General features: G+C 52.0%; 53 protein-coding genes (2 of these 53 cut by a window edge). 32 read left to right on the top strand and 21 right to left on the bottom strand.

Going from position 1 to position 57671, the window contains the following annotated elements; genetic code table 11:
* The 5 genes in view from QLH52_RS16240 to QLH52_RS16220 are tightly spaced (at most 47 nt apart) and all read left to right on the top strand, a layout consistent with a single transcriptional unit that may run on beyond the window.
* Window positions 1-1894: the 3' portion of an ABC transporter permease gene (locus tag QLH52_RS16240; RefSeq protein ID WP_319962245.1), read on the top strand. Its footprint begins 518 nt before the window's first position; the window shows 1894 of its 2412 coding nt (coding positions 519-2412); its start codon lies off the left edge, out of view; its stop codon occupies window positions 1892-1894.
* Window positions 1895-1941: 47 nt separating this feature from the next.
* Entirely contained in the window at window positions 1942-4128 is a 2187-nt protein-coding gene (locus QLH52_RS16235; RefSeq protein WP_319962244.1) for a PhnD/SsuA/transferrin family substrate-binding protein, read from the top strand.
* A complete protein-coding gene (locus QLH52_RS16230; protein WP_319962243.1) occupies window positions 4125-6311 on the top strand; it encodes a CHASE domain-containing sensor histidine kinase in 2187 nt (728 codons plus the stop codon). The genes QLH52_RS16235 and QLH52_RS16230 overlap by 4 nt, the downstream gene beginning before the upstream one ends.
* Entirely contained in the window at window positions 6301-6750 is a 450-nt protein-coding gene (locus tag QLH52_RS16225) for a response regulator (protein ID WP_171695996.1), read from the top strand. Before QLH52_RS16230 ends, QLH52_RS16225 begins: the two co-directional genes overlap by 11 nt.
* Before the next feature lie 2 nt (window positions 6751-6752).
* The gene (locus QLH52_RS16220) at window positions 6753-8417 is read left to right on the top strand and encodes a diguanylate cyclase (RefSeq protein WP_319962241.1); all 1665 of its coding nucleotides are present in this window, start codon (window positions 6753-6755) and stop codon (window positions 8415-8417) included.
* Window positions 8418-8446: 29 nt separating this feature from the next.
* Here the strand turns inward: QLH52_RS16220 and QLH52_RS16215 are convergent, their stop codons facing one another.
* The 4 genes from QLH52_RS16215 to QLH52_RS16200 form a co-directional block, all read right to left on the bottom strand.
* Window positions 8447-8860 (bottom strand): RNA recognition motif domain-containing protein, encoded by a 414-nt coding sequence (locus QLH52_RS16215; RefSeq protein ID WP_171695998.1) that lies wholly within the window; start codon window positions 8858-8860, stop codon window positions 8447-8449.
* A gap of 168 nt (window positions 8861-9028) precedes the next feature.
* Entirely contained in the window at window positions 9029-10528 is a 1500-nt protein-coding gene (locus QLH52_RS16210; protein WP_319962239.1) for a phytoene desaturase family protein, read from the bottom strand.
* Window positions 10528-12111, bottom strand: a complete 1584-nt coding sequence (locus QLH52_RS16205; RefSeq protein ID WP_319962238.1) for an aldehyde dehydrogenase family protein — start codon at window positions 12109-12111, stop codon at window positions 10528-10530. The genes QLH52_RS16210 and QLH52_RS16205 overlap by 1 nt, the downstream gene beginning before the upstream one ends.
* Window positions 12112-12123: 12 nt before the next feature.
* Window positions 12124-13659: a phytoene desaturase family protein gene (locus tag QLH52_RS16200; RefSeq protein WP_319962237.1), complete on the bottom strand. Its 1536-nt coding sequence runs from the start codon at window positions 13657-13659 to the stop codon at window positions 12124-12126.
* A gap of 317 nt (window positions 13660-13976) precedes the next feature.
* Here QLH52_RS16200 and QLH52_RS16195 point away from each other — a divergent pair, with 317 nt between their 5' ends.
* A complete protein-coding gene (locus QLH52_RS16195; protein ID WP_319962236.1) occupies window positions 13977-14822 on the top strand; it encodes a PA4780 family RIO1-like protein kinase in 846 nt (281 codons plus the stop codon).
* 68 nt (window positions 14823-14890) lie between these two features.
* On the opposite strand, the gene QLH52_RS16190 is transcribed toward QLH52_RS16195, so the two are convergent.
* The 4 genes from QLH52_RS16190 to ppgK all read right to left on the bottom strand — a co-directional run bounded on the left by QLH52_RS16190 (window position 14891) and on the right by ppgK (window position 19289).
* On the bottom strand, window positions 14891-15061 hold the full coding sequence (locus QLH52_RS16190; protein ID WP_165385976.1) for a hypothetical protein: 171 nt from the start codon (window positions 15059-15061) through the stop codon (window positions 14891-14893).
* Window positions 15062-15188: 127 nt separating this feature from the next.
* A complete protein-coding gene (locus QLH52_RS16185; RefSeq protein WP_319962235.1) occupies window positions 15189-17546 on the bottom strand; it encodes a xanthine dehydrogenase family protein molybdopterin-binding subunit in 2358 nt (785 codons plus the stop codon).
* Complete coding sequence (locus QLH52_RS16180) at window positions 17543-18010, bottom strand: (2Fe-2S)-binding protein (RefSeq protein WP_319962234.1); 468 nt, start codon at window positions 18008-18010, stop codon at window positions 17543-17545. The genes QLH52_RS16185 and QLH52_RS16180 overlap by 4 nt, the downstream gene beginning before the upstream one ends.
* Window positions 18011-18545: 535 nt before the next feature.
* Entirely contained in the window at window positions 18546-19289 is a 744-nt protein-coding gene (gene ppgK / locus QLH52_RS16175; RefSeq protein WP_033155439.1) for a polyphosphate--glucose phosphotransferase, read from the bottom strand.
* 1212 nt (window positions 19290-20501) lie between these two features.
* On the opposite strand from ppgK, the gene QLH52_RS16170 reads away from it, so the two are divergent.
* The 4 genes from QLH52_RS16170 (at window position 20502) to QLH52_RS16155 (ending at window position 23283) form a co-directional block, all read left to right on the top strand.
* Window positions 20502-20918 carry a thiol-disulfide oxidoreductase DCC family protein gene (locus tag QLH52_RS16170; RefSeq protein ID WP_033155440.1) on the top strand — a complete coding sequence of 139 codons (417 nt, stop codon included), beginning with the start codon at window positions 20502-20504 and terminating at the stop codon, window positions 20916-20918.
* Window positions 20919-20942: 24 nt separating this feature from the next.
* On the top strand, window positions 20943-21560 hold the full coding sequence (locus QLH52_RS16165; protein WP_033155441.1) for an SOUL family heme-binding protein: 618 nt from the start codon (window positions 20943-20945) through the stop codon (window positions 21558-21560).
* A gap of 9 nt (window positions 21561-21569) precedes the next feature.
* Window positions 21570-21935, top strand: a complete 366-nt coding sequence (locus QLH52_RS16160) for a sirohydrochlorin chelatase (protein ID WP_033155442.1) — start codon at window positions 21570-21572, stop codon at window positions 21933-21935.
* A 208-nt stretch (window positions 21936-22143) separates the two neighbouring features.
* Entirely contained in the window at window positions 22144-23283 is a 1140-nt protein-coding gene (locus QLH52_RS16155; protein WP_026604005.1) for a DEAD/DEAH box helicase, read from the top strand.
* Between the two features lie 547 nt (window positions 23284-23830).
* Here the strand turns inward: QLH52_RS16155 and QLH52_RS16150 are convergent.
* Window positions 23831-25006 (bottom strand): acetyltransferase domain-containing protein, encoded by a 1176-nt coding sequence (locus QLH52_RS16150; RefSeq protein ID WP_319962233.1) that lies wholly within the window; start codon window positions 25004-25006, stop codon window positions 23831-23833.
* A gap of 78 nt (window positions 25007-25084) precedes the next feature.
* Between QLH52_RS16150 and QLH52_RS16145 the strand changes: the two genes are divergently transcribed.
* From QLH52_RS16145 to QLH52_RS16135, 3 genes are all read left to right on the top strand, one after another.
* Window positions 25085-25333 (top strand): Rho-binding antiterminator, encoded by a 249-nt coding sequence (locus tag QLH52_RS16145; RefSeq protein ID WP_033155444.1) that lies wholly within the window; start codon window positions 25085-25087, stop codon window positions 25331-25333.
* A gap of 60 nt (window positions 25334-25393) precedes the next feature.
* Window positions 25394-26068, top strand: a complete 675-nt coding sequence (locus QLH52_RS16140) for a transaldolase family protein (protein WP_033155445.1) — start codon at window positions 25394-25396, stop codon at window positions 26066-26068.
* A gap of 312 nt (window positions 26069-26380) precedes the next feature.
* Window positions 26381-28045, top strand: coding sequence for a L,D-transpeptidase family protein (locus QLH52_RS16135; RefSeq protein ID WP_033155446.1), 1665 nt, complete (start codon window positions 26381-26383; stop codon window positions 28043-28045).
* Window positions 28046-28110: 65 nt separating this feature from the next.
* Here QLH52_RS16135 and mepK read toward each other — a convergent pair whose 3' ends face one another.
* Window positions 28111-29088, bottom strand: a complete 978-nt coding sequence (mepK, locus tag QLH52_RS16130; RefSeq protein WP_033155447.1) for a peptidoglycan L,D-endopeptidase MepK — start codon at window positions 29086-29088, stop codon at window positions 28111-28113.
* Between the two features lie 1068 nt (window positions 29089-30156).
* Between mepK and QLH52_RS16125 the strand changes: the two genes are divergently transcribed.
* Window positions 30157-31479 (top strand): DUF3422 family protein, encoded by a 1323-nt coding sequence (locus QLH52_RS16125; RefSeq protein WP_033155449.1) that lies wholly within the window; start codon window positions 30157-30159, stop codon window positions 31477-31479.
* A gap of 242 nt (window positions 31480-31721) precedes the next feature.
* On the top strand, window positions 31722-31892 hold the full coding sequence (locus QLH52_RS16120) for a rubredoxin (RefSeq protein ID WP_084153209.1): 171 nt from the start codon (window positions 31722-31724) through the stop codon (window positions 31890-31892).
* A 70-nt stretch (window positions 31893-31962) separates the two neighbouring features.
* On the opposite strand, the gene QLH52_RS16115 is transcribed toward QLH52_RS16120, so the two are convergent.
* Complete coding sequence (locus QLH52_RS16115; RefSeq protein ID WP_319962232.1) at window positions 31963-33672, bottom strand: proline--tRNA ligase; 1710 nt, start codon at window positions 33670-33672, stop codon at window positions 31963-31965.
* Between the two features lie 163 nt (window positions 33673-33835).
* On the opposite strand from QLH52_RS16115, the gene QLH52_RS16110 reads away from it, so the two are divergent.
* The gene (locus tag QLH52_RS16110; RefSeq protein WP_171696012.1) at window positions 33836-34474 is read left to right on the top strand and encodes a response regulator; all 639 of its coding nucleotides are present in this window, start codon (window positions 33836-33838) and stop codon (window positions 34472-34474) included.
* Between the two features lie 43 nt (window positions 34475-34517).
* Here the strand turns inward: QLH52_RS16110 and QLH52_RS16105 are convergent, their stop codons facing one another.
* The 3 genes from QLH52_RS16105 to QLH52_RS16095 all read right to left on the bottom strand — a co-directional run bounded on the left by QLH52_RS16105 (window position 34518) and on the right by QLH52_RS16095 (window position 37261).
* Complete coding sequence (locus QLH52_RS16105) at window positions 34518-35423, bottom strand: NAD(P)-dependent methylenetetrahydromethanopterin dehydrogenase (protein ID WP_033155452.1); 906 nt, start codon at window positions 35421-35423, stop codon at window positions 34518-34520.
* Window positions 35424-35471: 48 nt separating this feature from the next.
* Window positions 35472-36380 carry an NAD(P)-dependent methylenetetrahydromethanopterin dehydrogenase gene (locus QLH52_RS16100; protein WP_026603994.1) on the bottom strand — a complete coding sequence of 303 codons (909 nt, stop codon included), beginning with the start codon at window positions 36378-36380 and terminating at the stop codon, window positions 35472-35474.
* A gap of 86 nt (window positions 36381-36466) precedes the next feature.
* Entirely contained in the window at window positions 36467-37261 is a 795-nt protein-coding gene (locus QLH52_RS16095) for an inositol monophosphatase family protein (RefSeq protein ID WP_033155453.1), read from the bottom strand.
* A gap of 90 nt (window positions 37262-37351) precedes the next feature.
* On the opposite strand from QLH52_RS16095, the gene QLH52_RS16090 reads away from it, so the two are divergent.
* From QLH52_RS16090 to QLH52_RS16070, 5 genes are all read left to right on the top strand, one after another.
* Window positions 37352-38077 carry an RNA methyltransferase gene (locus QLH52_RS16090; protein ID WP_205450802.1) on the top strand — a complete coding sequence of 242 codons (726 nt, stop codon included), beginning with the start codon at window positions 37352-37354 and terminating at the stop codon, window positions 38075-38077.
* 4 nt (window positions 38078-38081) lie between these two features.
* Window positions 38082-38834 (top strand): serine O-acetyltransferase, encoded by a 753-nt coding sequence (cysE, locus tag QLH52_RS16085; protein ID WP_171696016.1) that lies wholly within the window; start codon window positions 38082-38084, stop codon window positions 38832-38834.
* 284 nt (window positions 38835-39118) lie between these two features.
* Window positions 39119-39604, top strand: a complete 486-nt coding sequence (iscR, locus tag QLH52_RS16080; RefSeq protein WP_319962231.1) for a Fe-S cluster assembly transcriptional regulator IscR — start codon at window positions 39119-39121, stop codon at window positions 39602-39604.
* A complete protein-coding gene (locus QLH52_RS16075; RefSeq protein ID WP_319962230.1) occupies window positions 39604-40707 on the top strand; it encodes a cysteine desulfurase family protein in 1104 nt (367 codons plus the stop codon). The genes iscR and QLH52_RS16075 overlap by 1 nt, the downstream gene beginning before the upstream one ends.
* 15 nt (window positions 40708-40722) lie before the next feature.
* The gene (locus QLH52_RS16070; protein WP_033155458.1) at window positions 40723-41046 is read left to right on the top strand and encodes a HesB/IscA family protein; all 324 of its coding nucleotides are present in this window, start codon (window positions 40723-40725) and stop codon (window positions 41044-41046) included.
* A 50-nt stretch (window positions 41047-41096) separates the two neighbouring features.
* On the opposite strand, the gene QLH52_RS16065 is transcribed toward QLH52_RS16070, so the two are convergent.
* Window positions 41097-41441, bottom strand: a complete 345-nt coding sequence (locus QLH52_RS16065) for an HvfA family oxazolone/thioamide-modified RiPP metallophore (protein WP_020485383.1) — start codon at window positions 41439-41441, stop codon at window positions 41097-41099.
* Between the two features lie 198 nt (window positions 41442-41639).
* Here QLH52_RS16065 and def point away from each other — a divergent pair, with 198 nt between their 5' ends.
* From def to QLH52_RS16045, 4 genes are read left to right on the top strand one after another with little or no spacing between them, the layout of a single operon-like run.
* Window positions 41640-42167 carry a peptide deformylase gene (def, locus tag QLH52_RS16060; RefSeq protein ID WP_319962229.1) on the top strand — a complete coding sequence of 176 codons (528 nt, stop codon included), beginning with the start codon at window positions 41640-41642 and terminating at the stop codon, window positions 42165-42167.
* A gap of 11 nt (window positions 42168-42178) precedes the next feature.
* Window positions 42179-43093: a quinoprotein relay system zinc metallohydrolase 2 gene (locus QLH52_RS16055; RefSeq protein WP_319962228.1), complete on the top strand. Its 915-nt coding sequence runs from the start codon at window positions 42179-42181 to the stop codon at window positions 43091-43093.
* Between the two features lie 18 nt (window positions 43094-43111).
* Window positions 43112-43945 carry a quinoprotein dehydrogenase-associated SoxYZ-like carrier gene (locus QLH52_RS16050; RefSeq protein ID WP_319962227.1) on the top strand — a complete coding sequence of 278 codons (834 nt, stop codon included), beginning with the start codon at window positions 43112-43114 and terminating at the stop codon, window positions 43943-43945.
* Window positions 43945-44283, top strand: a complete 339-nt coding sequence (locus tag QLH52_RS16045; protein WP_319962226.1) for a DUF2845 domain-containing protein — start codon at window positions 43945-43947, stop codon at window positions 44281-44283. The genes QLH52_RS16050 and QLH52_RS16045 overlap by 1 nt, the downstream gene beginning before the upstream one ends.
* 135 nt (window positions 44284-44418) lie before the next feature.
* Here the strand turns inward: QLH52_RS16045 and QLH52_RS16040 are convergent, their stop codons facing one another.
* The 6 genes from QLH52_RS16040 to QLH52_RS16015 form a co-directional block, all read right to left on the bottom strand.
* Window positions 44419-45321, bottom strand: coding sequence for an EAL domain-containing protein (locus QLH52_RS16040; protein ID WP_033155464.1), 903 nt, complete (start codon window positions 45319-45321; stop codon window positions 44419-44421).
* A gap of 28 nt (window positions 45322-45349) precedes the next feature.
* Window positions 45350-46348: a sulfate ABC transporter substrate-binding protein gene (locus QLH52_RS16035; protein ID WP_033155465.1), complete on the bottom strand. Its 999-nt coding sequence runs from the start codon at window positions 46346-46348 to the stop codon at window positions 45350-45352.
* 70 nt (window positions 46349-46418) lie between these two features.
* Entirely contained in the window at window positions 46419-46649 is a 231-nt protein-coding gene (locus QLH52_RS16030) for a hypothetical protein (protein WP_129871427.1), read from the bottom strand.
* The gene (locus tag QLH52_RS16025) at window positions 46646-47374 is read right to left on the bottom strand and encodes a VPLPA-CTERM sorting domain-containing protein (RefSeq protein WP_319962225.1); all 729 of its coding nucleotides are present in this window, start codon (window positions 47372-47374) and stop codon (window positions 46646-46648) included. Before QLH52_RS16025 ends, QLH52_RS16030 begins: the two co-directional genes overlap by 4 nt.
* A gap of 526 nt (window positions 47375-47900) precedes the next feature.
* Entirely contained in the window at window positions 47901-49403 is a 1503-nt protein-coding gene (locus tag QLH52_RS16020; protein WP_033155467.1) for a hypothetical protein, read from the bottom strand.
* 365 nt (window positions 49404-49768) lie between these two features.
* Window positions 49769-50170, bottom strand: a complete 402-nt coding sequence (locus tag QLH52_RS16015; protein WP_033155468.1) for a hypothetical protein — start codon at window positions 50168-50170, stop codon at window positions 49769-49771.
* Window positions 50171-50615: 445 nt separating this feature from the next.
* Here QLH52_RS16015 and QLH52_RS16010 point away from each other — a divergent pair, with 445 nt between their 5' ends.
* From QLH52_RS16010 to QLH52_RS15980, 7 genes are all read left to right on the top strand, one after another.
* Window positions 50616-51002, top strand: a complete 387-nt coding sequence (locus QLH52_RS16010; protein ID WP_101055002.1) for a hypothetical protein — start codon at window positions 50616-50618, stop codon at window positions 51000-51002.
* A gap of 435 nt (window positions 51003-51437) precedes the next feature.
* Window positions 51438-53333, top strand: coding sequence for an ATP-dependent zinc metalloprotease FtsH (gene ftsH / locus QLH52_RS16005; RefSeq protein ID WP_033155470.1), 1896 nt, complete (start codon window positions 51438-51440; stop codon window positions 53331-53333).
* 219 nt (window positions 53334-53552) lie between these two features.
* On the top strand, window positions 53553-55091 hold the full coding sequence (locus QLH52_RS16000) for a TolC family protein (protein ID WP_033155471.1): 1539 nt from the start codon (window positions 53553-53555) through the stop codon (window positions 55089-55091).
* A gap of 119 nt (window positions 55092-55210) precedes the next feature.
* Entirely contained in the window at window positions 55211-55681 is a 471-nt protein-coding gene (locus tag QLH52_RS15995; RefSeq protein ID WP_033155472.1) for a MarR family winged helix-turn-helix transcriptional regulator, read from the top strand.
* A gap of 178 nt (window positions 55682-55859) precedes the next feature.
* Window positions 55860-56123 carry a YtcA family lipoprotein gene (locus QLH52_RS15990; protein ID WP_033155473.1) on the top strand — a complete coding sequence of 88 codons (264 nt, stop codon included), beginning with the start codon at window positions 55860-55862 and terminating at the stop codon, window positions 56121-56123.
* A 15-nt stretch (window positions 56124-56138) separates the two neighbouring features.
* Window positions 56139-57296, top strand: a complete 1158-nt coding sequence (locus QLH52_RS15985; protein WP_319962224.1) for an efflux RND transporter periplasmic adaptor subunit — start codon at window positions 56139-56141, stop codon at window positions 57294-57296.
* Window positions 57293-57671, top strand: partial view of an FUSC family protein gene (locus tag QLH52_RS15980; RefSeq protein ID WP_319962223.1) — the beginning only. It continues 1895 nt past the right edge of the window; only the first 379 of its 2274 coding nucleotides appear in the window; it begins with the start codon at window positions 57293-57295; the stop codon falls past the right edge of the window. Before QLH52_RS15985 ends, QLH52_RS15980 begins: the two co-directional genes overlap by 4 nt.

The raw sequence follows: 57671 nt of genomic DNA, 5'->3' as shown, positions 1-57671 counted from the left end.
TAAACCGCCCAAATTCGGCGGCCAAATACATTTTTTTGCCGGCACCGCGCAAGCCACCCAATTCGGCATTCCGGCACACAGTTTCCGGCAGTTGCTGGTGCAAATCGCCGAACCTTACAGCAGTGAATCCGCCCGCAGCGTTGCCGGGCAAATTCGCAGCCTGCTGAGCGCGCAGCATATCGGCGTCAACGTCACCTTGTTACAAGACCCGGAACAACATTGGGGCCGGCCGTTTTTAGCCGGGATCAACGGCGTCCTGCAAATCATGGCCTTGGTCTCGTTAGCCCTAGCTAGCGTATTGATTTTAAACACAGTATCGGCCCACATTACCCAGGAAACCGACCAGATCGGCGTCATGAAAGCGCTGGGCGCCAAGACCATCACGATTGCCAAACTGTATCTGCTGGAAATCCTGTTTTTATCGTTGACGGCGATAGTTTTCGCCGTACCACCCGCCCTGGCTACCGCTTATTTCAGTGCCTGCCGACTGCTGGCTTTATTCAACATCGATTGCGGCGCATTTGCCATTTCCGTGCCAGCCATTAATTACATGCTACTCGGCGGCCTGCTGGCGCCCTTGCTGGCGGGTTTGCCGCCGATTCTGCGCGGCGCTGCGCTGACGGTGCGTGCAGCAATCGCCAGTTACGGCGTGGGCGCCGATTTTGGCTACAACCGTTTCGATCTACTAATTGAGAAGTTCGGCGCGCGCTTTCTGCCGACTTTATCCGCCGCAGCCTTAGGGAATTTGTTCCGCCGTAAAGCCAGGCTGGTCTTGACGCAAAGCGTATTGGTCTGCGCCGGCGTGATGTTTTTAGTGTTGACCAGTTTGATCGCCTCGCTGAACTTAACTCTGGATCGGGAAATGGCCCGCAGCCGTTATGCTGTAAGGCTGGGCTTTACCAGCGACCAACCCGAGCAAAAAGTACGTGACATCGCCGCAGCGGTAGTCGGCACGGAACAAATTGAATTCTGGCAACGATCCAGCATACAAATTGCCAAGGACGGCATAGCTTTGCCGCAAAAAGGCAGCCTTGGCCTGCAGATGCTGGCATTGCCGGCCAACTCGACTATGTACCAACCTCTGATTGAATCCGGACGCTGGTTGCAAGCCAGCGACGCTGGTCAGCGCGTGCTAGTGCTGAGTGCGGATACGGCCGCGCTCAACGGTATCCAAGCCGGCGACATGCTGGACGTCGCGCTAGGCGCCGATCACCAAAAATGGCAAGTGATAGGTATCTATCGTTGGTTGGCCGGCAATAGCTATGCGGTGGAACCGGTCTATGCACCGTTGGAAACTCTACGGCAGATCACTCAAAACCTGGAAATGGCGTCGTTTGCACTGCTGGATGCGTCGGTCGCCGACCTACATCAGGAGGCCGACTACCTACGCAACTTGCAACAACAGTTTCAGGACCATGATGTACAACTGGATGTTTACACCACGCTTGCCAAACTGGAACAACGCCAGTTTACCCGCAACCAGTTCAAATCAGTGCTCAACACCCTGCTGGGCCTGGCCTGCATGATTGCAGCGGTCGGCGGTATCGGTTTATCAGGCACATTAGCCATTAGCGTATTGCAGCGCATTCGCGAAATTGGCGTGTTGCGCGCCATCGGCGCCCCGTCCAAAAAAATATTCCGCATGTTTTTACTGGAAGGCCTGCTGCATGGCGGCATGGCTTGGTTACTGAGTATTCCTTTGGCTTATTTGGCCGCCGAGCCGCTAGCCAAACAACTCGGACAGACTATGCTTGGCATACGGCTGGATTTCCGTTTCGACTGGTGGGCTGTTCTGTACTGGCTGATGATCATGTTAATCGTGGCCTGGATAGCCGCCTTCTGGCCGGCGCGCAAGGCAACCCGCCTGAACATTAGAGAATGTTTGGGACATTGAACAGCTGAGTATTGGGTTTTACCTAAATGAGCCGTGGCCATTTATTAATGATTACAAACGCTTTGCTTAACCGGATTAAATTTCTGTTACTGGGCTGTTGCGTGCTGGTCAGCTTTTCAGCGCTGGCCGACGCACCGGTGCGGATCGGTGTATTAGCCTATCGGCCCAAGCCGCAAACCCTGGAACAATGGCAAGCACTGAGTAAAGTCTTGCACCAGGCTATACCGGAGCGCGAATTCATCGTCGAAGCTTTGAACTACGACGAACTGGAGGCCGGTGTGGACAGTAGCCAATTGGACTTTGTGCTGACCAATCCCGGCCACTATGTCCATATCAGCTATCAACACGGCTTTTCAGCACCGCTGGCCACATTGCTCAGACACGAGGACGGCGGCTCTCAGGATAAGTTCGGCGGCGTCATCTTTGCGAAAGCCGAGCGTTTGGATCTCAACGCACTCGGCGACCTGCGCGGCAAAAAAATCGCCGCTACCAGTCAAGACTCCCTGGGCGGCTTTCAAATGCAAGCCTACGAAGCCGCCCAAGCCGGCATAGACATAGTCAAGGCATCCCAATTGGTCATCACAGGTATGCCGCACGATGCGGTAACGGAAGCGGTATTGTCCGGGCACGCCGATATAGGCTTTGTCCGCACCGGAGTTCTGGAGGATTTGGCCAAAAATGGCAAGCTCGATCTGCGGCAAATCAAAATCCTCAACGTCCAACCCTCTACTGAATTCAAGCTGCTATCGACTGCGCTTTATCCCGAGTGGCCGTTTTTAGCCATGCCCAACGTAGACCGCGCGCTGGCCAAAAAAGTCGCCGGCTGTTTGCTGCTGATGAGCCCCGACCTCATTCCGGGGATTGAAGGCTTTACCATCCCGGCCGATTACAATTCGGTGGAACAACTACTGCGGAACGTGCGCGCCAAGCCGTTCGACGCCGTTCCGTCATTCACGTTGACGGATATTTGGCAACGCTACCCGACACCGATACTGGCACTCAGCGCCGGTGTCATGCTGGTAGTGTTGCTCAGCTTGAGTTTGTTCTGGGTAAACCGTTATCTCGCTGCGGAACGGCGCCGAGTCCGCGAACAGAATATTCGGCTGGCGGATAGCGAATATCGCTGGAAATTTGCTCTGGAAGGCGCCGACGAAGGGGTATGGGATTGGGACATCATCAGCGGCGAGGTGTTTTTCTCGCCGCGCTGGAAATCAATGGTGGGTTATCAACCGGAAGAATTCGCCAATAACTTCGATGCCTGGCGCGACAGCCTGCATCCGGACGATACCGACCGGGTACTGCAAACCCTGTCCGACTACTTCGACGGCAAGAATAAATTGTATTGGGTGGAGTTTCGCATGCGCTGCAAGGATGGACGCTATAAGTGGATACTCGCCAAGGGCATGGTGGTGGCGCACACGCCGGAAGGCAAACCGCAACGGATGTTGGGTACGCATGTCGATATCGACAAGCATAAACAGATAGAACAAGAATTAAGGCAAAGCCACGACGCCTTGTTGCGTTCCAATGTTGATCTGGAACAGTTCGCTTACAGCGTCTCCCACGACATGCGACAGCCTTTGCGCATGGTCTCCGGCCATTTGCAATTTTTGGAACGCAATCTCAGGGAGTCACTGGATGAAGACGCGCGGCAAAATCTGAATTTTGCGCTGGAGGGTGCCAAACGGATGGATGCGATGATCGTCTCGCTGCTCGAGTATTCGCGCGTCGGCCGCAAGACTCAACAAAAATCCTGGATTGCCAGCGACGCAGTCCGCGACGAAGTGTTGCAATTCGTCGAACCCTTGGCAACACAATGCCAAGCCAACATCCGTTGCCAAGGCGACTGGCCTATCCTGTATGCCAGCCGCGACGAGCTCAGCCGCCTGCTGCAAAACCTGTTGGTTAACGCCCTGCACTACCGGCAAGAATACCAAGCTCCCATTATCGATGTTAACTCCGAGGTCATTGACGGCTGTTGGCGGCTCAGCGTGCGCGACAACGGCATCGGTATAGACCCCGGACAATTTGATAGGCTGTTTCAGTTCTTTAGCCGCCTGCAAGCCCGCACGCGCTTCGAAGGCACCGGTATGGGCCTAGCTTTGTGCCGGCGCATAATAGAACATCACAACGGCAAAATATGGGTGGATTCCGCCGGCGAAGGCCTGGGTTCCTGTTTTACGTTTGAAATTCCCTTGGGCTATACCCCCGCAACCGACAGCCAACCGACATGAATAAGCACCCTGAAACTTCGGTTGGCGCCCAGCCACGCTCAAGCCTGAGCAAACCGCGGTATTACAGCCATTGGCTGACGGTGGCAGTCCTGCTGATTACATTACTCACCAGCTACCAGGCTTGGCGGATTGCGGTTGAAGACTTGGCACACGAACGCCAGCTCTATTTCGATTTCCGCGTCCGGCAATTGGTGCAAAGTATTGAGCAACGATTACAAACTTACGAGCAAATGTTATATGGCGCCCGGGGTTTGTTTGCCGCATCAGGATTGGTAGAACGCAGCGAATATAGGGAATACGTCTCCGCACTGAACCTCGACCGACGCTTTCCCGGCATCCAGGGCGTGGGCTTTTCGCTGTGGATACCGAAAACCGAGAAAGACCGGCATGTTGCCGAGATGCGCAAACAAGGCTTTGCCGATTACGACATCCATCCCGTCGGCGAGCGGGATTTTTACACATCGATAATTTATCTGGAACCATTTTTAGGGCGCAATCTACGCGCATTCAGTTTCGACATGTTCTCTGAGCCAACTCGAAACCGCGCGATGAGCTATGCCCGCGACAACAATAGCCTGGGCATCAGCGGCAAAGTAATCTTATTGCAGGAAACCGAACAAGACGTGCAAGCCGGCTTTTTAATGTACCTGCCAGTGTATAAAAAGGACGTGCCGCACGACACGCTGGAGCAACGCCGCGCCGATCTGCTGGGTTGGGTTTACGCACCATTCCGCACCAAGGACTTAATGGCCGGAATTGGCGGCGAACTAGAAAGCGATTTGGGATTGGAAATATTCGACGGAGAAACATTAAACGAAGAAAGCCGCATGTACGGCTCCGCACCGCCGGCAAACATTCAACCACTATTGACTTCCAAACAACAGATTGTGTTGGCTTGCCACCCATGGACCTTATTGATTCATGCCGAACCGAATTTCCAAGCGCGGGTCGATCAAGACAAGCCATTCATTATCGCCGGCAACAGCGTAAGCCTGAGCCTGCTATTAAGTCTGTTGACTTGGCAATTGGTGAATAGCCGCAGCCGAGCAATGGCCCTGGCAGAAAACATGACCGCCGAATTGCGCGAGAGCGAAAGCCGGTTCCGCGCCATGGCAGACTCGGCGCCGGTGATGATTTGGCTCTCGGACACCACCCAGCGTTATTATTGGTTTAACAAAGTCTGGTTAGACTTTACCGGGCGCACTATCGAACAAGAACAAGGTAATGGCTGGTCAGAAACAGTGCATCCGGATGAACTGGCGTTTTGTCTAAACCACTACACGCAACACTTTGAAAAACGCCTGCCGTTCAGCATGGAATATCGGATGAAACGCTACGATGGTGAATATCGCTGGTTGCTCGACACCGGCATTCCCCGCTACGACGACCACGGCGAATTCGTCGGTTATATCGGCTCGTGCATCGACATTACCGAACGCAGACAAATCAGCATGGCGCTGGAAACCAGCAACGCCGATCTGAGCCGTTTCGCGGAAATTTCCGCCCATCATTTGATGGAGCCGACTCGCCGCTTCGGCAGTTTTACGCAACGCTTACGCAACTCATTGAAGGCGTATCCGGAAGCCTTAGGCGACGAAGACATTAATAGCAGCCTGGATTATCTGGAACACGACGCCCAGCGTTTAATCGGTCTGGTACGTGACATTCAACTGTATGTGACGGCCGATCAAGCCCGCGACAAAATGACCCACGTGGACGCCAAAGCCGCTGCCGAAGCAGCTATCCAGGCATTAGCGGACAAGATAGCAACTGCCGGCGCCAGTGTCAGCGTCGGTGAATTACCGCATGCCTTTATCGATCTCCCCCGCATGGCCGAGCTTTTTAGATTGCTTTTGGACAATGCCCTCAAGCACGGCAGGCCAGCTCATCCTGAACACCCCTTACACATCGAAATTGGCGGCGTATCCGATCTGGACGTAAATCGTTATTATGTGCGCGATAACGGCGACGGAATCGATGCGGAATACCGGCAACGGGTCTTTGAAATTTTTGAGCGCCTGCATTATCGCGACAACGAGGCCGGCACCGGGATCGGTTTGTCGATAGCCCGCCGTATCGTCAGTAGCTGTCGCGGCAAAATTTGGATAGAAAGTACGGCGCAGAACGGTACGGCAGTGGTGTTCGAGCTACCCAATATCGAAGGAAATAAGCATGACGGATAAATCAACGCCGCTGTTCGATGTGCTGCTGGTGGAAGACGAACCCGCCGACGCCCATCTGGTGAAAATGAGTTTCAAGGAAAACCGGGTGCGTTGCAATCTGCATCATGTCTGGGACGGTGTCGAAGCGCTGGCGTTTTTGCGGCGGCAAGGTGCCGACTATACCGATGTGCCGCGCCCGGATTTGATCTTGCTGGATCTGAATATGCCGCGTATGAACGGCCGCGAGTTTCTGGCTAAAATCAAGTCGGAACCGGACTTCTCCAGCATCCCGGCTATTGTCCTGACCACATCCGATATTGAGCGCGACGTAGTGGCAACCTACCAACTAGGCGCCAGCAGTTACATCACCAAGCCGGTGGATGTCGAACAATTTATCGCGGCGGTTCGGCAAATCGAAGGCTATTGGTTCAATGTCGTGCGCTTACCCAGCAAGCAATAACTATGACTGAAGCGACAAATTGCTGCGTTTTATTAATTGAAGACGAACCGGGCGATGCCAGCCTGGTTCGGCAATATTTGCGTGCCTCGCCTAATCTGCGTTTTGAGTTGATCTGGCGCGAAAATTTGGCGGATGGCGAACAAATCATTGCCCAACAAAAGATCGACGTGGTGCTGGTGGATTTGAGCCTACCGGATTCGCGCGGCCTGGATACCGTCAGACGCATCCGCAAAGCGACCCGAGTGCTGCCGATTATCGTGCTGACCGGGCACGACGATACCGAGTTTTCTCTGAAGGCTCTGGACTGCGGCGCGCAGGATTATCTGCTCAAAACCAGCATAGACACCGACAGTTTAGTCAGGGCAATACGCTACGCACTGACGCGGATAAGCTTGGAAAAACGGCTTCACGAGTCCGAACAACGGATGGGCATGGCCTTACAGAGCGCCAGCCTGGGCTTATGGGATTGGCATATTCCCAGCGGGAAAGTGATTTTTAACGACCTATGGGCCTCGATGCTGGGGTACACGCTTGACGAAGTCGGATCCGATATCGACATATGGAAACGCTTGGTGCATCCGGATGACTGGCCGTTAATCACAGCCTCTCTGGAGCCGCATTTGCGCGGCGAAACCGAGCTTTACTCTGTTGAACATCGCTTACTTCACAAGGATGGCCATTGGGTTTGGGTGCATGATACCGGCCGCGTGCTGGAGTGGGATTTTCATGGTCAACCAATTCGCGCGGTGGGTATCCATCAGGACATCAGCTTACGCAAGGCGTCGGAGTTACGCGACCACTTGCTGATATCAGCCCTGGAAACGGTGGAACACGGTGTAGTGATCACCGACATCAATGCCAATATCGAATGGGCCAATAAAGCTTTTGAAACCCTGACCGGGTTTAGCCGCCACGAAGCTATCGGTATGCGGCCCAACGAACTGGTCAAATCCGGCAAGCAAGACCCGGCCTTTTATCACAATTTATGGGACACCATACTGTCCGGAAACACCTGGCGCGGCGAAATCGTCAACCGGCGTAAAAATGGCGAACTGTATGACGAAGAGCTGGTGATTTCCCCCGTCAAGGATCTGCAAGGCTGCATACGCCATTTCGTAGGCGTTAAGCAGGATGTCAGCGAACGTAAACGGATGCAAACCGAACTGTGGGAATTGGCAACGACCGACGGCTTGACCGGTTTTTTAAATCGCAGGCACTTTATGGCCCGTCTGGAAAACGAATTTGCCAGGGTAAAGCGCAATAATCACCGGGTAGCGGTATTAATGCTGGACCTGGATCATTTCAAGCAGATTAACGACGGTTACGGACACCCCACCGGCGACGCGATGTTGCAGCACTTTGCCGGCATTATGCGCGCGGAATTACGTCAGATCGACGTGGTGGGCCGGATTGGCGGCGAGGAGTTCGCGATATTCATGCCTGAGACCGATGCCGAACCCGCCATGATCATTGCCGAACGCTTACGTAAGGAGCTAGCCAATACACCGCTGATGATAGATAAGCATGTGATTCCGATAACCGTCAGCATCGGGATTGCCTTAATGCATGCCGATAGCGGTACGGCGGATTGCGTCTTGACCAAGGCCGATAAAGCGTTATACACCTCTAAGGAAAATGGCCGGAACTGCGTGCGGGTCTGGCTTTAGCGGTCTAATTACCAAACGGCATGGCGCCTTTAAAGCGTGATGGGATAGAACACATTGGAAAAATCGACATATATTTCCACGCTAGCGCCGCGGCGCCGATCCTGAATGCGTTTCTCGATAATCTCACTCGGCACCGGCAGCCCATTGCGGCGCCGGTCATTTTTGACGTCGCGCTGTTTGTAAACTCGCACCAAAACCTCGCAGCCGTTAAACAACAGGCCGTTCAGATTCTTAATAGCGCGAATGCCGGCTTCATCGGAATTCACCGACACCAGGCCGTGATGCTCCAGCTGATTGCTGCGCTTGTCCCGAATCACCATCACATCGACGGTTATCACGTGCTTGGCCTGCTCTATTAAATCTTCACTGACCGCCATCGCCACGTAAGAATACAACTCGTTGGGCCGGGTCGATGCCGGGATATTCCGAAAAAAAAGCAGCATAAAATCTAGCTAACAGTAGGCATACGAAATAAGCCAAAGGCGCGTGAACACTGCACTCCGGCGCGAATGGGTTTATGCCGGGCTAACCCCAAGCCATACAAACGCCGCTTAAGTTTAGGCTTAAATTTAACCGGCTTATGCAAATCCGAATTTTTTGTCTGCCCGGGGCTAAGCCTGCCCCAAATCCGCCAAAATCTTATCCCGCACCAACTGTCCGGACAAGGTCACCATCGGCATACCGCCGCCCGGATTGACGCTGCCGCCGACGAAATACAGATTGCTTAATTGCTTGCTGCGTTGCGGGGCCTTGAAGCCGAGATTTTTCCAACGGTCCGCCACCACGCCGTAAATCGAACCCAGATTGGAATAATACTTGGCCTGAATATCCAGCGGCGTCCAGTACTCTTCGGTGACGATGTGTTGGCGCAAATCGGTCAAGCCCATGCGCTCCAATTTTGCCAGCACCCGCTCGCGCAGCGCCCAATAATCATCGGCAGTCAACGGTTTGTCCGGATTGATATGCGGGATGTGCGGCAGGATTTTGATGATCTCGCAACCGTCCGGCGCCTGGCTCGGATCGGTTTTGCACGGCGCGACCAAATAGATCGTTGGGTCGTCGGACAATTTGCCGCTACGAAACACCGCGTCGAAATGCTCGCGCGGATGATCGGAATAAAAGAAATTGTGATGCGCCAATTGCGGATACAACCGGTTCACACCCAAATGCAACACCAAGCCGGAACAAGTCGGCTCGAAGCGCTGCATTTTTTTCAGTTCCGCCGGTGAGTTATGCAGCAATTTGTCCATCGCCGGAATCACTTCCATATTCGATACCACGATGTCCGCCGCCAATACCTCGCCGCCTTGCAGTTTGATGCCGGTGGCTTTGCCGGCTTGGTATTGAATTTCCTCAACTTCGCTGTTCAAGCGAATGGATACGCCCAATTCGATCGCCAGTTTTTCCAGCGCTTGGGCCAAACCGTACATGCCGCCCTTGACATACCACAAGCCGTATTCGTATTGAATGTAGGGCATCAGATTCATCAAAGCCGGCGAATCGTAGGGCGAAGAGCCGACGTATTTGATGAAGTAATTCAGGATATCGACCAGTTTGGGATGCGAAATAAAGCGTTTGACGCCCTGATCCATCGACCGAAATACGTCGAAATTCAAGGCGCGGATGGGGCCGTAAAACTTCAGCAATTCCCAAAAGGTATCCAGGCCCTTGGCAAAATAACCGGCCTCGGTTTCTGTGCCTAGTTTTTTGGAGTAAGCCATAAAGTTGGCAAATTCGGCGGCGGTATTCGGCCCCAATTTGTCCAGCTCACGGCGCTGATTTTCCGGGTCTTCACATAAATCAATGTGCGTGCCATCTTCAAAGAAATTGCGCCAATGCGGCTCGACCTTTTCGATGCCGACATAATCGGCCATGTTTTTACCGACTTTGGTAAACAGTGCTTCGAAGATGTGCGGCATGGTCAGGATCGACGGTCCCAAATCAAAGGTAAAACCGTCTTTAGTCATAATGTTCAGCTTGCCGCCGACCTTATCGTTCTTTTCGACCAACTCCACCGCGAAACCTTCGCTAGCCAGCGAAATAGCCGCCGACAAACCGCCCAGACCGGCGCCGATGACGACGACACGTTTATTGTTATTGTTTTGCTTCATCAGTAGTCCCGTTTCCATGACAACAGTAATTTAAGATTTTGCCAGCGCTGAGTTAAATCGAACGCTGAATATTCCCGAAAAGCTTGTAGCGCCGGCCAGTTGCGCTTGATGCGTTGCAACAGCGAACCTTCGCCGTAGACAAAGTCCATATAGCCTTTGAAGTCTTGGTAGCGTTGCTCGGAGTACGGAAACCAGTTAGGTTCCTTGGGTAAATGGCTGCGGCTGGTCATGCCGGCCACCGGATAGGTAAAACTGCGCAAACCTTCCGCGCCGTGATAACGGCCAAAGCCGCTTTTTTTCACGCCGCCGAACGGCAAGCCGGGATGGCCGATGTTCTTGATCACGTCGTTGACTGCCCAGTTACCTACTTCGAGTTGGCCGGCGACCCGCTCGGCTTTAGCAATATCCTGGCTCCAGATACCGGCATTCAAACCAAATTCGCTGTCGTTCGCCAGACGGATGGCTTCGGCTTCATCGGCAAAGGCCATCACCGGCAACAGCGGCCCAAAGCTTTCCTCGCGCATTACCCGCATGCCGTGATGGACATTCCATAGCATGACGGGTTTAAGGTAATTACCCTGCCGTTCCAGCGGCCCGGAGGCTTGCGCGCCTTGGGCAATGGCGTCCTGGTAATGCGCCTCGACAACTGCAATTTGCCTTTCGCTGGTCATTGCACCCAAGTCGCCGTGCGGGCCGTGCCCGACCTGCAATTGCGAAACGCCCTGTTGCAACAAGCTTAAAAACTCATCGTGGCAGTCCTGCTGGACATATAAACGCTCGACCGACACGCACACCTGGCCGCTATTGCAGAACGCACCGTACAAAGCCGCATCGGCCGCGCGTTGCAATGCCGCATCGTTGAATACCAGCATCGGGTCTTTGCCGCCCAATTCCAGCAACACCGGAATCGGATGCTGCGCGGCGCGCTGCATGACGGCTTTACCACCAGTCAGGCCTCCGGTAAAAAACACCAAATCCGGACCGGCGTCGATCAGCTGCGCACCGGTTTCACCGGCACCGATCAACCACTGCACCAGGCCTGCAGGCAAGTCCAGCTGTTTGAACAAATCGACAATCAGCTGTCCGACCGGCAAACTTAGTTCTGATGGTTTCAGAATCACCGCGTTGCCGGCAAACAAAGCGGTCAGCATCGGCCCGACCGACAGTTGAAACGGATAATTCCACGGCGAAATGACCGCCACCACGCCGTAGGGCCGCCGCTCGATGCCGGCAGTGGCGCCGGGAAAAGCGAACGGTGAGGTCGGTATGCCTCGATAACTTAAAATGTTCGCGGCGTTATTTTGGTAATAGCGAGCCAAATCCAAAACCGGGTAAATCTCGCCCAGCAGGGCTTCGGTGCGGACTTTGCCGGTAGTCAGGCTGATTTGCTCGCAAATCGAGTCCAACTCGGCCATTAATAAAGGCACCAGCTTGGCTAGAATTTTCGCCCTTTCGGCTACCGGCCGCTTGCCCCAGATTTGCGCCGCTGCACGCGCAGCCAGCATCTGCTGCTGAATCGCCGCTGCATCGCTAACCGGAAAATCGCCCAACACCCGGCCATCGACCGGCGATACGGCCTGCATAGTCGCCACCGCTTAGGCCTTGGCTTTTTTCAGCCAGGTACTTTGTTGAATTTCCTTGAAATGCACCCGGTGCTTGCGGGAAATCAGATTTGAGGAAATCCGCGCCGACTCGTATATGGTCGGCAAACCGCTACCCGGATGGGTGCCGCCGCCGACCAGATAGCAGTTATCCAGCTCTTCGAAGCGGTTATGCGGTCGCCAGTACAGCATCTGGCTGAACTTGTGCGACAAGCTGAAGGTAGCGCCTTTGTATACGTGTTCGTCGCTTTCCCAGGTGCCGGGGGTGATGATCTTTTCGCATTCGATATGCTCTCGTAAATCGCTCAAACCCAGACGCGCACCCAGCGTATCCAGCACTTGCTCGCGCACATCGGCGCAATGGGTTTGCCAATCGACGCCGCTGTCGTTATTCGGCATCGGCACCAGCACGTATAGCGCCGACTTGCCGGCCGGCGCCAGGCTGGCATCGCTGACCGAAGCGTTTTGCACGTAAAACGAAAAGTCCTCGGTCAAAGTTTTATTGCTGAAGATATTGCGGATATTGGTACGGTAATCCTTGGCAAACACAATGGTGTGATGCGGCAGATCGTATTGTTTATCCAGGCCCAGATAGAGCATGAAGGTCGAGCAGGAATACTCGCGCTTTTGCAATTGCTGATGATCGTATTTGCGCAAGGTGCCGGGCTCCAGCAAATGCGTCATGGCGTGGGCAAAATCGGCGTTGACGATTACTTCGTCGCCGCGCACTTCGTCGCCGTTTTGCAATCTCACACCCTTGGTCGCGCCGTCTTCAACGATCAGCGAGGCCACTTCGGCATTCAGATGAATATCGCCGCCGGACTCGGTCACCACTTGCGCCATCGCCGTCGCAATCTTATTTAAACCACCGGCCACGTGGTAAATGCCATATTCATGCTCAAGGTACGGCAACATGGTAAACAGTGCCGGACACTCCCAGGGCGACATGCCCAGATACTTGGATTGAAAGCAAAATGCTAAGCGCATTTTTTCCTTGTCAAAATACTGGCCCAGGTTGTTGAACACGCTTTTCGGAAACGCCAGCCAAGGCAAAGCCTTGATCAAATCCAGCGAGAAGAACGAAGACCAATTCGAGTAATCGCGGGTAATGCACGGGTACAAACGATTGAAGCGGCTGCGCTCGTTATCCATGAAACGCTCGTAGCCTGCGCTGCCTTCATCGAATACCCGCTCCAGTTCGGCGCGCATGTTTTCCCTGTCGGAAAACACATTGATCTCGCGGTCATCATACAACAACCGGTACATCGGACTGAGGGGCATGAACTGCATATAGTCCTCGCTGCGCCGGCCGCATAATTCAAACATTTCATCCAAAACACCCTTCATCAATAAAAAGGTCGGACCGGTATCGAAGGTAAACCCGTCCATCGTTATGGCCCGATTGCGGCCACCAACATGGGGATGTTTATCGAATATGGACACTTTAAAGCCGCGATGGCTGAGTAACATGCCGGCGCACAAGCCGCCGGGGCCGGCGCCAACGATGATGATATGTTTTGAATCTGCCATGATATGAGATGAGCGGTGCTTGCCGAGTCGTTTTATAAAAGCGCTAATGTAACAGCAAAATGTCAAAAAGCGACCTATTCACCAACACCAAAGTAAAACCAAGCGCACTAGCAGACGCTACGCGAGCCCGGCAAACCCGATTTTATCTAAGGTTGTAGCCACCGAGAAATCAACGGCGATTCAATGGATAGCCTTTACGAATCGGCGCTTATTGATTTGAGCAGTAGGGGACTATAAGGATTGTTCTCGCGGCTAAAAGTGCATCGATTGGCAGAAGTTTTGCGCGATATTCATGCGAGCGCGGCATAATAGGCAATATGAAAACACCGAAAAGACTTGAACCCCTAATCGATAGCGGCTTGATCGACGAGGTCATAGGCTCGCTGAAGAGCGGCAAGGAAGCCGCCGTGTATGTGGTGCGTTGCGGCGCGGAAATCTGCTGCGCCAAGGTTTATAAAGAGGCCGACCAACGTAGTTTTAAGAAAAGCGTGCTTTACCAGGAAGGCCGCAAAGTGCGCAATAGCCGCCGTGCCAGAGCCATGGAAAAAGGTAGCAGCTATGGTCGTAGAGAACAGGAATCGGCTTGGCAAAACGCCGAGGTGACGGCTTTATACCGCTTGGCGGATGCCGGCGTGCGAGTACCTAAACCCTATAACTTTATTGACGGCGTTCTGCTGATGGAATTGGTCGCCGATGCTGACGGCCACCCGGCGCCTAGACTCAATGATCTGGAAATGCCGGCCGAGCTGGCACGGGAATACCATGCGTTTCTGATCGGCCAGATCGTGCGCATGCTCTGCGATGGTCTGGTGCATGGCGATTTGTCGGAATACAACGTGCTGGTCGGCCGCGACGGGCCGGTGATTATCGATTTACCGCAAGCGGTCGACGCGGCCGGCAATAACAATGCCCGCGCGATGCTGGAGCGCGACGTTGCCAACATGGCCGCCTATTTCGGCCAATTCGCGCCGGAATTGTTGACGACACACTTTGGTAAGGAAATGTGGAAGCTATACCAAAGCGGCGATTTGCACCCGGAAACTCAGCTGACCGGGCATTTCGCAGACAGTAATAAACCAGCCGATCTACGTAGTGTGATCCGCGAAATAGACGCCGCGCGCGAAGACAACGAAGCCAAGCAGCGTTTTCTCCGAACCCCATAGCCCCACCCCTAAAAAGAAAAAGCCGGTGTTACCCGGCTTTTTCTTACTGCTTGGCACCGCTGGCACTATCAGGCATAGGTGTCGATTTTGCTGCCTATTCTTGCATCATTATCGCCATCTGTGTCTTTCACAACCGCTTGCACGGGCGGCGTTGCTGCTTGCTGATTGGCTGCGGGCTGTTTCGCTTGGTTGGTGATAGGGAAATACGGTGTTGAACCTACTCCCGATACGGATGACATGATTTATCTCCTCTGGATTGAATAGTACCCGCCATGTTTCGGCCGGCATCCATTTATCGACCGGTTTTACCAAAGCTTTAAACGGGTGCGGCAAGCTAATTCAGCTCACCGCCATGCCCATAAATTCTCAGTCTTTCAGCAGCTGATCGCCTATCGGTAACTGCCTAATCCGCTGCCCGGTGGCGGCAAAAATCGCATTGCACAACGCCGGCGCAATCGGCGGCACGCCCGGTTCGCCCACCCCGCCCAATGGGGTATCAAATTCCGCGGGTGGCAGCAGATGTACTTTGATTTCGCGCGGTGCGTCGTCGATGCGCGTGAGTTGATACGCATGAAAATTGTCTTGCTGCACGGCGCCGTTTTTAAAGCTGATTTCACCGAGCGTCGCCAAGCTGACACCCATGATGCAAGCCCCCTCGATCTGCGCACGAATCCGCTCGGGATTGACTTGAGGACCGCAATCCACCGCCACATCGACTTTGGGGATGCTTAATTTGCCGGCCTCATCCACCGCCACTTCCACAACGACAGCCACATAAGTCACAAAGCTGTAATGCGCGGCCAACCCCAAGCCTTGGCCTTTGGATAGCTGACGACCCCAGCCGGCTTCGCGAGTGGCTATTTCGATGACGCGGCGCAGACGGCCGGTATCCACCGGATAAAGCGCGGGCGATTCGCCGTGATTCCAGGTGTCGCCCAAACTGGTCGGATCGATACGCCGCGCCGGACCGATTAAATCCAACAAAAAATCCCGATGATCGCGTCCCGCTGCCGCCGCCATTTCCGCCACAAAGGACTGCACGGCAAACGCATGCGGAATATTGGATACCGAGCGAAACCAGCCGATACGGGTATGCGCGGCTGCCGGCGGATTTTCGATGCGCAGATTGTCGATTGCAAACGGCACGTTAATCACGCCCATCCCCAATTCCACTGGCATTTGTTGCTTGCTGTCCGGTCCGAATGTGGAGGAAATGCTCGGTGCCGCAGTTCTATGCAGCCAGGCTACCGGCTTGCCCTGCGCATCCAAACCCGCTTCCAATCGCTCCAAGGACACCGTGTGGAAATAGGCATGATGCAGATCGTCCTCGCGGGTCCAGGTCACTTTCACCGGTTTGCCTTGCATCGCTTGCGATAACAAGGCCGCTTCGATAACGTAATCGGGCTTGGATTTACGACCAAATCCACCGCCGAGCAGCGTAACATTCACCGTGACTTTGTCTTCCGGCAGTTTTAGCCATTTCGCGACCTTATCCCGGGTTAATTGCGGCGCCTGGGTACAGGTCCAGATTTCGCAATGGCCCTTGCTGATACGGGCCGTCGCTGCCGGCGGTTCCATCGGCGCTTGCGCCAGATGCGGTAAATAATATTCTGCTTCCAGGCGTTTGGCCGCGCCTTGCAAGGCAGCATCAACATCGCCTTGTTGGCGCACCACTTTGCCTGGTTGACGGACGGCGGCTTGCAGTTCAGCTTTGTAGGCTAGTGAATCGTAGGAGGCATGTTCACCGTGGTTCCACTCGATTTTTAAGGCGTTGCGGCCCTGAATAGCCGCCCAGGTGTTGCTGGCAATCACCGCGACGCCGCCCAAGGGATTGAATTCGGCCGGCAGCGGACTGCTGGGCAGTTCAACGACCTTTACCACACCCGGCACCTTCAGTGCGGCGCTGGCATCAAATTTTAAAACTGTGCCGCCCAATACCGATGGCCGCACCACGACGGCGTACAGCAGACCTTTCAGCTGGGTGTCTATGCCATACATGGCGCGTCCGGACACAATATCCCGGCCATCATAAATGCCTTGCCGACCTTTACCGATGTAACGAAAATCCGCCGAATTCTTCAAACGCAAGCTGTCGCGGTCTGGCACCGGCAATTTTGCCGCCGCTTTGGCTAATTCACCGTAGCCCAAGGTTTTGCCGCTGGGGACGTGCAATATCCGGTGTTGCTCGGCGCGGACTTCTGTTACCGGCACGCGCCAACGCGCCGCTGCCGCAGCTTCCAGCATTTGTCTGGCAGCCGCCCCGACTCGGCGCATCGGCATGAAAAAATGGCGCATGCTGCGTGAACCGTCGGTGTCTTGATTACCAAAGCGCTTTTCGTCGCCAGGCGCCTGCACGACATGCACCCTGGACCAATCGGCTTCCAGCTCGTCAGCCACCACCATCGGCAAGCTGGTGCGTATGCCCTGCCCCATCTCGGAACGGTGGCAGATGATGCTTACCGCACCGTCGGCGGCGATAGCCACGAACACCAAAGGATTATCGACCCAACCGTGCGGCATCGCGTCGGCACCGAACTTGCCGGCGGCTGCCGGCGCTGCGGCTTCGTCCGCCTTAAGCAAAGTAGGCAGGCCAACGGCCAACACAAAGCCGCTTAAAGCAAACTGCTTGATAAAGGTCCGGCGGCTAACGTTGTCGATCAAATAACCGTCGTCGGCATCGCTTTGCTCGGCATTGGCTTGCAGAAATTCGGCTGAGTTTTTCATGATTGCACCTCCGGCAAACCAGCGGCCTGCTTGATCGCAGCGCGAATCCGCGGATAAGTGCCGCAACGGCATAGATTGCCGCTCATGGCTTTATCGATATCGGCATCGCTGGGTTGCGGATGACTTTTGAGCAAGGCCGTAGCCGCCATGACTTGCCCCGCTTGGCAATAACCGCATTGCGGCACGCCTAAATTCAGCCAAGCCTCCTGAACCTTTTTACCGATCTGGTCTTGTTCGATAGCTTCGATCGTGACAATTTTTTTGCCCACCGCGACCGAAATGGGCGTGACACAAGCGCGAGTCGGCTCGCCATCGATATGTACCGTGCAGGCGCCGCACAATGCCATGCCACAGCCATACTTGGTGCCGGTCAACCCCAGTTGGTCGCGCAGCGCCCAAAGCAGTGGCGTGTCGGCCGGCAGATCTATCTTGCGGTTTTTACCGTTGATATTGAGCATGGTCATAAGTTTTCTCGCTTCGTTCGGCGGTTGATAACGGCGCCGGCACATCCATCAGCAATATCGGCGCGATAGTTCGCAGCATGGTACGCGGGCGGGATTGGGCAGTAAAGGCACTTGGCGTTGGAACAAACTAAAACGCTGGTACACGGCGTTTTAGTCATTTGGGGACAAAGAAACTACCAGGAATGATACTGATGACGGGCCTCTAGCTATCTCCCGACCTACAGGCTTGCGTCACCAGCACCACCCATGATTTGCACCAATCTCCGACGAGCTTGCGATACAAGAAGTCAGAAAATTAGCTTTTACTACATATGGAAAATATGAGGCTGCCGACTATCTTGTCTGATTGCTCTCACGGAAAAAATAAATTTTTCACTGCCAGCAACCTCATGGAAAACAGGTTACCGCGGGTAGTTTGATAGTCAAGGTCGCTTGGAAACAGAATTTATCGAAGGTAAAAATATTAGCGCTACTTGAAAAAACTCTTGTTTTACCGGCTTCAATAACAAGGTTTTCTGTCCTGAAGCGCCATCGCTCAGGTAACTTTCGATTTAGCAAATAAAGCCGCGCCGACAATACCGGCCTGGTTTAGAAATGCCGCCGGCTTCACCGGCGTTTTTATGCCTATCTGCTCTTTGAATTTATCGAATTTTTTACTCGCGCCGCCGCCCAAAATAATCAAATCGGGCCAGAACAGTTTTTCCATCGTGTTTAGATAAATGTTGAAACGGTTGCCCCAAGATTTCCAACCTAGGTCTTGCAGCTTTCGGGCAGCATCGGATGCGTAACGCTCGGCCTCCAGCCCATTTTCCAGATACACGTGACCCAGTTCCGTATTGGGTAGCAGATGGCCATCGGTAAACAGCGCGGTTCCCAAACCGGTGCCGATAGTGATCAACAAAACCACGCCTTTTTGGTCGGCACCCTCGCCGAAATGCATTTCCGCAATCCCTGCCGCGTCCGCATCGTTTAAGTTGTGACACTCGCAGTTAGTGGCTGCTGAAAACAATTTATCGATATTAGTGCCGATAAAGGCCTTGGAGATGTTGGCGGCCGTGCGCACCACGCCCTGTTGAATCGCGGCCGGAAAACCGCAGCCTATGGGTCCAGTCCAGCCAAAGTGCAATACCAATTGCGCCAGCACTGCGGCTACCGCCTCCGGGGTTGCCGGCTGCGGCGTATCGATCCGGTGCCGTTCGGAGACCAGTTCGCCCGTTAAGGTATCGACAATCGCACCTTTGATACCCGAACCGCCAATATCCACACCAAGAATTTGCATAAAATATCCTGAAAGTTTGCCATGCAGATTAGACATTCTAGGCGAAGAGCAGCTAAGAGCTTAGAAAATTTTCCGTCAAAATGATCGGCAAACAAAGGTTGCAGCTATCGATTTCCGGTGTTGAGTAATTGATGAATCAGGTAACCGTGGTCAATTATTAGCCAATTTACGAGCGCCTGCTTAAATACAGCAACTTGCGCTAACTTTTACCAGCCTACCAACAAGCTTATCCACAGTTTTTGTGGAAAACCCCGATCAGCGCCGACAACACTAACACGCAAAAGCTGTTGCCAAAGCAATTACCGGATTATGTACCCGGATTTCTGTTATAAATGCCGCACAACAATAAAGATAACCAGGAGTACAAAATGATTACAGTGACAATTTACCTCTTAACCATGTTTTTTGCCGGCTACGCGATTTACCACGTACGGAGCAAATAGCCCGTCATGTAGATAAAAAAAAGCCTCTACCGAATACCACGATAGAGGCTATAGAGTGTGCAGTGCCGGAGTCACTGCTTACGAGGGAGGTCACACATAAAACATAAAGCACTAGCGGGTCCAACAAAAATCAAAGTTCTGAAAATTCGCAGCAGCGAACGACAGCGTAGATATAACCAACTCATCCATCGAAAAGTTCCAAATACCCACAGTAAACTGAGGATAGGTAATACTGTTTTTCCTAAGCTTACCTGAAGCGTTTATCTACTCTGCATCAAGCGTTTGCAGTGGCTCTAAACTACGGCTTCACTATAATCCCCTGTCGAAAATTTACAATTAGCCATTTAAGTTATTCATAATTCCCTTTTCATAAACAATAAAACGGGAACTATCGCTGGAATAACCTATCAAGATCGTTTTTGTCCCTGCCGCCCAGAAAGCGGGAATGTGGCGAGATCACCCTACCTTTTTTAGCATTCGCCCCCTTGCTTCCGCCACATCCGCTGGTAGATTGCGGAGTGCTAAATTTGTTGATTCCTGAAACACGTTCCGTCCTCAGAGGGGTGCTTGATAGCCCGTAATCCCCTTCGATGCGAGTTTCTCGCCAACTGCGCGAGTCCCGCATCGCGAGGGGACTTTTTTGCGTAAGCGAATGTAAACTGCGCAAACATTGTGAAAATAAAAAACAAATCAATACAGACCTGCAGGGCTATTGAGTCGCCAGCCTGGATAAAACAAACTCGCTAACACCACTTCCCGGAACAGCCTCATGAATAGCCAACACGAATTCACGCTACTTTACGACGGTCGCTGCCCCATTTGCCGGAAGGAAGTGAACTGGTTACAGTCGCGAAACAAGCATAACAAGCTGGGTTTGCAAGATATTCATGCCGAGGGGTTTAATCCGGCGGACTATGGTAAATCGCTGGACGAATTGATGGCGGAAATCCATGGGGTGAACCCCGATGGCCGCGTAATTAAGGGCATGCCGGTGTTTTACTCTGCTTACAGCGCTGTCGGCCTGGGATGGCTGATTGCACCCACCCGCTGGCCTCTGCTAAAACCGCTGTTTGACCGTCTGTATGCAGGGTTTGCCCGGCACCGTTTACGTTTAGGTACTTTGTTTGGCGCCAAACCCTGCCAAGATGCCAGTTGCAGCATTCGCTCCGGTCATGGAAAAACATGACCCTATTTGACAAGACTCGTTTACATGAAAAACCCCTTAGCACTACTCGGCAGCCTGATTTTGACTGGATGTACGGTGATGGGCATTAGAAGCAGCGCGGAACCGCAATACCAATTGCTCTCGGAACAGGGAGACGTGCAAATCAGGCAATATCCTCCCTTATTGATTGCCGAAACCGTGATCGACGCCGATTACGCGCAAGCCGGCAATATCGGTTTCAATCGCTTGGCCGGCTATATTTTTGGTGGGAATCAGCAAAAGCAACAGATGGCCATGACCGCCCCGGTGTTTCGGGAAAATGCCGGCGAACACATCGCGATGACCGCGCCAGTGTTACAGCAGGCAGTCGATAATAAATGGACGATGGCTTTTGTGATGCCGGACGGTTACAGTCTCGAAACCTTACCAACGCCAATCGATCCCCAAGTGACTATCAAAGCTTTACCCGCGAAAAAAGTCGCGGTGTTGCGCTATTCCGGCAGTCTGACTTTGGAAAAAATTAACGAAAAAAGCCGCCTCTTGATGGCCTGGATCGAACAACAACAGCTCACTGCCTTATCTGCCGCGCGTTCGGCGGCCTATGATCCGCCTTGGACTTTACCTGCCTTACGCCGCAATGAAATTCATATCGACATCGAATAAGGCATTCCGGTGACACATTTGTTAGTGGTGGCACACGGCAGCCGTCGGGAGGATTCCAACCTTGAGATTCGCGAGCTGATAGAAAAACTGCGGCTGATGACTACTCGCTTCGCGGCAATAGACTGTGCTTTTCTGGAAATCGCCGAACTGACTGTCGCGCAAGGCTTACGCCAACAAATAGCCCAGGGCGCGCGGCAGATTGTCGTGATGCCTTATTTCCTGTCAGCGGGACGCCACGTCAGCATCGATATTCCCGAACAAGTGCAAAGGATACGCGACACACATCCGCAAATCGACATACGTATTGCCAACCATTTGGGCGCCACGGAAAAAATCGGCGGCATAGTACTCGATCTGGCCAGTTTGGCTATTTGAACACGGCATTTGCGCATCAATTTCACTGCCGCGAGCAGCCGTTCAATCAGGCTAGCGCCGGTTTCCTAACCTTAAACCAGTAACCGTGATAGACTGCCCGCTGAAAGTTCATCTTCAATATGTAATTCCCTTAGTCCCCGGGCGGACATCGCGACAGCAGTACTGCCGAACCCAGATTTCTCCCCTTATTTTCCCCATTGAGACCTTAATGCCATTTTCCAATCTCGGTTTATCCGAGGCTTTAATAAAAGCTATTGCCGATTCCGGCTACACCACCCCTACACCTATTCAAAGTAAAGCCATACCCGCCGTGTTAACAGGCCGAGACTTACTGGCCGCCGCGCAAACCGGCACCGGCAAGACCGCCGGCTTTACCTTACCGATCTTGCACCGTTTGGCGCAAACCGACTATGGCCGCAATCGGCCCGTGCGCGCCCTGATCTTGACGCCCACACGAGAGTTGGCCGCGCAAGTTGCCGAATCCGTTGCCAAATACGGAGCGCATCAACAACCGCGCTTAAAATCCGAAGTCGTATTCGGCGGCGTGAAGATCAATCCACAAATGATGCGCTTGCGCGGCGGCGTGGACATTCTGACCGCAACGCCGGGTCGTCTGCTGGATTTGGTCAGTCAAAACGCCGTAAAACTGGATAAAGTGGAAATGTTGGTGCTGGACGAAGCTGACCGCATGTTGGACATGGGCTTTATCAAAGACATTCGCAAAATCCTGGCCATGCTGCCGAAAAAACGCCAAAACCTGTTGTTTTCCGCGACTTTTTCCGCCGATATTCGCAAGTTAACCGGCGATTTGCTGGTTAATCCGGTCAAAATTGAAGTGGCCGTCGAAAACGCTGCTGCCGACCTGATCGATCAACGGGTTTATACCGTCAGTAAAACCGCGAAAACCGCCTTGTTGACCCATCTGGTGAAAACCAAAGACTGGCAGCAAGTATTAGTGTTCACCAGTACCAAGCACGGCGCGAATAAACTCACCGAAAAGCTCAACATCGCCAATATCAAAGCCGCGGCGATTCACGGTAATAAAAGCCAGGGCGCCAGAACCAGCGCTTTGGCCGGTTTCAAAGCCGGTGACATTCGCGTGTTGGTCGCGACCGACGTGGCAGCACGCGGCATCGATATTGCCCAATTGCCGCATGTGGTGAATTTTGAATTACCGCGCTCGTCCGCCGATTATGTACACCGCATCGGCAGAACCGGCCGCGCCGGACAAAACGGCCAGGCGGTTTCGCTGGTATCGCAAGACGAATATCAGGCCTTGCGTCTGGTGGAAAAACTGATAGGTCTGCAAATCCCCCGAGAGCAGGTAGACGGCTTCGCGGCCGCTTAACTTATGTCAATCCCCGCTCGCCCCCAGATCACGTTGGTGAGCGTGCAAAAACCTAGGATGCATCGCTGTTCCGTCAAGTGTTTTATCGACAGAACGGCGCGACATATTGGACTGCAATTCACCGCAGTAAAATCTTACCCGCACTTGCCTGTCGGCTTTTCGCTGGTAGATTCTTGCTCGCAGTGGATTAGTTTCAATATTTCCTAGTTAATGCTCCCGCCAGCTCGATCAAAGCAATACAGCGCATCGTTGCTGAGCCGGCGGGAGCACTTTTATCCCTAATCAATGCACCAACAGAGGTTTATCATGCCGTTCGCTCACCAACCACCTCCTCCTCGTCCCGGCTGGAATTATCAAAGCTATTTTTTAAATCAGTTGAACAAGCAAAAGCAGGCTAAGGAAGCTACGTCGGCTTAATAGCGCTTTAAAATTTTACCGCGTGCCGGGTCAAAGGCATTTGGCCCCTGGCAAACTTGAGGCGAAAACTCAATGGAAAATTGCCGCCGGTCATGGTCAGCCTTCTTCTAGTGAAAACACGCCATGCAGGTTACAGGTATTTGAGCCAAGGCCAATCAGGCTTGCGGGCTTTTAAGGCTTCAAAACTTCGGCAAACCGGATACAGCGTTAGCACCACTAACACCCAAATGCCATAAACCACCGGCAAACCATAGCCGTAGCCTTGCGGCAGCTCCGGCACCCAAATACCGCCACCGATTATTGCTGACACAGGTCCGTCTGTGACCGCCGCCACCAATACTGCCAGACCATGAATCAGGTACAAGTGCAGTAGATAAAATAACAACGGATTCCTGCCGAATACTTGCAAAACACCGAAGCGTTCCGCGGACTTGCCCTCAGCCAGCCCCAAAATCAGCAGCGCCGGTCCCAAAGTCATTAACAGATACAATAAGGACGGCGGGTATTTATGACAGTTGATAAACGACAATACGCTAAATACCGGGTCTGGATAGCTTTTCCATGGTTTGGGGTCACCGTAAACATTGCTGAAACGCAAAACCAAAAACACCCATAGCAGGGTTAGACCTAAAGTAAACAGCCGGCGCCGTGTGCGCCAGGCATTGTCAATCAATAAATTGCCAAAACCGAAGCCAACCGCCATCACCCCTATCCACGGAATCAATGGATAGTAAGGATTCAATAGCCAGCCGTCACCGAACGGCACATCGTCACCGGTATGCAGCACGGCCCATAAGGGACCAAAACCACCCAAATCAGCTGGCTTGACTGCATCGAAGGCATTATGCCCGACGATCATGGCTGCACCGAAGGCTACACACCAAGCCAGCGGCAACTTCACCAGCCCGGCCAAGGCGATCATCGACCAAGCAATTGCCCATAACACACCGCCGTCAATATGCCGCAGATCGGCGCGAAAATTCCACGACCAGGCTTCCACGGTACAGGTTAAAACCAACAGCAATAGGCCACGTTCCAGCAAAAACCGGCTCAACGGTGCATCCGCTCCCCGGCGACTCTGCCATAGATACGCGCTGGTACCGGCCAAAAACACGAACACCGGCGCGCAGAAATGCGTGATCCAACGGGTCAGAAACAAGGCCACTGAGGTCTTATCCAGATCGGTGGGACTAAAACGGCTGTCGCTGAAAAAATCGCGAGTGTGATCCAACGTCATCAATACCACGACCAGGCCGCGCAAGATGTCGATAGACGCCAAGCGTGTTGAAGATGAATTGCTATCCAAAATAATTTGCCCCAGATGATTGGCTGTCGAAGACGTCGAGGGTAAGATCGATGAACAAAAAACTCAAGGGGAGATGCCATGAGCGAATCACGAATCGCTTGCGATTTACACGACTATATCGAAATTGCCTGTCTATACGGCTATCGGGTCAGATTGACATTAAAGGATCAAAGAATCGTCGAGGGCCGGGCACTGAATGTAGTGACTGAAGAAAGACACGAATTTCTATTGTTAGAAGATAGCCCTGCCGGAAAAATCGCGCTGGATCAACTGGCAAAACTGCAAGTACTGACATCGAACGCACGATTTACCGAGGTAATTTTCTAAAGATAAGCAACAGCACTGGTTATACTGGCCGCTTTTATCCGTAAAACCACACGCCGTTCCATGTTAGAAATTTATTTAGACAGCGCCGATGTCGCCGGCATCAAAAACCTTTGCCCAGCTTTGCCCTTGGCGGGCGTTACTACCAATCCGTCGATTATGGCCGCCAGCGGTATGGGCCTACAGGAACTACTACCTGCGCTGACAGACATCATCGGCCCACAGGCGCGGTTTCATGTGCAAGTACTTAGTAGCTCGGTTGACGGTATCATTGCGGAAGCACATAAACTTCATGAATTGCCGTTCGACATTATCGTCAAAATACCCGCGCATACCGCTGGTTTGAGTGCTATCAAACAGCTGAAAAAAGCTAATATCCCGCTGTTAGCCACTGCGATTTACAACGTGCAGCAAGGGATGCTTGCTGCGCTGCATGGCGCGGATTACCTGGCGCCTTATCTCAACCGGATCGACAATCAAGGCTTTGACGGCATTGCCGTCGTCAGCGATTTGCAGACCTTCATCGACCGCTACCAATTGCCCAGCAAACTTTTGGTTGCCAGCTTCAAGAATGTCAATCAGGTGTTGCAGGTGTTAAAACTTGGCGTTGGCGCAGTCACGTTGCCGCTGGACATTGCCCAGCAAATCTTGACCACTCCCGCTACCGACACCGCCGTTGAGAAATTCAGCCACGACTGGCAATCGGCATTTGCCGATAAACTGTCTTTTGAAAGCTAAAGTGGCTTGAGAAGATTTGGAGAACTCTGTAAACAACTGCGCCCTTCTCCGAATACCGCCACTACAAAGCTTTGGCAAGCTTTTCGCGTCAATTGTTGTCATAACAGGGTACAATTAGACCAACATTATATTGATTTGCTTTGCGGCTAAACTTAAGCGCAAAGCGCACAATAAACACCCAATTCGAACCCTATTCGTGTAACCATGACAACTCAATCGCACGCCCTGAAAAATTCGCGCCATAGGTATGCCAGGTTAGCGTTGGCGGCCTGTATTTATTATGCGGGAACGGAGCAGGCATGGAGCGCAGATATGCCGGCTACAGTGCCGGAAACCAGTCTGCCTTCGATAAACAGCGTTCCTGAAGTCGTTAATCCTATCCCTGCCGACAACCCGATTGGCGCCATTCTGCTTAGCAAACGACATCCGCTGTTGTTACGCGCCGACTTTAGCCGCGTTAGCGAACTTGTTAGCCAAATCTACCTGAGCACTCAATTTCAACCGATCTGGTTTACAGCAAATCGCTCGGAAAAAAACCTTAACGATTTATTGAGCATATTAAACAATGCATCCAATGATGCGTTGAATCCTGCCAATTATGATGTTGACCGCCTGAAACAGCTGATCAATGAACCAAATCCGGATAGTGCGGCCGTTGCGGGATACGATGTGGCTTTGACCGTATCTATGGCGCGTTATCTACACGATTTGCGGCACGGCCAAGTGGATCCACGCGATGTTGAGTATCCGGTACACATCGCCCCCAAACCCGCTTTGGACTTGGCTGGCTTGTTGAAACAACACTTGGCAGCGCAAACATTGACCGAGGTAGTCGGTCAGTTTGAGCCTAAAACCAAACAATACCAACAACTCAAACAAATTTTCACCCGCTTGCAGCAGTTGGGAAATCAAACGGGGGCTCAGGAATTCAAGCCCGGCAAAATGCTACGTCCCGGCGATAAACATCCGCATATCGTGCATTTGCGCCAACGGCTACGGGACATGGCCTTACTGGACAATAATAATGCCGCCGACAGTAAAACTTACGACAACGATTTGGTTGCCGCCGTCAAAAAGGTTCAGCAACAACAAGGTTTAACGGCCGATGGCGTGATTGGCTCGGCCACTGCGGCATTATTCAATCAATCTTCGAGCGAAAAAATCGCCCAGATCGCGCTAGCCATGGAGCGCGCGCGCTGGATTCCGGACACCACCGACGGGCCGATGATTGTGGTTAATATCCCGGCATTTGAGTTATGGGCGTTCAATTCAGTTGACGATCCCAACCCGCTGAACATGAAAGTGGTAGTAGGGAAATCCCCGAGCAACCAAACGCCGGTACTTTGGGAAGAAATGAAGTATTTGGAATTTATGCCTTACTGGAACATTCCAAAAACTATTTATGAAAAAGAAATTCTGCCAAAAGCAGCCAATAACCAAGGCTATTTAGCCAGCCAGGAAATAGAACTGGTAAGACACCAAAACAGTGAAGAGAAAGGCGGTGGCAGTTATTTACGCGCGCGCCAGCGGCCTGGCAAGAAAAATCCGTTAGGACGGGTTAAGTTCGTATTTCCCAATACCGCCGATGTGTATTTACACGACACCCCAGGCCATGCCGCATTTAACCGCCCTCGTCGGGATTTAAGCCATGGTTGCGTGCGGGTATCGGCGCCGGAACAATTAGCCGAATTTGTTTTGGGTGATCAGGCCGGCTGGGACAAAGAATCTATCAAGCAAGCAATGTCGGCCCCTAAAACCCGCCACGTGACGCTAAAACGTGCCGTACCGGTACTGTTTTATTACGGCACGACATTTGTCGACCATCAAAACCAGTTACGTTTCTACCCGGACGTTTACGGCCAGGACGAACAACTGAAAAAGGCCTTGGACAAAATCCATGCGCCGACAACGGCTAGTTCGACAGCGAATAATCAAATAGTGATGAGCAAAAGCACGGACGTCGGCACTAATCCATAAACAGGAAAATCGAGCAGACATAAAAAAAGCGCCGCAAATGGCGCTTTTTTTATGAGCGAACGACTCTATAACTTCCAGGTTCTGAAGGTTCCCGTGTCCAGATGGATAAAGTTTGACTCAGGGTAATATCCAACGCCGCCACGGTGCATAGCCAGTGCCGCGCCATGAATACGCCGAAGGTCAAAGCGCTCGATACGAATATCCACTGCCCGCCCCTGCATGTGGAAGCTATTGTTCGCAACACCGGAATTCTCGGCATGCAGTTTAGCGTTGGTCAATGGCGAACGATAACCGCAAATAACATCAAAAGGTTGATTTAAACCCAAAATTTGTTTCAAATCGTGTAACTGATCCAGTAACTCCGGATCAATAGGATGCACATCGTCGGTACGATAATCGCGCAACAAAAAGCTGATTTCATCCAGGGCATCGCTAAGGTAACGACCTCTTTCAAAATACGTCAGGCTCAATTTGTCCCCAGTATGCGGATTTTGAAAAGCCAAGGCCCGGTGAGTTGCAAAACGCCCGTGATCCGCTAAAAACAACGAATCTTGGCTAGGCTCCATGAATGATTCTCTTGGTGCCGGCTGAATAATAGAATGCACTCTACCGCCCTGATTACCATGTCGATTGGCATGGTAGGAAGCCGTGTTTACGTGTTGTTTTTTGCCTGTATAAATATCTCGTACACGAGACTCATGTAGGGAGTGGCGTTCTGCATGGGCTGTATGCAGCTGTCCATGCTGGCCGGCTACAGGCCTAAGGTTATTGCCGCCAGCGCTTTTGCTTAGTTTGGCAGGTTGACGAACAGCCTTAGTCGCTTGAATGGCTCCATGTTTAGGCAAGCGCACTGCACTCCTTGCCGACTTCTCCAGTCGATGGTTTTTATCCGCTTTTACCGCTACGCTTTTCGCAGCATGAACGACGCCGGGCATCGCAATAGATAAAACCGCACCAACAGCCAGACGCCCAAAGAAGCTGCGTCGAGACAGCTCTACGTCGTCTTGCTTATTGTCTTGATTTTCTAAATTATGTCTCAGCATCCATAATCTCCTGATTCAACATCATTCGGATAGTGATGATTCCGAAGGCTAATGCCTAACGGGCTTTTGCAATTATAGCACTCTGTCACATTTCAAATTCGCTTTTGCCGACATTTTGCCGCAAGGATTGCTTACAAAGGAGACACGTGCAAACGTTCAATCAGCATCAAATTGCCACTCAATACCGCTTGAAACCTCGCTTTCTCTGCTTACTATTCGCGCTGATAGCATTTTACCGACCGCTGTAAAAGCAACAGCAACAGCCTGACAAACGCGAACAATTTAACCCCTTTGATATGCCAATACAGTCAAGCCGCATCATATTGAAATACTCAATTCCTGCCAGTAAGGTAGCGTAAAAGCTGACTTGAAAATTAAGCCACCAAAACTTGCGGGGGACAAACTACCCCGTAAAACGAAAGCGCCAGCGTTGTGAATAGGCCTGTTTTCTTGCCATTTTTTTGATAAAAACACAAAATAATTTTAACTACGAACCGCTTATCACAGAAGCTTTTTGCTAGAAAGCGTATGGTATCTCGACTGCAAACCATTGGAGAACGACATGGAAAAACTAATTAAACCCCAAAATCAACTGACACTGTCTCAACAGCTCTGTCATTCCTTTTTTTCCCAAAAAGGCTACGATCCTTTTATAAACTTTCATTCGCACGATGGCAGCGCAATGTACGACTCTTACTTACATCATCAAAGGAGTTTTGCATCCGGGATAACAGGGCAAAATTGCCAAATCAGTTTTGTAAGCAAATTCACCAAATTGGAGTAATACACAACGGCGAACATAAAAGCCGCAACCGATTACTCAAACTAGTGAAGCGTCACGGATAAATAATCGGCCTGTGCCAACAGCAGTAGACTTAGCAATCTCGACACCTAACCCATATCAGTCATTAGCTTGGCACAAGCCGCTTTATCAACACATTAGGATATGAGCATCAACAGTTCTGATGCAGTTTTTTTATAGCCCATTGCCCGCATTCACTTAGGCAGTAGCAACCTAGCCCTCTCTACGTTATATTCATCGGTAAAAGCGATAGACGCTAACCTTTGATGCTACCCAATTTACTTGTGACTACTCTATTTCAAATCCCGGAAAATCATCCGCAACGGTTTATATTACATAACGAGGTTCATGCCAGAGCCTCGTCTATTCTCAGCTTGCCGGTCAGGGCCAGTTACCTGGCGCTGGCGTTATCAAGCGATGAAAAAATGCAGGAACGTCGGCATTTGAAAGCACTTTGCGAACGGTTTGGAACTGTACCACCCGACCTAGATGCAGACCACTTTAGCGCGAGCTTCGATGCGTTCCAGATGAGTTGGGAGCAACACGGCGAATTCAGTACCTACAGTTTTTATGCCTACGACATAGACACAGAGCCGTTTGCAGCTCCTGCTTTAAAAAAAGTCCCGGTCGATTGGTTATCGCAGATCAGCGGAAAAGTGATTGTTGCCGCACACGCCAGCATCGTTTCCGCCGAGGAGGTTAATTATCAGGATGAAATGGATTTATCCCCGTTAACCGCCTACTTTGCCGGCAACCCAATCGTTGGTTCAAAAGTAACCGGCGGCGCGGCAGCCGTATTTACCGATTTCCGGATTCATGTTGATGGCTTTAGCCGTTTCTTAGTGGTTAATCAAAACTTGAGAACCGCGCAGGCCGGACGCTTATTGCATCGTTTGTTCGATATTGAAGTTTACCGAGTGATGGCGCTGTTGGCGTTTCCTATCGCGCGCAAACTGTATCCGGAATTAAAAAAGGCTGATCGGCAGCTGTATACCATTACTAATTCGATGACCCAGCCGGATAACGACGACGCTAAACTATTGGATGAATTAACGGCATTAGCGGCTGAAGTTGAGAATCACATTTCCACTCATCAATTTCGTTTTGCCGCAGCCAGCGCATATTACCAATTGGTCGGCCAACGCCTGGAAGACTTGCGCGAAGTGCGGATTCAGGGCATTCAAACCTTGGGCGAATTCATGAAACGGCGTATGGAACCGGCGATGCATACCTGCAATTCCGTATCCCACCGCTTCACCCTGGTTTCCGAGCGCGTCAGCAATGCCAGCCAGTTGTTACGCACCAAAGTCGACATTATTATCGAGCGGCAAAACCAGGGCCTGTTATCCTCCATGGCCCTGCGTGCAAAAATGCAGTTGCGCATGCAACAAATGGTGGAAGGCATTTCGATGGTAGCTATCACCTATTATGCAGCGAGCCTAATCGGCAAAATCGCCGAAGCATTGCACAGTTTAGGATGGCACGTAGACGCCGAGTTGGTGGAAGGCGCATCGATTCCGTTTATTTTGGTCATCATCGGCATAAGTACTAAGCGAATTCACAAGATCATCGCCAGTACGACGGAATGAATACCATCCCATCATGGTGCGCGCCGTAAACCAGCCAAATATTGAACAGGACGAAGATGACATTTATTTATAAAAATCATGCCATTAGATGGTTTTAAGGATAGACTGATTAAGCCCGGCCGGACGACTTTCAGGCAGTCCGAACAATCCCCTCCAAATCTTCGTGGTTTTTTGTGCGCAGAGCTTCGGCTACAATCGCCGGGCTTTCTTTAAACCGTGATTACAATTCGAGGAATCTATCAATGGCAGAGTATAGAAAATACAAATGCAAAACCTGCGGCCACGTTTACGACGAGCAGTTGGGCGATCCCCGCAACGGCGTGGCTCCCGGCACTCGTTGGGAAGATGTTCCAGAAGATTGGGGCTGCCCTAAATGCGGGGCGGTAAAATCTATGTTTACTCTGGTACGTTAACAAGCGTCTAACGCAGTCAATAAAAAGGGCGCAATTTGCGCCCTTTTTCGTTTGATTAATCCGACGAAAGTTATGCGAGTTTGTTCTTAATAAAGTCGACGAGTTTATCAAATTCAACATTCTGGCTTTCTTTGTCCATGCGACCTTGATATTCGACGGTACCGCTATCCAGGCCACGGTCGCCTATTACGATCCGGTGCGGAATGCCGATCAGTTCCATATCCGAGAACATGAATCCGGCTCGAACCTTTCTATCGTCCAGCAACACTTCGATGCCGGCATCCGTTAAATCTTTATAGATTTTCTCGACCGTATCAATCAAACGATCAGACTTATGCATATTCATTGGGCAAATAGCGACTTGAAATGGCGCCAGCTCATTGGGCCAGATAATGCCGCGGTCATCGTGGCCTTGTTCGATGGCCGCCGCAACCACCCGCGAGATACCAATCCCATAGCAGCCCATGATCATGATCTGGTTTTTACCGGCTTCGTTAATGATGGAGGCGTTCATCGCTTCGCTGTATTTTGTGCCGAGCTGAAAAATGTGGCCCACTTCTATGCCTCGGGCAATGGTAATTTGCCCTTTGCCGTCCGGGCTGGGATCACCTTCTACTACCATCCGCAAGTCTGCAATGTGCTCAGGTAAGGCCAGGTCGCGCTGCCAGTTGACGCCTTGATAATGTTTGCCATCCTGATTCGCGCCGCACACAAAGTCGGACATCACAGTTACGCTGCGATCAGCGATTATCTTTATGCTCAGGCCGATAGGACCTATCGAGCCGGGTTTGCAGTGACAAGCGCCGAGAATCTCTTCATCGCTGGCAAATTGTAATGGCGACAGGACGCCGTCGATTTTTTCGGCTTTAATCGGGTTTAATTCGTGATCACCCCGCAGCAGCAAGGCAACCAAGCTGGCGTCCTCACCTCTGACAATCAAGGTTTTCAGGCACTGCTTGGCATCGACCTTAAAAAATCGGCTGACGTCTTCGATGCTATGCTGATTTGGCGTATCAACCAAAACCATAGTTTGAGTCGGCTCGGCGCGTATCCCTTCAGGCATTAGAGCTTCAGCTTTTTCGACATTCGCGGCGTAATCGCTAGCGGTGGAAAAAGCTATCGCATCTTCGCCGGATTCGGCAAGTACGTGAAATTCATGGGAAACCGCGCCGCCAATTGAGCCGGAATCGGCTATCACGGCCCGGAATTTCAAACCAAAGCGGTTAAAAATATTGGTGTAGGCTTGATACATTACGTTGTAAGTCGCCTGTAACGATTCCTGATCGAGATGGAATGAGTAAGCATCTTTCATGATAAATTCGCGTGAACGCATCACACCAAAACGCGGACGAATTTCATCGCGGAATTTACTCTGAATTTGATAATAAGTGATAGGCAGCTGTTTGTAGCTTTTCAACTCATGACGAGCGAGGTCAGTAATAATTTCTTCGTGCGTCGGACCCAGACAAAATTCGCGGTCGTGGCGATCTTTCAGCCGTGCTAATTCCGGCCCGTATTTCTCCCAACGTCCGGTTTCCTGCCATAGCTCTGCAGGCTGCAAAGCCGGCATCAGTACTTCCAGACCGCCCGCTTTATTCATTTCCGCACGTACAATGTGTTCAACTTTACGCAATACCCGCAAACCCAGTGGCAGCCAGGTGTAGACGCCCGCGGCAAGTTTGCGAATCAAGCCGGCGCGTATCATGAGTTTGTGGCTGGCTATTTCGGCGTCGGCCGGTATTTCTTTGACGGTACTAAGAGGAAATTGGGAAGTGCGCATATTGGCCCTGAAGTTGTTTTATCAAAACCGCTATTTTAACGGCTAAACGCCAAAACCACGAATCAACGACGCTATTTGGGTCTATCCTACTCACTTTTAGCATTGCTGTTGTTGATGAAATTTGGGAAACTTGACCTGATATAAGCCCCAGAAAAAGGAAGTTATGATTAAAGTATTGCTGGTTGATGATCATGAGCTTGTCAGAAGCGGCATAGAAGCTTTGTTGGCAGCTGAAAAGGATATTGAGGTGGTCGCCGTCTGTAATTGTGGCGAGGAGGCTTTGCGGATTGTCGAACAAGAGCCGCCCGATGTCATTTTGATGGACATTAATATGCCCGGCATAGGCGGGTTTGAAGCGTGCCGGCGCATACTGCAATCGCAGCCATCGATTAAAATCATCGCCTTGTCGGTGCATAACGACGGCCCCATACCGCAACAACTGCTGAAATTGGGTGTGGTCGGCTTTGTATCCAAGGCTTCGCCGGTCAGCGAAATGGTGGCGGCAATTAAATCGGTAATTTCCGGTAAGCGCTATTTGTGCCAGGATGTGGCCAGTAATTTGGCTTTTCAGTTTTTGCCAGGCGCGGATGTCTCGCCTTTTTTACAGCTTTCCCAGCGTGAGGCTGAAGTAGTACGTCTGATTTTGCGCGGCAGGAGCATTCAGGAAATGTCGGAGGCTTTGCAACTGAGCGACAAGACTATCAATACCTATCGCTATCGCTTGTATCGCAAGTTGAATATAAAAAACGATGTGGAATTAACCAGGCTGGCGGTCAAATTTAATTATTTGGATGCCCTTTAAATAGCAGGGATGCGTGTTCGGCTAACGCACATCCCTGAAATACTTAGACCAAGGTGCGGGCTTTGGTAAAAGCTTCCCGAAAATCCAGAAATACCGGTTTCTCAGCTTCCAGCATCATTTTCAACAATTCGTGTTGTAACTGGTATTTAACATTCCCTATCGCCAGCGCGCCGACACCGACGGCATTAGTCGATTGATTTGCCAAGGTTAATGGTGCCGATAAATCGTTTAACTCTATGCCTTCTATACCTGATGGCGGTACGGCATTAACATCACCGGCTACTTTCAACTGCTTGGCTTGCGCCAGAACGGCCGCATTGATAACTCGAATACCGGCCTTTGCCGTGCAGAATACTAAGTCTGCATCGGCTATTAACGCGGCTTTTTCTTCGTCATTGCGGGCAACTCCGCCACTCATGGTGGCACCAAAACGCCGGTTGTATTGTTTGGCCGCGTCTTTTGCGGAATCTATTGATAGATGATCCACCAAGATTGTTTCCGCGCCTTGCAACGAGGCTATCACGCCGGTGGCGATGCCGACCGGACCGGTGCCGCCGAACACTACCGCTTTACTGCCCTTCAATTCCTTACCATGATGTTGTTTAAGCGCCTTTTCCACGCACGCCACCAAAGCTGCTGCGGTGGTGCAAGCGCCGCTCGGATCGGCAAATACTGAAACCTCAAACGGCGGCACCATGGCCGGCTTGGTGGCTTGCAACATATCGATCGCCATGCCCATATCCCTGCCGCCGATAAAGATTGCGGTTTTCTTACTGGCCGACGGACTACGCGAAAAAATCGCATCTTGGGTCAAATTGTGAATAGTCTCCAATTTAACGTTGGAATACGGCATCAGCACATCAAAGCCTGCGTCGAGTGCCATGTTAATGTCAAACGGACTGTTGTTTGGCATGGGGTCGAACATGTGAAGTATGCTGCGTTTTGCCATTTTTTACCTTACCCTCTGTGATAGGCAGACTTTGGGGAGCTTAGCTAATTACTTAGAAGATTTGATGAATTCGCGAGCGACTTCAAAAGCGTGTTCGAAATGTAAGAATAGCGGTTGATCGCTTTCCAGCATTCTTTTCAGCAAACGACTTTGCGCTTGGTATTTGATGTTGCCTATCGCTAGCGCGCCTATGCCTACCGCACCGCTGGTGGATCCGGCCAACGGTTTGCCGTTATCGAACGCATCCACACCGGCAATACCGGCCGGCGGCACCGCGTTGACATCAGCGGCTACTTTCAATTGCGCAGCTTGGGAGATTAATTCTGTGCTGAGCAATTCAATGCCGGCCGCACCCGTTGCAAAAACCACATCGGCGGTTTTCATGTATTCGGTCTTATCGGCGTCGGCGCCTGCCAGCACTGTAATTTTGCCATCGCCAAATTCTTCGCTGCATAGCTCTGCGGTGCGCTCGGCTTTATCGAGTTGCCTACCGATGATTCGGACTTTAGCGCCCGCTTGAGCGGCAATCACCGCAGCCGCTTGACCGACCGGACCAGTACCGCCCAAGGCGATCACGTTTTTACCTTCCAGCGTGGTGTCGAATTTTTCAGCCAGTTCTTTTTCAACTGCTGCGACCATGCCGGCTGCCGTGGTGAATGCGCCGCTAGGATCGGCGAATACCGATACTTCGAAAGGCGGGACCATGGAATTCTTGGCCATTTTCAACATATCCATTGCTTGCTTGGTCTCCCGGCCACCGATAAAGATGGCGGTGCGCAACAGACCTTTCGGGCTGCGCGAAAAAATAGCATCTTGGACCAAGCCCCTGACTTCGCTGGGTTCAACATTGATGTAGGGGATTGCTGAAATCCAGCCGGCGTCCATCGCCATATTGACGTCGAACGGGCTTAAGTTCTTGGCTGTAGTCAGCATGTGCAGGATAAAGGGTTTTTCCATGATGGCCTCTTATAATTTGATTAGCCGGTAAGTATAAAAGAAAAGGCAAGACGATAACAATTTTAGGCTAAATGCCGAATTGCGCATTATTTTAAGCGCGCCGGCACATGCGGCTCGATAGCGTGGTACATCAATTGATGCATCTTGGGGTTACCAACAATGATATTGCCGGATTGTAAGTATTTGTCGTTAAAGGAAAAATCTGTGGCGACACCACCAGCTTCCTGCACCAGCAACACGCCGGCAGCAATATCCCATTCCTTCACGCCGATTTCCCAGTACGCATCCAGACGACCGCAGGCCACGTAAGCCATGTCCAGTGCGGCGGCTCCGGCGCGGCGGATACCTGCTGAGTCGGCACAAACGGCTTTAAACATGCCCAAGTAGGGTTCGATATTTTCCATGGTTTTAAATGGAAAACCCGTGCCAATCAGGGCGCCGCGCATACTGCTTTGTTTGGTGACCCGGATTTTGCGATTGTTCAACATAGCGCCGCCGCCGCGTTCGGCAGTGAAAAGTTCGTCGCGGCTAGGGTCGTAAATCACACCCAACTCTAGTTTATTTTTGTTTTTTAGCGCTATAGACACGGCATATTGTGGAAAGCCGTGTAAAAAATTAGTGGTGCCATCCAAAGGGTCAATTATCCAGGTGTAGTCGTTACCTTTGTGTTCGCCGCTTTCTTCGGCCAGAATGCCATGGTCGGGAAATGCTGCGCGAATGACTTTGATAATTTCCTGCTCGGCGGCCCGATCAACCTCGGAGGCGTAGTCATTACGGCTTTTTTGATCGATAGTGAGTTTCTCGATATTTTGTGAAGAGCGTTGGATTAGGTCGCCGGCGTTCCGCGCTGCGCGGACGGCAATATTAAGCATCGGGTGCATAGATCGAATTGATAATGAGCAGTTAGAAAACTCGGATAGGATAGCAAATTTTGCTAGAATCGCTGCTTTTTTAGCCGCAGAGGCCGCGCATTGCTATCCCATTTTAAAGTGGTTTTAGTGGAGACTTCCCATCCCGGCAACATCGGTGCGGTGGCTAGAGCCATGAAAAATATGCAGATGGACCAACTGCGCTTGGTGTCTCCAAAAAGCTTTCCGCATGCCGATGCCACGGCCAGAGCGTCCGGGGCCGACGATGTACTTAGATCGGCAACTGTCTTCGATTCTTTACAAGATGCCATCGCCGATTGCCAGGTAGTATTGGGCTCCAGCGCACGCGATAGAACCATCAGCTGGCCAAGCTTGACTGCCAGGCAAACCGCCGAAAAATGGGTGGGTGCATTGCCGAAACAAAATATCGCCTTGGTGTTCGGCCGGGAAAATTCCGGTTTAAAAAACCATGAATTGGACTTATCTCATTATTTGTTGCGGATTCCGTGCAACACAGAATATAGCTCGCTGAACTTGGCGGCGGCAGTGCAAGTTGTGTGCTACGAGCTATTCGTCGCATCCGGCCAGGAAATGGTCAGCAATGTGGGCGATATGGGTGAAGAACCTCTGGCGACAGCCGAACAGATGGAAGCCTTTTATGTGCATCTCCATCAGACCATGGCGGATATTGGTTTTCTGCACCCGGAGCGTTCTAAATCAATCATGCGTCGCTTGCGGCGCATCTTTAATCGGACCCAGCTTGATACCAAGGAGCTGGATATCCTGAGGGGCATACTGCGCTTCTCGCAAAATCACAACGGCAAATAACCCCATGCTGGCCAGACTCAAAGAAGATATTAACTGCGTATTTGCCCGAGACCCGGCCGCGCAGTCGGCTTTTGAAGTGATAACCACCTACCCTGGCTTTCACGCCGTACTGATTCACCGTTGCAGCCACTGGTTATGGTTGCGTGGCTTTAGGTGGGCCGGTCGTTATGTATCGTTCTTGGGCCGGTGGTTAACCGGTATCGAAATTCATCCCGGCGCCCAAATCGGCCGGCGGTTCTTTATCGACCACGGCATGGGTGTAGTGATAGGTGAAACTGCCGTGATTGGGGACGATTGCACGCTATATCATGGCGTGACCTTGGGCGGCACCAGCTGGAACAAGGGCAAGCGTCATCCGACCCTGGGCAATGGCGTAGTAATAGGGGCTGGGGCCAAGGTGCTGGGACCGATTGAGGTCGGCGATGGCGCGAGAGTCGGTTCGAATTCAGTAGTAGTAAAATCGGTACCCATGGGAGTAACGGTAGTTGGGATTCCCGCACATATCGTCGACCCAAAAGCCAAACAAGAAAAAGCCCGGCGCGATGCAATGGCACAGAAAATGGGTTTCGACGCATACGGCGCCACGGGTGATATGCCGGATCCCATCGCCAATGCCATCAATCTGATGCTTGACCATATCCATCAGCTCGATAAACAAATAGCCGATATGCAACAGGTATTGAACGATGCCGGCATTAATTGCCATCGCCAGGCCATGTCGGCTTTGGATGATTGTGAAATTAAGGATAAGCAATAACGCTGTCAGGTATTTTCTGATAACAAACCCTCCAGCGCTTGTCATCTGAGTAACTCAAACTGAGTAGCGTTTGCTTTGAACTTCTTGCAGAGTCGCGAGATTTCAACCCCATCCCCAACGAGATCAAGCTGTAATCCGCTTGATCTGTCCTCAGAATTGAAAAATATGTGTTACAGATTGTCTGTGTTTAATACCTCAAGAACCACTTAAGATTGAATACTTGACCAAATTACTGGGTTTATTTATAGTCAGCATTATTTTCATTAGTTTGTAAGGGGTTTGAAATGCGGCTTACCACAAAAGGGCGTTACGCGGTCACCGCGATGCTGGATTTGGCTTTTCACAGTCAAGCCAACCCGGTGACTTTGACTGACATCGCGACTCGGCAAACCATTTCCCTGTCTTATCTTGAACAATTGTTTGCTCGTTTACGCAAGGCCGGCATGGTGAAAGGCGTTAGAGGGCCCGGCGGCGGTTACACACTTAGTCGTAGCGCCCGGGAAATTAATATTGCCGACATTATCGAAGCAGTCGACGAACCTGTCGATTCAACCAAATGCGGTGGTAAAGCCAATTGCCACAACGACGAGCCTTGCCTGACCCACGATTTGTGGATGGGCTTGAGCGAGCAAATTCGCGCTTACTTAAAAGAAATTAGTCTTGGACAATTACTGGAGCGCGATTTTGTCAGTGACGTGGCAAAAAGACAGAGCAAGCACGTGGAGCATGTCATTGAAATGCAACCCCGCCAGGAAAAGCGCATTGCTTAATGATCTACCTGGATCATAACGCCACTACCCGCTGCGATGAGCGGGTGGTGGAAGCGATGTTGCCGTACTTGCAGGGTATGTATGGCAATCCATCCAGTCTTTACAAGCTTGGTCGCATAGCCCGCAGTGCGATAGATACAGCCCGGGAACAAATCTCTGCACTTATCGATGCGCCAGCAGCAGGAATAGTTTTTACCAGCGGCGGTACGGAAGCCAACGCACAGGCACTGACAAATGCTCGCGGAGTGGGACTGGCTATTTCAACTATTGAGCACCCTTCCATTTTCGAAAACGCCGAATATCACCAGCAATGTTTCCGGCAATTGCAAACACTTGCGGTAGACGTTACGGGATCTGTGTCGCTAGCCTCGTTGCATCAAGCAAATTGGCATGCCGGTGATCTGGCATCGGTGATGTTGGCGAACAATGAAACTGGGGTTATTCAGGACGTTGCTGTCATCGCCGAACGTTTGGCTGCGCAAGGTGTCAACCTGCATACCGACGCAGTCCAGGCCCTGGGTAAAATACCATTTTCGTTCAGAAAACTGGGTGTTAAATTGATGAGTTTATCCAGTCACAAAATATACGGTCCAAAAGGCTGCGGGGCATTGGTCGTCGCAGAAGATTTTGTGCTCAAGCCCTGGCTGCGCGGAGGCGATCAACAGTATGGCTGGCGGGCCGGCACGGAAAATGTGGCGGCAATAGTGGGTTTTGGCAAAGCAGCCGAATTGGCTAAGGTGGAAATAGACGCAAGGCAAGCTCGCATGCTGGCGCTGAGAATGCGTTTGGAACAAGCTCTACACACCATTCCAGGCTTGGTGATATTTGCCGAACACGCCAAAAGATTGCCGAATACCGTGCAGTTTGGTATTCCCGGCATTAACGGCGAAATGTTATTAATGCAGTTGGATCAGCGCAATATCGCAGTTTCCAGCGGCTCCGCCTGTTCAGCATCGTCCGGCGAAATCAGCCCGGTGTTGACGGCTATGGGAGTGGAAGCTTCTTTGGCTAAATCGGCTATCCGCGTCAGTTTGGGTAAAGACAACCAAGAAACCGAAATCGATCAATTCGTCGATGTGTTAAAAACATTGATAGCAAATTAATTAGGAGAATTAGCAATGGCTATTACCGTGACCGAAAGTGCCGCCCGGCAAATCCAAAAACAGTTACAAAAGCGCGGCACAGGCTTAGGCTTGAGATTGGGCGTGAAAACCTCAGGATGCTCCGGGTACGCCTATGTGTTGGATTATGCCGATCAAGCCGAAGCCGATGAGGTGGTATTCGATCAACACGATGTAAAAGTACTGGTGAAACAGGCTGATCTGGATAAATTGAGCGGCATTGAGTTGGATTATGCCAAGGAAGGTTTTAACGAGGCCTTTAAGTTCAACAACCCCAATGTAAAAGGTACCTGCGGTTGCGGGGAGAGCTTTTCGGTTTAGCGTAAGAAACGCCGGCTTTCCTATTTAGATAAAGCCGGCGTCATCGGCGCTTATTTCATGTTAGCGCCGCAGTTTCCTTCCATTTTTTTGCCTTCAGCAGCTTTGTCCGCAGCTGGAGCAGCCGGTTTGTTACCAGCGCACTTGCCTTCGGTAGCAGCTTTGCTATCAGTGCTTTTTTTCATCATAGACGCGCCGCATTTCCCTTCTCCGCAAGAACCGTCTTTCATTTTATCGGCACCGGCTTCAGGTTTGGCTTCGGCAGTCAACATATAGCCTGAGCTCAACTCAGACAACGCAAACGGATTGCTATCGGCTTGAGCAAAATTGCCCGCCAGCGTTGGCAGCAGAGATGCGCCAATTGCAATGGCGAACGGGGTTTTGTTGATTTTCTTCATACTATCTCCTGTGGAAAAAACGAATTGTTCTAATAAGTGGTTTGCAACCGGAGCCCTGCATTTCCGGCAACTGGCCTGTTGTTAATATCACAAAAAAGCCTTCTAAAGTAAAGGCAGGAAGATTCTACCAATCGGCAGTATACTCTCGCCCGAAACGACTTATTTCCGCAACCTGCCTATACGCTATCCGGCACAACCATGACTTCGAAAACACCTATATTACAACTCGGAGCCGAGGTATTGCGGCAGCAGGCGCAGCCTGTTGACGACTTTGCCTGCCCGGAGTTCCATAAGCTGATTGAAACCCTTAATGAGACCATGCTGGAGGCTAATGGTGTCGGCATAGCCGCCCCGCAGTTGGGTGCTTCCCGGCAAATTTTGATCATCGCTTCCCGGCCGACAGCCCGTTATCCGCACGCCCCGGAAATGCCGCCAATTCTGATGGTCAATCCAAGTTTTAAAATTGTCGATAACTCATTGCATAAAGACTGGGAAGGCTGTTTAAGCGTGCCGGGTATCCGGGCGCTGGTGCCGCGTTACCGGGCTATCGAAGTGCAATATCAAGATCAGCAAGGTGAACCCCAGCGTTTGGCCTTGCAGGATTTTCCAGCCCGCGTCTTCCAACACGAGTTCGATCATCTATTGGGATTGGTCTATCTGGATAGGGTGGAAAATAACCAAGATATTATCGCCGAAACCGAATTTTTCAAACGCATTGCCGCATAGGAGCCAACTGAATGAAGTTTGTGTTGTTGTTAATGGGCCTATTGACCAGTTACAGCAGTGTGGCTGCGCCGCCGTTGTCTTTCAGCCAAGTGGCGCCGGGCATCTATCTGCATACCTCAGCACATCATTGGCCTGATCGAGATAATCACGGCGAGATTGCCAATATCGGCTTTATTGTTGGTGAGCGCTGCGTAGCGGTGATCGATAGCGGCGGCAGTCCACAACAGGGGGCCGCGTTGCGAAATACCATCAAGCAAGTGACCACCAAACCGGTTTGCTATGTGATCAACACCCATGTGCATCCCGACCATATCTACGGCAATATCGCTTTCAAGGAACCGGGCGTGCAGTTTGTCGGCCACCATAAGCTGGCGCGGGCCATGGCCACACGAGGCGACCATTATCTCGGTCGCGCGGCGGAATTGCTGGATATTCAAGTCAATCACGACAACATTATTCCGCCCGATATAGAGGTGAATGACAGCATGACCCTGAACATCGGTAATCGTGAATTGCTGCTGACCGCCCATCCCAGTGCGCATACCGATAACGATTTAAGCGTCTACGACAAGACCACCGATACTATGTGGCTAGCGGATCTGTTGTTTTTAGAGCATATCCCGGTGATAGACGGCAGCATCAAAGGCTGGTTGTCGGAGATGGCTCGCTTGGAGAAAAATCACTATAAATTAGTGGTGCCCGGCCACGGGCATTTGGTGAAAGATTGGCCGGCTAGTCTACAGCCGCAAAAAGCCTATTTGAATAGTCTGGCTACCGAAGTACGGACTATGATCAAACAGGGCAAAACCCTCGAGCAGGCTGTGAATACCGTCGGCCTGCCTGCTAAAAAAAATTGGCAGCTATTTGAACAATTCCACCGCAAAAACGTGACCATCGCGTTTGCCGAGCTGGAATGGGAAGATTAAACAAAGGAGATTAAAAGCATGCACAAACCTTATAACGCTATTTTTCTGCTGGCTTTAATGATTTTGCCGGCCATCGCGGTTGCCGAAGGTGACGACATTACTTGGAACACGGTTTTGAAAAGCCAGTTTTTCGCAGGTAAAAATATCGACGAATCCAATGCGGTTATCGAATTGGATGCCCCTTATCGGGCAGAAGATCCGGCGATTGTACCGGTTAAAGTCACCAGCAAATTTGCGCAAAGCAAAGATAAATACATCAAAAAAATCTGGCTGTTCGTCGATAAAAACCCGTTCCCATTTGTCGGTGAATTCGAGTTCTTTCCAGAGAGCGGCAAAGCCGATTTGGCTCTGCGAGTGCGCGTCAATACCTATAGCGACATTCGCGCGATTGCCGAAACCAATGACGGCAAGTTCAGCATGACCAAAAAATTTGTCAAAGCCAGTGGCGGCTGCTCGGCACCGATTGGTGCGGATCTGGATGAAGCCATGAAGCGGCTGGGCAAAGTTAAGTTTCGGCTCGACGACGGCATTCAAAGCGGCCAACCGGCTTTGACGCAATTAATGATCAGCCACCCCAACCTGACGGGTATGCAGATGGATCAAATGACCCGATTCATCCGAAAATCGCACTTTATCGATCAACTGAAAGTGACTTTTAACGACAAGCCCGTGCTTAACGCCAAAATCGATATTGCGATCAGCGCCGACCCTAATTTCCGCTTCTACTTTGTGCCGGATAAGGCCGGCGAGTTAAAAGCCGAATTTACCGATGTCTCCTGTGAATCGCCCACCAGCCGAAACGTCTGCAATAAAGGCGGCAGCTACTCGCAAAGTTATACGGTAAGCCCTTAATGACCCGTTCGCCAATCAGAGGCATTTTGTTGGGATTGGGCATGCTGGTAGTTGCCGGCGATGCGCTTGCGCTGCGCTGTGGACATAAACTGGTCCAGGTGGGTGACTATAAAGCCGAAGTCTTGGACAAATGCGGGGAACCGGATGCGGTCGAACAGCGCCGCGCAATCCGCGGCAGCCGCTTACGGCATCCCTACGGCGCCTTGGAGGTAGATCAATTTGAAGAGGTGCTGATCGAAGAATGGATTTACAACTTCGGGCCGCGCAAGTTTCAGCAGCTGCTGGAGTTTGAAGATGGGGAGTTGAAAAAAATCAGCAATTTGAGTTACGGATACTAAAGCGCAAGGTTTTCAGCCCTGACCCAACCTCAAAAAAAGCCCCCGCCGAGAAGGCGGGGTTAGCAGGATTGCCACAGGAGAGCACATTTCACCGGTTTTCGGTCAATCATCAAACTATCTTGCAGTCGTCGCACACTACATACCATGCTGGGCCGGCACACTGAAACTACCGAAATGCTGCGGTGCGCCAGGCATTAACGGATTCTCTTGCACGACCAGCTTTGGTTTTTGCCAGTGTCCGGCCGCAGCAGGCCGGCCCAGGAAATAACCTTGCAGCAATTTGCTGCCGGCATCCAAGGCAATATCCAGTTGCACCTCGTTTTCAATGCCTTCGATAATCGCTTGCGCGCCCAGGGCCTGGATGATTTCGATTAATTTCGGCAGCACCCGGCGAATCTTTGTATCGGTTTGCGCCTGATGGATGATGCTTAAATCCAGCTTCACAAAGCTGGGCGATAAGCGCCACAAGCGGTCCAGATTGGAATGCCGGCTGCCGAAGTTATCGATAGCCACCTGGAAGCCGCGGTCGCGGTAATTGTCCACCGCTTCCAGCAACTGTTGATCGGCTTCCACCGCGTTTTCCATGATCTCCAGCACCACCCTGGTGGTCGGCACCGAATGCAGATGCAAAATGTGCTCGAACACCTTGCCGTGCGTATTCACGCTAACCAGCAATTTGGGGTGCACGTTTAAAAACAGCAAGCCCTTGTCCGCCGGCAGATTCAGATAATTCAGCATGTGCAGGGTTCTAGCCACCCTATCCAGCTTCACCAATTTGCCTTGGTTATCCGCCCAACTAAACGCAAAATCCGGATCCACGGCTTCCAAGCCGGTGGAGGTGCGCAGCAAGGCTTCGTAGCCAAGCAATCCCTGGGATTTGCCGGCATCGAATATCGGTTGAAACTCGCTGCGCAATTTCAGGCCAATGAACCGGCTCAGTACTTCCTGTTGCTCGATTTCCAGTTTGAATTCGTCCAGATCGAGATACAAGGCCCGTTCCAGATCGTCACGGAGCAATTCGATGGTATTTTCCACCATGGCTACACCCTCCTCTGCCTAAACGTTCTTAGCGCCCGTAAATTTTGTCAAACACGCCGTTATCGTCGAAGTGTTCTTTTTGAATCAAGCCCCAGCCACCCAATTGACCTACGCTAACCAATTCCAAAGTCGGGAATTGTTTGGCGTATTTAGCTGCGATGTCTTTGTCGGTGGGCCGGTAGAAATTTTTGGCGATAATCTCTTGGGCTTCTTTGGTGTATAGATATTTCAGGTATTCGATCGCCAGATCCTGGTTACCATTCTTTTTCGCCACTGCTTCGATCACCGCGACCGGCGGTTCGGCCAGGATACTGAACGGCGGGGTGACGACTTCGAATTTATCGGCGCCGAATTCTTTGAGCACCAAATATGCTTCGTTTTCCCAGGTAATTAAAACATCGCCGATTTCGCGTTCGGCAAAAGTAGTGGTGGAGCCGCGCGCACCGGAGTCGAGTACCGGCACGTTTTTAAACAGCTTCTCCACGAAAGCCTTGGCGGCGTCCTTGCTGCCGTTTTTCTTTTCCGCGAACGCCCAAGCCGCCAGGTAGTTGTAGCGGGCACCGCCGGAGGTTTTCGGGTTGGGGGTGACGACGGACACGCCGTCCTTAATTAAATCGTCCCAGTTTTTGATAGCTTTGGGATTGCCCTTGCGCACCAAGAATACGATAGTCGAGGTGTACGGCAGGCTGTTGTTGGGCAGTTTGCTTTGCCAATCTTTGGGTAACAGATTGGCTTTCTCGTGAATTTGATCGATGTCGCCGGACAGAGCCAAGGTCACCACGTCGGCTTCCAGGCCGTCGATCACGGCGCGGGTTTGCTTGCCGCCGCCGCCGTGTGATTGCTGGACACTGACGTCTTCGCCGGTTTTGGTTTTCCAATATAGGGTAAACAGTTGGTTATATTCTTTATACAACTCGCGGGTCGGGTCGTAAGACACGTTCAGCAGGGTGCGTTCGGCCAGCGCATTGCCGCTGAGGGCCAGGGCGATGCCGAAGAGTAAGGGCTTGAAGGTATGGGTGAATCTCATGGGTACTCCTGAAAAAAAGTTATCGATCTGCTTGCGGCAAGCTGAATGTTGGTTGACCACGGGGCTTATGCTACGCAAAGCCGATAACCAACAAAAACGATATAATTAGAATTAAATATCTTATATTGCGATATTTAATTCCGGATACAGGCAACCCTGACGCATGGCCAGGTTCGCCGTAAACCAAGGTTTTCAGGAAAATTCCGGCAAAGCGGCGAGTAAGGCGTTCGCCGGCTTTGGTGCCATACCAGAACAAAAAAGCAGCGGGAAGCCCTAGCCTCCCGCCGATGAGCAAGGTCAAACCCCAGCTATCTTACGCCGCCCTACCGTCGCCAATCCGGCCAGCGCGCTGCCGAATAGCCATACAGCGCCGGGAATAGGCACTTGCGAGACAGTGATGGTATTGCCCACCAAGGAAAAATTCAGGGTATCGGAGCTCAAGGTGAGCCGATAGTCGCCGTGATCGCGGGCGGCAAGCCCGGTTGGTAAGGTCAAGTTATCGTTAGTATTGATACCGGCGACAGCTTCACTGGTCGATAAGGTGTAATCGGCCACCAGATATAAATAATTACCGGCCTGCAAGGTTACGTTAAATGCCGGATCGCGCAAGAAAAGGGAACCGTCCGCCGAACCGTCGGTGTTAGTCAAAATCGGCTGATTGCTGCTATCGGGGCAGTGATTGCCGTCGGAATCGTCGCAACGCGCCAACATATCGCCGGCATCCAGTAAGCCGTCATCGCGGTAGATATAAGTATCCGGATCCAGAAATGTAATTTCACCGTCGTTGTTCAGGTCGATTTCCTGGTAACCGGCGGTGGATGTTTGCTTTTGAGTGGCCTCATAAGCCAACACATCGACTTTGAAAGTACCTCCACTCAGCATATTGATTTTCCAAGTATCGTAAGTAGTGCCGCCGCTTACTTTATAAATGGTGCCTGACACTTGCAGTGTATTTGCTTGGGCCTCGGCAAAGAGCGCACACCCCGCCAATCCGGCGACACCGATTGATTTTATTAGTTTATTCACGATTACAACCTTTATGTTGATTGAAGTTAGAGCGCGTAGGGATCTTGATTTTAGGAGCCTCTAAAAATTCGCCGTTCCCACGTCTTTGAAAGCAGGTAGGCCGCGGCGTACTTAGTTTGCTAAGTCGCCTATAGAAACGAGTATGAATTATTGGAAGTCCTTCATCGTGTTAGCCGTTTCCACGCCTATGGCTAAGCACGGCGATCCCTATACAATATTCAGACCACAAAATATTTTTGTTTAAATACATAAAGATACGTAGATGACCAGTATTAATACGCGGTGAATTTTCCGTGAAATAACTTACGCACAAAGTTATTTGCCACAATTTATGCCCTTTGGGTATTTGCATAGGCATGACGGATATTCTGGTTTAGCTGAAGCCGCTTATTAACCCGGCCCTCAAATATCGTCGCTACCGCCAACGCGGGAATAGCGGAACCCGGTATTTTAAGGGTCTACTGAATAAGGCAAAGAGAGGGAGCGCAGCCGCTGATGAAAACTGCTTGGGCAGAGGTTCATTCAATCAGAAAACTTCGGTATTACATCGTTTCCCGCGCACCAGCCAGCCAAACCCGCCGAGTACGGAAAGAAACAGGGAAAACGCCCCCGGCAAAGGCACAGGTGCCGATTGCAGCGGGCTCATATGCCAAGCCAACGCATAATCCCAACTGAACGGACTGGCTTCGCCGGATTTGACCCGCAATTCGTAGTCATGACCGGTGACCAATCTAAGCCACAGGTTCTCGCTGTTGTCGGCGCTGCTCGCCGAGAAAGCGGCGATATTTTGCGCCGTGGCGTCGAATAACTCCAGATTCAGATCGTATAAAGTGGTTGTTAGATTCAGATCGTTCGATACCCCAAGATTCCAAACCAAAGACGCCTGCAAATTCAAAGCCGTCGCGGCGGCGAATTTGTATGTCGCCAAACTATTACTAGCCAAGCCGCCGAACGCCGTATCGACATCGAATCCAGCCAAGCCGATGCCGTTTGCAGCACCGCCATCTTCCAGGCTATCTTGTTCGCCACCGGCGATGATTTGGTAACTATGCAAAATATTCAGTTGGCCGGCACCGAATCTATCGTCCAGGCCGTTCAGTGTTTGATGCCCGCTGCTACGATAGTCGACGATGTTGTCCGTGGTTGAAGTATTCTGCGTCGCTCTGTCGGCACCCGCCAGCAACGCAGCTTTAACGGTTTCGGCGCGTTCAGCGTTGTAAACGGTTCCCACGCCCTCGATATTAATCGATCCCTGCGATAAATTAGCCCCACCCTTATGGCCGGTCTCAACTAATAACGCGGCAGCAGCGGCTACTATGGGTGTGGCTCCGCTAGTGGTGGTTTGCGGCGCCACTAAATCGGGGCGCGTCCGCCCCGATATATATAACGAGTCGACCGCATCGGATCCTCTATCCTGCCTACCGTCCGTGCGCCCTACCGCAATTGCATTGTAAGCGCTGCCCAACAGCGGCGAGTCGCTGAGGCTATTGTGCATACCAACCACTTGGATGAATTGGTTGCGCTGCACCTGTCGATCAACCAAACGCAGAATCATCGCCGTTTCCGGCACGGTATCGCCTTTGCCGACCCAGCTATGGTTGGCAATCCGACTGGCGTTGAAGGGAGCCAAGGCCGTCGGACTAATCAGACTATCGATCCAGGCGTTGGCATCATAACTGGCAATGTTGCCGATGCCGTTGGCAATGGAATCCTTACCGTAAAATCTGGCACCGACGCTGTCAGCATGTCCCGATGGTGCGGTACTGGCTTTTTTTCCCGGAAAACTGAACGTCTTACCGGCGAATTGGGTGTTACGAATATTCGGCGCATAGATGGGGTAATCCGAGTGATCCCGCGATTCGACTAATGACGCTTCGGCGTGAACCACATTGACACCAGCGCCGGTCGGCGTGTTTGCACCTAATTGCGTGAGCAAGGCTTGATAGCCGATGTCGGCTTTGTAATCAGCGGCGGCAGCGGATGTGAAAAACAACATCGGAAACAGATAAAACCCAGGCTTTTTAGTCATTGTTATCACCCTTTTAATCGCTTGAACTGCGGTCAACGCTATCCGGTCGTTCCGAAAATTACCGCGCAGCAAGCGGGATAAAACTGGCCGTCCGACTCGTGGCGATACCGGAATGAGGCGCCACACTGAGCGCATCTAACGTCCCAGCACTGGATATGCCGGTCAATCGCAACTATAGACCAGATACCAAGTCTTGCCGGATGCGCGTTGTTCGTTGATTTTGGTGATTACAGCATTCCGGAAGGGAAGGCTCTGAATGCCCGGTGTAGATTATTCCTAACCTTGGAAATCGCGGCGGCCGCATGAAGAATGGGACTCCCGCCTGCGCGGGAGCGACGATGTTTGACGGCCGAATTAATTAGCGATTAATGAATGCGAATCAGATAGCCGTCGGTTTTTTCACAACCGGGTTTGCTGTGGGCGGTAATACTCAAGCGCGCAAATCCACCTTCTATAGGTCTATCCACTTTGCCCTTTATCTCCAAGCGGCCGCTAGGTTGTTGGGTGATTTGCAGTTGCTTTGAGGTGAAATGGTATTTGGTTTCGCCGGCACTCACGTTAACCACCACCGATGTCAGTGTGGTGTTCGCGGAAGCCATCAACGAAAACTCGCTGAACGATTGCAAATATTTATTGGTTGCCGGCTGAAACTCCGAAAACACCGGTTTATCGCAGTGCTGAGAACTCTGGCTGCTGCCGTAGGCATGTGCCGCAGTGCCGCTCAAACTCAACAAAGTGGCAGCAGCAATTTTTAATACCATGATCATTATTTTCTCCGAGGCGTGGTTATAAGAATAGTTATACCCTTAGCTTACCAATAAAACCGCACATTGCTGGCGTTCAATTCAATCAAGCAAACGCCAGTGCCCCCTTTACGGCTGGCAAGCTTATGCATACTCAATTATAAACCCGGCCCTATTTAACACGGGTACACCGTTCGGACTGAGCGCTTCAAAGCCTTATGCCGCGCGTCCTTCGACACACTCAGCCCGAACAATATTTAAGATTCGGGGCAATAAAAAGTGTGACGAAAAGCACACATATAGTTCTTATGAAAACAAATTAAGTTCTAATCAGAACCATAGTCTGATAGACTTTACCCACACTATCAATTGAAACGAAGCTCTCGAAACATAAGTTCGTTTTGATCCTGAAGTGCCGAGGCGCAAGCCGCTATCGATTTATTTTTTCTGGTTTACCGAGGCTAACATCATGATGTCATGCAAAAAATTCATAACTTTTTCTATCGCAATCTCACTTATCAGCGCGCTGAGTTTTCCGGTCTCCGCGGCGACTTTTAGCCACGAAGAAGTAAGAGCCGCTCTGGAAAGCACCATTTCCAAAGTCAAAGCGTCCATCTCCGCAGTAGAAAACGGCGCAGACAAAGAAACCGTAGCCGAGCTGGTCAGCCATGCCAAGCAACAGCAAAAAGACATCGAGAACAACGATCTCGAAGTCAAACGCCAGCATGCCGGCAAACGCCTGAATACCGCATGGAAAGCAGCCCGCGGCGGCGATTTGCAATTGGCCGGCGAATCCTTGAAAGACGCTTTAAGTCGCTACGAGGAAATGCACACGCTTTATATTTCCAGCCATTAAGCCGCGTAAAACCGCCGGTTGAGCCACGCCTCAAAGGGCCGAGCGGCGCACAAAATCGGGGCGTTTTGTGTACAAATTGGACACAGGCTAGAGCATTGTAGGGCTAAAGCTGTATGTAAAGACTGCCATTTACGACCCGCATTGCGGATAACGCCGGCGCATTTGATGCGCGTGCGTCGGCCTTGGACCTATGGACCAAGCGTTTTCTTACCTCCGAAAAGAAAAACGTGACAGTTAACTTGTTCGCCAACTGGCGAAGCGGTGATGCGGGTCTTTTTTATATCGAATTAATGGCGCAAAAGTTGCTGATTTTTTTATGTCGAACCAGGGTTCTCTATTCTCGCCTGGCTCGATGCGGCAAACGTCCGTGCACCAACCCAAGTCTTGCCGAAGCGTATCACTTGAACCTTGCATCCTAAACAGGAGATCGCAATCATGAAAAAGCTCTTCATCGCTCTATCCATAACCGTTGGCATTGCTATCTTGATGTTCGCGGTATTCAATCCCAGACTGTCTTCCTACAATTCGCAAAACGACATTTCCTATTCCGATTTCATCAAGGATGTGCGCAGCAAATCCGTTGCCGAAGTAGTGATCGACGGCAGATCCATCGACGGCCGCCGCCATAACGGCACCCGCTTTGCCACTTACAACCCTGGTGATGCGCGGATCATAGACGATCTTTTGGAATATGACGTCAAGATCAAAGTCGAGCGGCCTGAGACGCAGTCCACCCTGACGCAACTGTTATTCTCTTGGGCCCCCACTTTGCTGCTGATCGGGGTATTGATCTATTTCATGCGTAAGCAGCAACAGGGTGCCGGCGCGCAAAACGGCTTTGGTAAAAGTCGGGCCAAATTGATGACTGAAGATCAAGTTAAGATACGTTTCAATGATGTGGCCGGCGCCGAGGAAGCCAAACAGGACGTGGCTGAAATGGTCGATTTCCTGAAAGATCCGGGCAAATACGAAGCTTTGGGCGGCAAAATTCCGCGCGGCGTGTTGATGGTGGGCCCTCCCGGTACCGGTAAAACCCTACTGGCTCGAGCGATTGCCGGCGAGGCTGGCGTACCGTTCTTTTCCATCTCGGGTTCCGACTTCGTGGAAATGTTCGTCGGTGTCGGCGCCTCCAGGGTGCGCGACATGTTTGAGCAAGCTAAAAAGCGCGCGCCCTGCATTATCTTTATCGATGAAATCGACGCCGTCGGTCGCCAGCGCAGTAGCGGCGGTAATATCGGCGGCGGCGAAGAACGCGAACAAACTCTTAACCAGTTATTAGTGGAAATGGACGGCTTCAGCGGCAACGAAGGGATTATCGTCATCGCCGCGACCAACCGGGTCGATGTGCTGGACAAAGCTTTGCTGAGGCCGGGCCGTTTTGATCGCCAAGTGCAAATCGGCTTGCCCGACATCAAAGGCCGCGAACAAATTCTCAAAGTCCACGCCACCCGCGTTCCCTTGGCGGACGATGTGAATATCACCGACCTGGCGCGCGGCACACCGGGTTTTTCTGGCGCCGAACTGGCCAATCTGATTAACGAAGGCGCCTTGTTCGCTGCCCGTAACAACCAACGGGAAGTGACGATGCACAACCTGGACAGCGCCCGCGACAAAGCCATCATGGGTGCCGAGAAACGCACCATGATCATGAGTCGCGAGGATTTGCTGATGACGGCCTACCATGAAGCCGGCCACGCCATCGTCGGCCGTTTGATGCCTGAGCACGACCCGGTTTACAAAGTCAGTATCATGCCGCGCGGCGGCGCGCTGGGCATTACCATGTTTCTGCCGGAACACGACCAATACAGTGCCTGCAAAGATAAACTGGAGGGCCAAATTTCCAGCCTGTTCGGCGGTCGGATTGCCGAGGCTTTAATTTACGGCAAAAACAAAGTTACCACCGGCGCCTCAAACGACATTCAGCGTGCTACTCAATTGGCCCGGAATATGGTGACCAAGTGGGGCTTATCCGATCGCCTGGGCCCCATGGATTGCGGCGACAACGACAGCGGATTTATGGGTTCAACCAAACCGATGTCCGAGCAAATGGCCCGCCTGATCGATCATGAAATCAGACAAACCCTGGCGAATAACTACAGACGCGCCGAAGCCATCCTGAAATCGCATATGGATATTCTGCACAATATGGCGCAAGCCTTGCTGGATTGGGAGACGCTGGACAAATATCAGATCGACGAATTAATGCAGGGCCGCAAGATCGCACCGCCCAAGGCAGCCCAGCCGGCAAAACGGCACTCCGACAACGGCAAATTGCCCAGGCCGACGACTGAAACGGTAGCTCCTATCGGCAAAATAGCGGCTTTGTCGTGATCTCAAGATCTGACATACCCTTCGCACAGCAAATTTCGGCAGATTCTCTCCCTCCCCGCCGGCAGGGGGTGGGCGAGGGATTAAAAAGCCGAAATTTGACGTGCGACGACTTTATAAAACTTAACTAAACAAATGAACTGTTTCTCGCCGGCCCCCAATAAATGATAGAGTCGGGTTTAAAGAATACAGCAATGGCCAGGGGATTTTTTCCAAATTAGAGTGATTCGACAACCCAATAAACGCTTGAAAAAATTCGTTTCCAATTCGGCAATATTGGCGTACTTAGCGCCAAGCTATCGCAACGCGGCGATTGCAACATTGACAGTGTTGACAGCCTGCAGCGTGCCGACGCCGCTACCGCATGCAGAAAACACTCCGCCAGTCCCTGCCCAGTCGGCTGTATCTTGGCGCGCTTATCAAACCCAAAACCGGCCGCCAGCACCTGATACATCCAGTCCCAGCGCTGTGGACGCCGGAATCGATACCCAACAAACCTACGATTTACCGGCCTTGGTGGATTTGGCTTTACGCACCCATCCGGAAACCCGGATTAGCTGGGAGGAAGCAAAAGCCGCTGCCGCGCGCCTGGAAAGAAATCGCAGTACCTGGTATCCAACGCTAACGGCAATGGCCTTTGGTCAGCATTTTACCAGCAGCTTTCCCATCCCCGGCAGCGCGCTGGTCAGCAACGGCTACGCGGCTCTCGCCAGCCTGGATTTGGCATGGACCTTATTCGATTTCGGGCGCCGGGAGGCACTGGTCGATGCCGGTACGGAGCGTCTGAGCGCGGCGAATTTTGCCTTCGACCGTAAACACCAGGAAATTGCCTATCGGGTGGCCAGCAGTTTTTTTGCCTATCAGGCCGCCTTGGCCAAGGTGACGGCGGCGCAGCAAACGTTCGAGTCGGCCAAGACCAACGCCGATTCAGTGCAAGCCAAACTCAAACAAGGCCTGGCCACCAAACCCGATCTGTTGTTGGCCTTACAAGAGCAGGCAAAATCCAGTTATGACTTGCAAGATGCGCGCGGCTCGGTGACTCAGGCACGCGCCGATTTGACCAATAATTTGGGTATTTCGCCGGCATACAGCCTGCATCTGGTTGACCTGAGCCAGTTGCCCTTACCCGCCGAACTGGCGCAATCGGTGGAAAAAATCGTCGATCAGGCCTTGGAACAGCGTCCGGATTTGCTGGCGCGCCTCGCCGAATTGCGCGCTCGCGAAGCGGAAGTTAAAAAAGCCAGAGCGGAATTCTGGCCGAAAATATCGTTACGCGGCATGGTCGGTAATCAATATTGGGGCGACGTGCATACCAAGCCGAGCGGCGGAGAGAATTATTCCGCCAACGCCATGGTCGATACGGCCATGTTGAATGTGGAATGGACCTTGTTCGACGGTTTTGAACGCAGCAATGCGGTGCGGGAAGCCGAGGCCAAAAGGTCGGCATCCCAAGCCCAGTTGGAGGCCTTGCGTCTGGAAATCATGCGCGACATCTGGAAAGCCTACGCCGACACCAAAACCGCGCTGGAAAAGCGCGAGTTTGCGTTGGCGCTGTTGAAAGCCGCCAAAGAGTCCTATGCCGCCACCCAGGAATCCTATACACACGGCTTTTCGACGGTAATCGAACTGTTATCGGCGCAAAAAGATCTGGCGCGGGCCCGCTTTACCGAAATCGACAGTCGTGCGGGCTTATTGCGGTCCGCCGCGACACTGGTTTATGTGTCAGGCAAGCAAAACCAGGACGTGTCAAATGAGCCTTAAACGGCCGTCTTTCATGACCACACAGCCAGTAACCCCAAACCCATGCGCCGGGATGGTCTTGAGCATGAATGAGCTTACGGTTATCATCGAATCCTAATTAGAACAATTATTTTCACATTATGTCCTCCGACTCTACCTTTCCAACCGTTTTGCGCCAGTTACTCCGCACCCACCAGGCCTTTTTGTCTTATGCGGCCCGCCACGTTCACCGGCTCGAATTAACCTTGCCGCAATACGATGTCATCATCACGCTAGGCAAAACCGCCGGCATGCAGCCCAAGAAACTTGGCGAAGAAACCTTGATTACCAAAGGCACCCTCACCGGCGTGGTCAGCCGCTTAGAGGACAAGGGCCTGGTGGAAAGGTCGGCGTCAAAAAAAGACGGCCGCAGCCAGATCATCCGCCTGACCGATGCGGGCCGCGCCGTCTACGAACAGACTTTCCCCGAGCATCTGGCCCATATCGGTCGCCTGTTCGACGATTATGCGCCCGAGGAAATCTCGAAGCTGGAGGCGGATTTACATAGACTGCATGAAGCGGTCATCACCGCGCGCGGCAATCATATTGAACAAGTCGATGATGAATTCTAGCGAGTGCCGAAATATTCATACGTTTGAGGTGAAGCGCACAATGATCTCCGGGCGATTACTTAAGTGGGCCTCTAAAAATAAAAACACCTCCTTCTCCTCACGGGAGAAGGTTGGGATGAGGGAATTAAAATCAATTACTTACCCCCCTCACCCTAGCCCTCTCCCTGACGGCGAGGGAATGTTTAGAGGTTCCCTTAAAACGTTTTTCCCGGCGAGTCTTTCGATTTTCCTGACCGCGTGCGATCCGCTGCTCAGTCTGCAAGGTTCTTTCTGGCCGGCCTGGATCATCTGCATCCTCGGCGGGCTGGCAACCAGCATGCTGCTGATGTGGCAACTGGTGCGCTACCGGCTGGCGCCCCATTTGGGACCGCCGCTGTTGATCGCGCCCAGCCTTTGGGCCTTATGCACCTTTGTCATCTGGTTGGTGTTTTATGCAGCATGAAAACGGCGAAGCCTGATGGAAAACAGTCAAAACGATAGCCCAGGGTTAAGCCTGAAAAACCGGATATTGCTCGGCCGCATCATTGGCATAGCCATCGTGCTGGGTGCGGCGGCGACCGGCGCGCTGGTTTGGCATATCAATTATCAAAATCCGCGCACCAACGACGCGATGGTGCGGGCCAATATCGTCGGCATCGCCCCGGAAGTCAGCGGCCGTATAGTGGAATTGCATGTCGAGGATAACCAATACGTCAAACAGGGCGACTTGCTGTATGTGATCGACCCGCGCCCGTATCAGGCCAGACTGGACAAAGCCAAGGCCGAATTGCTGCTGGCGGAAAAAGACGTGGATTCCCGGCGCGCCTCCAGCGGTTCCGCGGAAATCGCCATCGAACGCCTGGAACACCAGCGCGCTGCCGCCAGTGCCGAAGTGAAAAAAATCGAGGCGGAAGACGAATATCTGCATAACTATCTGGAACGGCTGGAACCGTTGGCGGATAAGCAATACGTCACCGCCGACCAGCTCAAACAGGCGCGCTCGCGTTATGCGGCTTCGCGCGCCGAACTGGCGGATGCGAAAGCTAAAGAACTGTCGGCTCGCAGTGCCATCGAGGAAGCCAAGAGCGATAGCCGGCGAGCGGTATCGTTAGTCGCCCAGGTCGGCGACGTCAATGCCCGTATCGAAGCCGCCAGAGCCCTGGTCACCGCCGCCGAGCTCGATCTGGAATACTGTTACGTGCGAGCGCCTTTCAATGCCTACGTCACCAATTTGAATACCCGCGAAGGCGAATACGCCAAGGCCGGTACGCAAATGTTCGCTTTGGTCGATGACCGCCAGTGGTATGTGATCGCCGACTTCAAGGAAACTTATTTGCAGTCGATCAAACCCGGCCAGGAAGCCGAGGTGTTTCTGGTTGCTTATCCGGGCAAGCGCTTTCGCGGCGTGGTGACCGGGATCGGCTGGGCCAATTCGCCCGACAATATCAAACAGCATGGCGTGTTGCCGGAGATAGATCGCACGCTGAACTGGGTCATTCTGGCTTCGCGTTTTCCGGTAAGAATCGAGATTAAACAGCATGACCCCGCGCATCCGCTCCGTATGGGCATGACCGCGTTTGTGACGGTACGGAAAGCCACTGCCGACGCAACCGGTACAGCTCTGCCGCCGTCATGACCCGAGGCGACAGCCGGACTGGTTCAAGCACACAGTCAAAACCCAACCGGCTTTGGTTTGGCACCAGCCTGGGGCAATTCCTAACCGCCGAACTCAAAGATACACCGGCACGGCGCGTCGCCGCCCTGCGTTTATTCGTCGTCACCCTGACAATCGCACTCGTCAGCCAAACCTTGCATATCCCGCCGCTAGGGGCAATTTCCATCTTGATTTGCCTAAGCTACGACGCTTACGCCAACGCCGGCCAATCCCTGGCGTTTGGAATACGCCAGCTCGGTTACCTGATGGTCACGACCTTGGTATCGGTATTGACGCTGATGCTGGCCGGCAACGACCCTTGGTTACTGCTGCCGCTATCGTTCGTCATCTTGGCCT

Source organism: Methylomonas defluvii, assembly GCF_033949435.1.
In the GTDB taxonomy this organism is placed as follows: Bacteria; Pseudomonadota; Gammaproteobacteria; order Methylococcales; family Methylomonadaceae; genus Methylomonas; species Methylomonas defluvii.
The sequence above is the reverse complement of the archived record's forward strand: the minus strand, read 5'-3'. Positions and strand labels throughout refer to the sequence as shown.

What these genes read in the sequence shown, in the direction of transcription:
- QLH52_RS16235 (WP_319962244.1), top strand. Translation starts at nt 1,942, where the DNA reads ATGATTACAAACGCTTTGCTTAACCGGATTAAATTTCTGTTACTGGGC.
- QLH52_RS16230 (WP_319962243.1), top strand. Translation starts at nt 4,125, where the DNA reads ATGAATAAGCACCCTGAAACTTCGGTTGGCGCCCAGCCACGCTCAAGC.
- QLH52_RS16225 (WP_171695996.1), top strand. Translation starts at nt 6,301, where the DNA reads ATGACGGATAAATCAACGCCGCTGTTCGATGTGCTGCTGGTGGAAGAC.
- QLH52_RS16220 (WP_319962241.1), top strand. Translation starts at nt 6,753, where the DNA reads ATGACTGAAGCGACAAATTGCTGCGTTTTATTAATTGAAGACGAACCG.
- QLH52_RS16215 (WP_171695998.1), bottom strand. Translation starts at nt 8,860, where the DNA reads ATGCTGCTTTTTTTTCGGAATATCCCGGCATCGACCCGGCCCAACGAG.
- QLH52_RS16210 (WP_319962239.1), bottom strand. Translation starts at nt 10,528, where the DNA reads ATGAAGCAAAACAATAACAATAAACGTGTCGTCGTCATCGGCGCCGGT.
- QLH52_RS16205 (WP_319962238.1), bottom strand. Translation starts at nt 12,111, where the DNA reads ATGCAGGCCGTATCGCCGGTCGATGGCCGGGTGTTGGGCGATTTTCCG.
- QLH52_RS16200 (WP_319962237.1), bottom strand. Translation starts at nt 13,659, where the DNA reads ATGGCAGATTCAAAACATATCATCATCGTTGGCGCCGGCCCCGGCGGC.
- QLH52_RS16195 (WP_319962236.1), top strand. Translation starts at nt 13,977, where the DNA reads ATGAAAACACCGAAAAGACTTGAACCCCTAATCGATAGCGGCTTGATC.
- QLH52_RS16190 (WP_165385976.1), bottom strand. Translation starts at nt 15,061, where the DNA reads ATGTCATCCGTATCGGGAGTAGGTTCAACACCGTATTTCCCTATCACC.
- QLH52_RS16185 (WP_319962235.1), bottom strand. Translation starts at nt 17,546, where the DNA reads ATGAAAAACTCAGCCGAATTTCTGCAAGCCAATGCCGAGCAAAGCGAT.
- QLH52_RS16180 (WP_319962234.1), bottom strand. Translation starts at nt 18,010, where the DNA reads ATGACCATGCTCAATATCAACGGTAAAAACCGCAAGATAGATCTGCCG.
- ppgK (WP_033155439.1), bottom strand. Translation starts at nt 19,289, where the DNA reads ATGCAAATTCTTGGTGTGGATATTGGCGGTTCGGGTATCAAAGGTGCG.
- QLH52_RS16170 (WP_033155440.1), top strand. Translation starts at nt 20,502, where the DNA reads ATGAATAGCCAACACGAATTCACGCTACTTTACGACGGTCGCTGCCCC.
- QLH52_RS16165 (WP_033155441.1), top strand. Translation starts at nt 20,943, where the DNA reads ATGAAAAACCCCTTAGCACTACTCGGCAGCCTGATTTTGACTGGATGT.
- QLH52_RS16155 (WP_026604005.1), top strand. Translation starts at nt 22,144, where the DNA reads ATGCCATTTTCCAATCTCGGTTTATCCGAGGCTTTAATAAAAGCTATT.
- QLH52_RS16145 (WP_033155444.1), top strand. Translation starts at nt 25,085, where the DNA reads ATGAGCGAATCACGAATCGCTTGCGATTTACACGACTATATCGAAATT.
- QLH52_RS16140 (WP_033155445.1), top strand. Translation starts at nt 25,394, where the DNA reads ATGTTAGAAATTTATTTAGACAGCGCCGATGTCGCCGGCATCAAAAAC.
- QLH52_RS16135 (WP_033155446.1), top strand. Translation starts at nt 26,381, where the DNA reads ATGCCGGCTACAGTGCCGGAAACCAGTCTGCCTTCGATAAACAGCGTT.
- mepK (WP_033155447.1), bottom strand. Translation starts at nt 29,088, where the DNA reads ATGCTGAGACATAATTTAGAAAATCAAGACAATAAGCAAGACGACGTA.
- QLH52_RS16125 (WP_033155449.1), top strand. Translation starts at nt 30,157, where the DNA reads ATGCTACCCAATTTACTTGTGACTACTCTATTTCAAATCCCGGAAAAT.
- QLH52_RS16120 (WP_084153209.1), top strand. Translation starts at nt 31,722, where the DNA reads ATGGCAGAGTATAGAAAATACAAATGCAAAACCTGCGGCCACGTTTAC.
- QLH52_RS16115 (WP_319962232.1), bottom strand. Translation starts at nt 33,672, where the DNA reads ATGCGCACTTCCCAATTTCCTCTTAGTACCGTCAAAGAAATACCGGCC.
- QLH52_RS16110 (WP_171696012.1), top strand. Translation starts at nt 33,836, where the DNA reads ATGATTAAAGTATTGCTGGTTGATGATCATGAGCTTGTCAGAAGCGGC.
- QLH52_RS16105 (WP_033155452.1), bottom strand. Translation starts at nt 35,423, where the DNA reads ATGGCAAAACGCAGCATACTTCACATGTTCGACCCCATGCCAAACAAC.
- QLH52_RS16100 (WP_026603994.1), bottom strand. Translation starts at nt 36,380, where the DNA reads ATGGAAAAACCCTTTATCCTGCACATGCTGACTACAGCCAAGAACTTA.
- QLH52_RS16095 (WP_033155453.1), bottom strand. Translation starts at nt 37,261, where the DNA reads ATGCACCCGATGCTTAATATTGCCGTCCGCGCAGCGCGGAACGCCGGC.
- cysE (WP_171696016.1), top strand. Translation starts at nt 38,082, where the DNA reads ATGCTGGCCAGACTCAAAGAAGATATTAACTGCGTATTTGCCCGAGAC.
- iscR (WP_319962231.1), top strand. Translation starts at nt 39,119, where the DNA reads ATGCGGCTTACCACAAAAGGGCGTTACGCGGTCACCGCGATGCTGGAT.
- QLH52_RS16075 (WP_319962230.1), top strand. Translation starts at nt 39,604, where the DNA reads ATGATCTACCTGGATCATAACGCCACTACCCGCTGCGATGAGCGGGTG.
- QLH52_RS16070 (WP_033155458.1), top strand. Translation starts at nt 40,723, where the DNA reads ATGGCTATTACCGTGACCGAAAGTGCCGCCCGGCAAATCCAAAAACAG.
- QLH52_RS16065 (WP_020485383.1), bottom strand. Translation starts at nt 41,441, where the DNA reads ATGAAGAAAATCAACAAAACCCCGTTCGCCATTGCAATTGGCGCATCT.
- def (WP_319962229.1), top strand. Translation starts at nt 41,640, where the DNA reads ATGACTTCGAAAACACCTATATTACAACTCGGAGCCGAGGTATTGCGG.
- QLH52_RS16055 (WP_319962228.1), top strand. Translation starts at nt 42,179, where the DNA reads ATGAAGTTTGTGTTGTTGTTAATGGGCCTATTGACCAGTTACAGCAGT.
- QLH52_RS16050 (WP_319962227.1), top strand. Translation starts at nt 43,112, where the DNA reads ATGCACAAACCTTATAACGCTATTTTTCTGCTGGCTTTAATGATTTTG.
- QLH52_RS16045 (WP_319962226.1), top strand. Translation starts at nt 43,945, where the DNA reads ATGACCCGTTCGCCAATCAGAGGCATTTTGTTGGGATTGGGCATGCTG.
- QLH52_RS16040 (WP_033155464.1), bottom strand. Translation starts at nt 45,321, where the DNA reads ATGGTGGAAAATACCATCGAATTGCTCCGTGACGATCTGGAACGGGCC.
- QLH52_RS16035 (WP_033155465.1), bottom strand. Translation starts at nt 46,348, where the DNA reads ATGAGATTCACCCATACCTTCAAGCCCTTACTCTTCGGCATCGCCCTG.
- QLH52_RS16020 (WP_033155467.1), bottom strand. Translation starts at nt 49,403, where the DNA reads ATGACTAAAAAGCCTGGGTTTTATCTGTTTCCGATGTTGTTTTTCACA.
- QLH52_RS16015 (WP_033155468.1), bottom strand. Translation starts at nt 50,170, where the DNA reads ATGATCATGGTATTAAAAATTGCTGCTGCCACTTTGTTGAGTTTGAGC.
- QLH52_RS16010 (WP_101055002.1), top strand. Translation starts at nt 50,616, where the DNA reads ATGATGTCATGCAAAAAATTCATAACTTTTTCTATCGCAATCTCACTT.
- ftsH (WP_033155470.1), top strand. Translation starts at nt 51,438, where the DNA reads ATGAAAAAGCTCTTCATCGCTCTATCCATAACCGTTGGCATTGCTATC.
- QLH52_RS15995 (WP_033155472.1), top strand. Translation starts at nt 55,211, where the DNA reads ATGTCCTCCGACTCTACCTTTCCAACCGTTTTGCGCCAGTTACTCCGC.
- QLH52_RS15990 (WP_033155473.1), top strand. Translation starts at nt 55,860, where the DNA reads ATGTTTAGAGGTTCCCTTAAAACGTTTTTCCCGGCGAGTCTTTCGATT.
- QLH52_RS15985 (WP_319962224.1), top strand. Translation starts at nt 56,139, where the DNA reads ATGGAAAACAGTCAAAACGATAGCCCAGGGTTAAGCCTGAAAAACCGG.